This window comes from Enemella evansiae (genome assembly GCF_004362375.1).
Classification (GTDB): domain Bacteria; phylum Actinomycetota; class Actinomycetes; order Propionibacteriales; family Propionibacteriaceae; genus Enemella; species Enemella evansiae.
Window position 1 is genome coordinate 1 of sequence record NZ_SNXA01000001.1, and the last position, 56,554, is coordinate 56,554.

Below are 56,554 nucleotides of genomic sequence, written 5' to 3' on the forward strand. Positions count from 1 at the left end.
TTCGCCTTCACCACCACGGCCGTTGGCCAGGTCGCGGGAGTTCATGTGCAGGATCAGCTCGGCGCCGTGCCGGCAGCGCTCACTGGTGGGGGAGACGAGTTCCCCGTCACGGTTCACCACATCCCCTTGCGGGGTGACGATCGCACCGTCGAGCAACGACGGCTGGAGCAACTGTCGGGCCCGGTCGGGATGCGCGAGGTGGCCGAGGGCTTCGGCGCGGAGTTCGTCCCGTGACGCGGTGGAGCCACCGGCCTTCAACACGTCGGCGAGGCGATCGAGCGTCCCGTTCAACTGGGCGGCGTCACCGGCGTCGAGGTTCGCGTAGAGGTCGGTGATGCCAGCGATGGTCCTGTTCGGGGTGAACTCCACGCGGCGGTGCTTCTTGGCGGCCTGGCGTTCGGCTTCCTTGTCATCGTTGAGAATCAACGCGACCTGTGCCTCGGTCGTCGCGACCGCTCGCTTCGAGGTCAGGGGCACCAGACGCAACGCCCACAGGGAGTCGAACTCGCGGGCCTGGGTGAAGTTCAGCTGCAGGGCGGCGCGGGAGATGTCGCGGGCGACCCACACGGGAATGTCGCAGTCGAGGGTGGCCTGCCACAGGATCGGATGCCGGTGGCGGAGGTTGAGCACGTCGGCGGTCCAGACCTGCGCGGTCTCGGGCGAGCAGCCCAATGACATCGCCAACTCGAGGTGGAAGAACTCGGTGATGCCGGGCGTCCCGTCCGCGCCGGGGAAGACGAGCTGTTCACCGTGCAGAACTCTCGCGGTGAGTTCGTCGGTGTGGGTGTTGAGGCCGGAGTAGGTGTCGCAGGCGGCGGCGATCGCGACGAGCTGGCGGGCCGAAGCCTGGGCGATGGTGTCGCTTTCGGCGCGGATCGCGGCGAACACTTCGGCTCGTTCCTTGGTGGTCATTGGTGATCACCTCCTCTCGTCTGCTACGTCCAACATTAGCTACTGTGTTCGAATCATTCAAGAGGGTTTGGGGAATATTTCTGGGTTCATCTCGACACGGTCGCTGCGCGACCTACTCGATGAACGGGGCGTACGGGTTCATCTCGATTGTCGACTGCTCCGGCGCTCCGGTACACTCACTCCTCGGTCGGCACGCCGGCCGATGCCGCCTTAGCTCAGTAGGTAGAGCAACGCACTCGTAATGCGTAGGTCGGGGGTTCGACTCCCCCAGGCGGCTCTCAGGGAGGCATCGATGGCCAAGGACCGGCCGGCACGGGTCAAGGATGTGCACGACGCGGCGCGCGCGATGCCGCACGTGACCGTCGAGGTCGGCAACAGCGGCAACCACGTCTACCAGGTGGGCGGGAGATCTTTCGTCTTCTTCCGCAACCCGCGACCCGACGCCTTCGATCCCGAGACCGGTGAACGCTACGACGACGTGATCGTGATCTGGGTCGCCGACGAGGCCGACAAGCAGGCACTGATCCAGGACCAGAACTCCCCGTTCTTCACCACCCCGCACTTCGACGGGCACCCCTCGATCCTGGTTCGCGCCAGCCGGCTCGGTGAGACCGGCCGACAACTGATCACCGAACTGGTCCAGGAGGCCTGGCTGTCCCGCGCCTCCCGGCGCCGCGCCGATGCCTGGCTCGCGACCGCGGGTCGGTGAGACTCACACCTCGTTGGTACGCCGGGCCATCCGGTCGCCCAGCGTGGTCAGCCGGTCCACCAGGCCACCGCGCCGCAACCCGGTGCGGGCCTGCTCCCCATCCACGGTCTCGCTGTTCGTACCGTGCGGCAGCAGTCGACCCGCCAGCCCGAGCAGCGTCGCGGTGGTACCGGGCAGCAACCCCTGCACCGCGGCGGCCACCCGGGTGAGCGGCGAGATCGGCACCAGCGCCTTGCCGGCCAGGGTGCCGTCGACGATCCGACGCGCGGCGACCTCACCATCGACCGACACCAGCGGCAACGACGCCCCCGGTGCGAACCAGGCGTACTCCTTGGCCGCATCGCCGAAGAACTGCGCCCGCAGGTGCGAACCGGTACGCATCAGCCAGGGGGTGATCGTGGTGACCGTGACACCGGTGCCCGAGGTCGCCGCTCGCAGACCCTGACTGAATCCGTAGGCACCGAATTTCGCTGTGCTGTAAGGGAGAAGATGCGGAACGCTGATCATCCCGCCCACCGACGAGACGGTCCCGATGTGGCCACTGCGCCGCTCCCGCATCCCCGGCAGCACGGTCATCGCGACGTTGATCGGCCCCCACAGCATCACGTCGATCGCCTCGACGAAATGCTCGTGGGTGACCGCCTCCGGCGGGCCGACCTGGATGTTGCCGGCCACCTGGATCGAGGTCTCGATCGGACCCAACTCGGTCTCGATCTGTCGCACCATCGCCCGGACGGCTTCCACCTCCGAGACGTCGCAGGGGTACGCCGTCGCGTCGACCCCTTCCTCGGCCAGCGAACGCACCGCCTGCTGCAGGGCCTCGGCATTCCGGGCGCAGAGCGCCACGCGATACCCACGGCGACCCAGCTCGCGGGCCACCAGCAATCCCAGTCCCCGCGACGCGCCGGCCACCACCGCGATCGGCGCACCTGACTCAGTCATCCCCCCGCCTCCGTCCACCTCGACAAAGCGACATTCCGCCGCTGCAGCAACGATGTCACCACCCCGGACCCGTCACCACCCCGGGGCCACCCGGAACAGCTCACCCGGTCGAGGCGTCGATCAATCCCTGCAGGGAATCCCGCGTACTGGTCAGCTCCGCGATCCGCGCATCGTGCTCGCGCAGGTGCGCGACCAGCAGCGGCACCGCGCACGGCTCCAGCCACCCCGGTTCGTGGATGCAGTCGACCAGTTCCCGGATCACCCGGATCGGCAGCCCGGCATCGAGCAGTTCGCGGATGAAGCGCACCTGCTCGACCGCGTCCTGGTCGAACAGTCGCTGCCCCGCTGAGGATCGCGACGCCCGCAGGACCCCCTCGTTCTCATAGTGGCGCAGCATCCGCGGGCTGACTCGGGCACGGTCCGCCAGCTCACCGATCCGCAGCAACCGCTGCGGGCTTGCCTCTGACACTGGTGTCAACTCCTAGCTTGTCCCCATGCCGATCTCCGAAACCCAGTTCAACGGTAACCGGGCCAGCGCGGAAGACCTTGCTCCGCTGGCATTCGCCGGGTACGCCCACTTCACCGCCATGCAGGTGCGCGACCGCGCGGTCCGCGGGCTCGACCTGCATCTGGCCCGGTTGCGCGCGGCCAGCGAGCAGCTGTTCGGCCGAGCCGTCCCCGATGACCGGATCCGCGACCTGTTGTGCTCCGCGACCGCGGACGCACCGGCCGATCTGTCGCTGACCTGCCATGTGAGTGCCCGCCCGGGCGAGTTCAATCGCGCCAGCACCGACACCGAGCTCGACCTGCTGGTCCGGATCACCCCGGCACCCGACCCCGTCACCCTGGCCGCGCTGCCCCACCAACGGCATCTCCCCCAGCTCAAGCACGTCGGCGAGGTGGCCAAGACCGAGTTGCTGCGGCGGGCGAACGAGGCCGGCTTCGATGACGCGGTCTTCGTCGACCACTCCGGGCGGATCAGCGAGGCGACGATCTGGAACATCGCCTTCTGGGATGGGACATCGGTGATCTGGCCGCAGGCCGAGCTGCTCGACGGCATCACCCAGCAGATCCTGCGTCGCCGGCTGTCCGCGCAGGGAATCCCGCAGACCACTCGACCGGTCCGGGTGATGGACCTCGATGACCGGTTCGCCGCCGCGCTGATGAACTCCTGGAGCCCGGGCATCCCGGTGTCCCGGATCGCCGATCAGCCCCTCGGCGACCACACCGACCTCATCGGACTGCTGCACCGGGAGTACGCCACAGAGCCACCGGTCCCGCTGTGTGACCCCTCGAAGTCCCAATAGACAAAGAAAAACGGGGTGACGACCTGCCGGTCGCCACCCCGTCCCCGAAAGTTGTTGCGGGAGATCAGGCCTGCTTGATCGCCGAGATCTCGAGCTCGAGCTTGACCTTCTCCGAGACCAGCACGCCACCGGTCTCCAGGGCGGCGTTCCAGGTCAGGCCGAAGTCCTTGCGGTTGACGGTGATCTCACCCTCGAAGCCGGCGCGCTGGTTGCCGAAGGGGTCGGTCGCCGAACCGGTGTACTCGAAGGGAATGGTCACCGGCTGGGTGACACCCTTGATGGTCAGGTTGCCGGCCACGTCGAAGGTGTCGTCGCCGGTCACCTTCACACCGGTGGACTCGAAGTGCCAGCTCGGGTGCTGGGCGACGTCGAAGAAGTCGGGCGAAGCCAGGTGCGCATCGCGATCGGAGCTGCGGGTGTCGACCGAGGCGGGGTCGATGGTGACGCGCACCGAGGAGTTGTCGGGATTCTGGCCGTCCAGGTTGGCGGTGCCCTCGAACTTCTCGAAGGAACCTCGGACCTTGGCCACCATGGCGTGACGCGCGACGAAGCTCAACGAGCTGTGCGCGGCGTCGATGGCGTAGGTCCCGGTCAGTTCGCTCAGGTTGCTCACGTTTCTCCTTCAGAGTTGAATGTTCAATCAATCTACTGCCACTTTCAATCAAAGACAAGTTCACCGCAACTGCGGCATCAGGATGGTGAACGGGACGCAAATGCGTGTAGAACTGTCCCATGCGCAACTATCGGGTGAGCGAAGCCGCGGCACTCCTGGGTGTCAGCGACGACACGGTCCGTCGGTTGGTCGACTCCGGACAGGTGCCGGCCGAGACCGACTCGGCGGGCCGGCTGACCATTCCCGGACCGGACCTGGCGGCGTACGCCGAATCCCGCCCGCAGGCCGCCGAGGACCCCTTCGGCGGCGCACTGTCGGCCCGCAACCGGCTGACCGGCATCGTCACCGAGGTCCGCACCGATGGGGTGATGGGCCAGGTGCAGCTGCGTTGCGGCCCGCACCGGATCACCTCGTTGATCAGCGCCGACTCGGTCCGCGACCTCGGCCTGGAACCGGGTGCCCTGGCGGTCGCGGTGATCAAGGCGACCACGGTGATCATCGAGTCCGAGGGGGCGGCCGAGTGAGCGTCCGGAACGCAACCACCGCAGCGATCGCGGCCATCGGCGTACTCGCCCTCACCGCCTGTTCGCAGTCCCCCGCCGCCGGGGAACCGGCCGCTACCACGAAGCAGACGATCACCGTCTATGCCGCCGCTTCGCTGACCAAGGCCTTCACCCAGCTGGGCAAGGACTACCAGGAGCAGCACCCCGGCAGCACAGTCCGGCTCACCTTCGGCGGGTCGGCGGATCTGCTGACCCAGTTGCAGAACGGCGCCCCCGGCGATGTGCTCGCCACCGCCGACGAGGCGACCATGACCAAGGCGGTGAACGCGAAACTGAACGGCGGCGAACCGGAGATCTTCGCCACCAACCGGCTCACCATCGCCACCGCACCCGGCAATCCCAGGCAGATCGCCTCCCTCGCCGATCTGGACAAGGTCAGTCTGGTCACCTGTGCACCCCAGGTGCCCTGCGGCAATGCCACCGGGCAGGTCGCCCGCGCGGCCGGGGTGACGCTGAAGCCGGTCAGCGAGGAGAACAGCGTGACCGATGTGCTCGGCAAGGTGACCGGCGGCCAGGCCGACGCCGGGATCGTCTATCGGACCGACACCCGGGCGGCCGGTGACAAGGTCACCGCCGTCGACTTCCCGCAGGCCGATCAGGTGCTGAACCGCTACCCGATCGTGGTGCTGGCCTCCTCCACCGGGCCCGGCCCGGCCAAGAGCTTCACCGATTTCATCCGTGGCCCCCGCGGCCAGCAGGTGCTCGCCGACGCCGGCTTCGGCGCCGGCGACTGAGCGGTCTCAGGAGCAGGTGAGGTCGGTCGCCGGTACGCCGGTGGTGAAGGTCTGCACGACCGCATCGTCGACACACTTCGATTTGCCGCCATAGGCCGCGTGCCCCTCCCCCTGATAGGTCAGCAACCGGGCCGCGCCGAGTTCGCGAGCCATCCGGGGGGCGTATTCGTAGGGTGTGGCCGAGTCCCCGGTCGTGCCGATCACCAGGATCTGGGGCACCCCGGGGGCGGTGACCGGACCGGGCATCGGTTTCGGCGGCACCGGCCAGCTCGGGCAGACGTAGTCGGGTCCGAAGTAGCGCCCGAAGATCGGTGCCTGCCGGGTCTCCTGCTCGGCCTTCGCGTCGGCGGCGGCCAGGCCCTTGTCCGGGCGGTCCAGGCAGCGGATCGCGTCGAAGGCGTACGCCCGGTTCGCGTACCGGCCATCGGCGCTGCGGCCCTCGTAGCTGTCGGCCATCTCGAGCAGCGCCCTGCCGTCCCCGGCGCGTGCCTGCTCGATCGCCTCGAGCAGCTTCGGCCAGCCGGATTCGGTTCCGTACAAGGAAGAGATCACCCCGGTCACCGCCAGTGACTGGGTCAGCGGCCGGTTCCCGCCGGCCGGGATCGGGGCCCCGTCGGCACCGTCGAAGAGACCGGTGATCCGGGCGAGGACAGCCGCGCGATCGCTGCCCAGACTGCAGTTCCGGCCGGCGCACCAGTCCGCGAATTCGGTCAGCGCCCGGTCGAAGCCCATCGCCTGCACCACCGACTGGTCGTCGGGGATCACGTTCACCGCACTGTCCAGCACCATCGCCCCGACCCGGTCGGGATACATCTGGGCATAGCGGGAGCCGATCGCGGTGCCATAGGAGTAGCCGAGGAACTGCAGCTTCGGATCGCCGACGAGCCCGCGCAACAGATCCAGGTCGCGCACCGTGTCGACGGTCGAGATGTGCTCCAGCAGTTCGCCCGAGTTGGCCAGGCAGGCGCGGCCGAAATCGGCGTTCAGCTGCCGGTACGCCGCCCGCTCGGCCTCGTCGTCGGGTGAACTGTCCGCGGCCAGCAGGGTGTCGGTCTGGGCCGGGTCGGTGCAGCGCACCGGGGTGGAGGCACCGGTGCCACGCGGATCCCAGCCGACGATGTCGTACTGCTCCAGACCGGTACGCTGCAGACCGGCCGCCAACCAGCGACCACCCTCCCCCGGCCCACCGGGGTTGACGAACAGGGTGCCCAGCCGCGGCTGCCTGCTGGCCGGGACCTTGAGCAGCGCCAGGGTGACCGCACGCTCGTCGGGGCGCTCGGCATCCAGCGGGGCGAGGGCATTCGCGCACTCGTACGCCCGGTTGCCGATCGTGCAGCGGTTCCAGTCGAGGCGCTGCTGCTGATAACGGGTGGGACCTGCACCCGGGGGCGGGTCGACGAGCCCGGTCGGGGTGACCTCGGGGATCGGCAGCTGCGGCCGGTCCGGTGCGGTGGCCTCGCCGGCCGGACGGGTGGCGGCCGGCTGCGGCGTACCGAACAGGGCGGGGTCGGGCGCGGGGGCCGGTGCTGGTGCGGCGGCGCTGCACCCGGTGACGGTCATCGCGAGGGCGAGCAGCCAACCGATTCCCAGCCGCGCCCTCATGGGTGCAAATGTAGGCGGATCGGGGTAACCGCGATGGTCACCCCGATCCGCCGTGGGTCGAGCAGGGTCGGTATCAGGCCTTGGCGGCCGCGCGACGGCGCCGGAAGGCGGCGTCCACGCTGGCACCACCGGCGCCGACGCAGAGGAACAGCAGACCGACGGCACCGAGCAGCAGCTCCAGCTCACCGGACAGGGTGTTGCCGGTGAACGGGTTCTGCACCCACTTCACGAACACCAGCGCACCGATGCCGATGGCGGCCAGGCCGAGACCGGCGAGCCGGGTCAGCAGGCCGAGCACCAGGGCGAGCGCGATCGCGACCTCGCTGGCGGCGAGCACATAGCTCATGATCACCGGCTCGGGGATGATCGTGTTGTTCAGCATCTGCTGCACCGAGCCGATGTCCATCGCCTTGGCGTAACCGTGGATGCCGATGATGCCGGCGGCGACCAGGCGGAGCAGCAGCAGGCCGAGCGAACCGAGGAACTTGTCGGTGGTGCGCTTCGGCTTCGGGGCGACCGCGACCGGCTCGGGCTCGGTGTTCTTGCGGCGGGTGCCCAGGGCCTTCTCCCGCTCGCGGCGGCGACGCTCGCGCTCGGCGGCGTCGGCGGGCGGGGCGGGGACCGGCTGCACCTGGGTGCGCTCGTCACCGGTATCGAGACGCGCGGTCCGCTCATCCTGCGAATCGACGCCCTCGAGGTCGAGCGGCTGGGTCTCCTCGACTGCCGAGGAGCCGGAACGGGGAAGAGTCTCGCGTACGCTCATGTGGGAAGTCCTTCGACGGTGGGGAAGTCAAGAGGTCTGTCGGCTGACCGCTATCAGGCTAACTCCGCGGCCGGCGTACGCCCGGGAGCGACACGGGTCAGCGATCGGCTTCCACCAGTGAGATCAGCATCGATTCGACCGCGAGCAGCGGCGCCACATTGCCCTCCAGGGCGGTCCGGCAGGCGAGCAGGGCGTCGATCCGCCGCAGCGTCGCCTCCGGGGTGGTCCGCCGGGCCAGGACGCCGATCTGCTTGCCCAGTTCGGGATTGACCAGCTCGGCATCCGCCCCGGTCTGGGTGGCGAGGACATCGCGGTAGTAACCGGTCAGCTCGGTCAGTGCCCGATCCAGGGCGTCGCGCTGCAGCCGCTTGGCGCGGGCCTTCTGCTGCTCCTCGAGATCCTTCAGTGCGGCGGCGGCCTGCCGCGGCCGGGCGCCCTTGGTGCCGAAGCCGAGCGCCTCCTCCAGCTCCTTGCGCTCCCGGGCATCGAGCTCGGCGGTGGCCACCGAGGCCTCCTCGCTGGTCGCCGCGACCAGGTCGGCGGCCGCGTCCAGGCAGGGCCCCAGCCCGGTCAACCGGCCGGGAATGGCGAGCACCTCGCGGCGCCGGTTGCGGGCGCCCTCGTCGCGGGCCAGTGCCCGGGCGCGGCCGACGTGACCACTCGCGGCACGGGCCGCGTACGCCGCCATCGCCGGGTCGATGCCGTCGCGGCGGATCAGCAGCTCGGCGACCGCGGCCGGGTTCGGGGTGGTCAGGGTGAGCAGCCGGCACCGGGAGCGGATGGTGGCGACCACGTCATCGGGGGTGGGCGCGCAGAGGATCCAGACCGTCCGCTGGGCCGGCTCCTCGATCGCCTTGAGCAGCGCGTCGGCACCCCGCTCGGTGACCCGGTCGGCGTCCTCGACGACGAGCACCTGCTTGCGGCCGAGGGTCGGACTCATCGACGCCCGGCGGACCAGGTCGCGGACCTCCTCGACACCGATCGACAGCATCTCGGTGCGGACCAGGGTGACATCGGGATGGGCCCCGGACAGCGCGGTCCGGCAGGCGGTGCACTCACCGCAACCGCCGCGCTCGCACTGCAACGCCGCGGCGAACGCGCGCGCGGCGTTGGAGCGCCCCGACCCGGGCGGCCCGGTGATCAACCAGGCGTGGCTCATCGCATGCTGCTCGCCGCGGACCGCGCGGGACAGCACGTCGATCGCGGGCTGCTGGCCGACCAGGTCGGCCCACACCCCCGGTGCGGGCGCGGTCTGCGGGGAACTGGTCATGGCCCCAGTGTGCCGCGCGGCACCGACAACGACCCAGCCACCCGCTCGGCCACCGCGGCGGCGATCTCGTCGCGGCTGCGGCGGGCCGGCAGCACCAGATAGCGGTCCGGGTCGGCGGCGGCGAGTTCGAGGAACGCCGCTCGGACCCGGGCATGGAACTCCACCCCGAGCCCCTCCAGCCGGTCCTTGCTCTCCTTGCGGTGCACGGCCTCGTCGGGATCGACATCGAGCAACACGGTCAGGTCGGGTCGCAGCCCGTCGGTGGCCCAGTCGACCAGCCCGGCCACCTGGTCGGCACCCAGGCCCCGCCCCGCGCCCTGGTAGGCGATCATCGAGTCGATGTAGCGGTCGCAGACCACCACCGAGCCGTCGGCGAGCGCCGGGCGTACCACCTGCGCCAGATGCTGCGCCTTGTCCGCGGCGATCAGCAGCGCCTCGGCGCGCAGGTCGACCTCGCCGGTGCCCGGGTCCAGCACGATCCGGCGGATCTGCTGGCCCAGCTCGGTGTCACCCGGTTCGTGGGTGAGCAGCACCCGCTGCCCGCGGGCGGCCAGCCAGTCGGCGAGCCGGCGCACCTGGGTGGACTTGCCGGCGCCGTCACCACCCTCGAAGACGACGAACACCTCACAGCTCCTTCGCGGCGCGGCGCAGCCGACGCTCGATCCGGGGCCAGTCGTCGAGCAGGTCCGCGCGGGCGTCCTGTTCGGCCACCGCGACCCGCTCATAGGCCCGGCCGGCGGCGAACGCCTGCTCCGAGGTCAGATCGTCCAACCGCAGCTGCTGCCGCTCGTCGTGGGCTTCCAGACACTCATCCAGCGCGGCCACCAACCGGGTCGCCCGGCGGCGCAGGGCGCGGACCGGTTTCGTCTCCTCGGCCTGTACGCCGCAGCAGTCGCGTACCCCCTCCGCGGCCCGCAGCGCGGCCAACCAGTCGCCGTCGGCCCCCTCCTCGGCGGACAGCCCGGCCATCGCCCGGCGCAGGTCCCGGACCCGTTGCCGCAACAGCCCGCTCAGCGCGGTACCGGCCGGTTCCGCACCCGCGTCACCGAGCGCCGGGGCCCGGCTCGCCGACACCAACCGGTCCAGCAGCCGCAGATAGCGCTCCCCGGACAGCTCGGCCGGCACGGTGTCGGCGGTGGTGCCGCGGACCGCCTGCGCGGCCCAGTCGAGTTCGGCGGCGAGGTCACCGCTCCACTGCGGATCCAGCAGCGGGACCATCCCCTGCAGCTCGGTCCGCATCCGCAGCAGTTCACCGGCGAGCTCGCGGGCCCCGCGGCGATGGCCGCCGCGGACCGCGAGGTCGGCGCGGGTGATCCGCCGCAACCGGGCCGCGAGCAATCCGCCGACGAACCGCTCCAGGGTGTCCTCGGGATCGGGGTCGCGGCCCTCGGGCAGGTCGCTGAGACCGGTCGCGGGGGCACCGAGACGCTGCGCCAGCGGCGGGAACCCGGCGACCTGGGTGCCGCCGGCGGCGTTCAGCGATCCGGTGAGCCAGGCGGCCTGGCCGCTGGTCAGCCGATTGCCGACCCCGGTCAGGGTGAGCTGACGGTACCGGGCGGTGGTCACCCCGCCGGAGCGGACCTGGACGGCCTCGTTGCGGAGCACCGCGATCAGCTTCCGCTCGCCGTCGCGCAGCGCGTACTCCTCCCGCCGGCAGGTCAGCGCCGCGGTCGGCCCGAGCGCCGCGCCGCGGCGGAACGGGCGTACCAGGTCGGCCAGTTCGTCGGGCAGGTCGCCCTCCCCGAGCTGCTCGATCCGCTCGGCCGGCAGCCAGGGCGCCCAGCCGTCGCCGGCCAGGTACCACTCACCGCGGCCGTCCAGCACCCGGTGCGCGAGCCAGATCCCGGCGCGGACCAGGCGGTGGTCGGGGGCGTCCAGCACGGTGACGTCGATCGTGTACGGGGCGTGCTCACCGCCGCGCAGCGAGACGCTGGCCAGCCCGAGTTCGGGGTTGACCAGCCGCCCCACCCTGGCCTGCCAGGGCAGCTCGAAACGGCGTACCTCGACCCGACGACTCTTGCCCATCGGCGCGATCCTAGCCGTTCGGGCACCGGGCCGGTTCCGGGTTAGACTGGGGGCACTCTGTGGGTCTGGTGAGCACGCGGCGTGGTCGGGAGCGTGCTCGTGAGTCGTCCCCGGAGGATGCGTGATCGAGTTGTCCGACCAGACTTCCCATTCCCGGCCGGTACGCCCCCAGCAGCCCAGTCTGCTGCGTACCGGCGGGTTGCCTTTTCTGCTGACCGCGGCCTTCGGCCGGTTGCCGGCGGCGATGATCCAGCTCGGCGTGCTGCTCTACGTCACCCGCGCCGGCGGTGGCCTGGCGACCGCCGGGCTGACCGTCGCCGCGCTCGGCATCGGTACCGCGCTGGGCGCGCCCGTCGTCGGCCGGCTCGTCGATCGGTACGGGGCGCTGCCGGTGCTGCTCGGCGCCACCGCCGTGCAGCTCGGTTCGCTGTTCGGGCTGATGTGGGTCGGGGTGTCGGCGCTGCCGGCGCTGCTCGGCCTGGCGGCCCTGCTGGGCGCCGCCAATCCGCAGGTGGCCGCGATCGCCCGCAGTCGGTGGACCCGGCTGGCGCGCTATGCCGACGACCGCCCCGATCTGGCCGGCGGGGATCAGCTGGTCCGCCGCGCCCTGGGGTACGAGTCGGCGATCGACGAGGTCAGTTTCGTGCTCGGCCCGGCCCTCGGCGGGGTGCTGATCGGCGCCCTCGGCGCCCGCCCCGGGTTGCTGGTCATCGCCGCACTGACCCTGTTCGGTCAGGGCGCGTTCGCGCTGTTCCTGCTCCGCGAACCGACATCGGCCCTGGCCGGGCAGAGCGGCCGCGGGCCGATCCCGTGGCGGGTGATGCTGGCGCCGCTGCTCGCGGCGGGCGCCGTCGGCGTCGGTTTCGGCAGCCTGCAGACCGGTCTGGCCGCGCACTTCGAGGCCGTCGGGCAGGCGGGCCTGACCGGGCCGGTGTACGCCGTGGTCGGCGTCGGCAGCGGTGTCGCCTCGCTGCTCACCGGCCGACTGCCGGGGCCGGTCTGGCCGCGGCTGCCGATCGGCGGGGTGATGCTGGTCGCCGGTGCGCTGCTGATGGCCGGCACCCTGGATTCGTTGCCGCTGCTGGTGCTCGGCGCCCTGCTCGCCGGGCTCGGGATCGGCCCGATCCTGGTCAGCGCCTTCACCCTGGTCGAGCGGTTCGCCCCCCGCGCCTCGCTGACCACCGCGATGACGGCGATGGCCACCGCCACGGTGCTCGGGGTCTCCCTGGGTGCGGCGGTCGGCGGCCGGCTCGACCAGCCGCTGCTGATGGCCGTCGCTGCCGGCGTCCTGGCCGCCCTGTTGGGCGTACCGGCCCGGAAAGCCGACTGAGCGTACGTCGGTCAGCTCTTCTTGGCGGCCTTCTTCGCCGCGGTCTTCTTGGCCGGGGCCTTCTTGGCGGTCGACTTCTTCGCTGCGGTCTTCTTGGCGGGGGCCTTCTTGGTGGCCTTCTTCGCCGTCGCCTTCTTGCGGGTGGCCTTCTTGGCCGGGCCCTTGGCGCGCTTCTCGGCGAGCAACTCGGCACCGCGCTCGGCGGTGATCGCCTCCACCGAGTCGTCGCGGCGCAGGGTCGCGTTGGTCTCCCCATCGGTCACATAGGGACCGAACCGGCCGTCCTTGACCACCATCGGCTTGCCGGAGGCGGGATCGTCGCCGAGTTCCTTCAGCGGCGGCTTGGCGGCGGCCCGGCCGCGGCGCTTGGGCTGGGCATAGATCGCCTCGGCCTGCTCCAGGGTGATGCTGAAGATCTGGTCCTCGGACTCCAGCGAACGGGAGTCGGTGCCCTTCTTCAGATACGGCCCGTAACGACCGTTCTGCGCGGTGATCTCGACGCCCTCGGCGTCCTTGCCGACCACCCGCGGCAGGTTCATCAGTTCCAGGGCCTGCTCGAGGGTGACGGTGTCGATGTCCATGCTGCGGAAGAGCGACCCGGTCCGCGGCTTGGCCGACTTCGGCGCATCCTCACCGAGCACCTCGGTGACATAGGGCCCGAAGCGGCCGTTGCGGGCGACCACCGGGTTGCCGGTCTGCGGATCGGTGCCGAGCTCGCGCTCCTCACCCATCGGCTTGGCCAGCAGCTCCTTGGCGTACTCGACGGTGAGCTCATCGGGCGGCAGATCCTCGGGCACATTGGCCCGCTTCTCCTCCGGCCCCTCGACATAGGTGCCGTAGCGACCGACCCGGACCACGATCCCGGAGTCCAGGTCACCGAGCGGGAAGGTCGACAGCCGACGGGCGTCGATCTCGCCGAGCTCGTTGACCAGGGAGTGCAGCCCGGCCGCGTCCCCGGCGCCGAACCAGAAGTCCTTGAGCACCTCGAGCCGGGCCATGTCACCGCGGGCGACCTCATCGAGGTCGGCCTCCATGGTGGCGGTGAACTGGTAGTCGATCAGCTTCGGGAAATGTTCCTCCAGCAACCGGGTGACACCGAACGCGAGCCAGGTCGGTACCAGCGCGGAGCCCCGCTTGAAGACGTAGTCGCGACTGGTGATGGTGCGGATGATCGAGGCATAGGTCGAGGGCCGGCCGATCTCCAGCTCCTCCAGTTTCGCCACCAGCGAGGGCTCGGTGTAGCGGGCCGGCGGCTTGGTCTCGTGGCCGCTGGCGGTCACCTTCTCCGCGCTCAGCGACTGGCCCTGGACTAGCTGCGGCAGCCGGGACTGGGCGTCGTCGGACTGGCTGCCCTCGCGGGACTCGTCGACCGCCTCCACGTACGCCTTCAGGAAGCCGTGGAAGGTGATGGTCCGCCCCGAGGCGGTGAACGTGCAGACCTCGGGGGTCGCGCCACTGGCGGTGATCCTCACCGTGACGGTCTGGCCCTCGGCGTCCTTCATCTGGGAGGCGATGGTGCGCATCCAGATCAGCTCGTAGAGCCGGAAGTGGTCGCCCGACAGCCCGGTCTGGGCCGGGGTCTGGAAGGTCTCACCGGCGGGCCGGATCGCCTCGTGCGCCTCCTGGGCGTTCTTCACCTTGGAGGCGTACGCCCGGGGCTGGGCGGGCAGGTAGTTGCCGCCGAAGAGCTGCTGGACCTGGTTGCGGGCGGCGCTGATCGCCTGCGCCGACAGCGCCACCGAGTCGGTACGCATGTAGGTGATGTAGCCGCGCTCGTAGAGGTCCTGGGCCACCGACATCGCCCGCTGCGCGGAGAAGCCGAGCTTGCGGCCGGCCTCCTGCTGCATCGTGGTGGTCCGGAAGGGGGCGTACGGCTTGCGGGTGTAGGGCCGCGAATCGACGCTGGCCACCTGCCAGTCGGCCTGCGGCAGCGCGTCGGCGAGCGAGCGGGCGGCCTGCTCGTCGAGGTGCACCAGATTGCTGCCGGTGAGGTTGCCGCGGGAGTCGAAGTCGCGGCCCTGGGCGACCCGGCGCTCCCCCACCTGGGTGAGCCGGGAGGTGAAGGTGGGCGGCTCGGCCTCGCTGCCGGCGTTCAGCAGCGCGTCGAGATCCCAGTAGCTGGCGGAGCGGAACGCCATTCGCTCCCGTTCCCGGTCGACGACCAGCCGGGTCGCCACCGACTGCACCCGGCCCGCCGACAGCCGCGGCTTGACCTTGCGCCAGAGCACCGGGGAGACCTCGTAGCCGTAGAGCCGGTCCAGGATCCGGCGGGCCTCCTGCGCATCCACCAGATCGATGTCCAGTTCGCGCGGGTTGGCCACCGCTTCCTGGATCGCCTGCTCGGTGATCTCGTGGAAGACCATCCGCAGCGCCGGCACCTTTGGCTTGAGCTGCTGCATCAGGTGCCAGGCGATCGCCTCGCCCTCGCGGTCACCGTCGGTGGCGAGCAGCAGTTCGTCGGCGTCGGCGAGCGCCGCCTTCAGCTCGCGGACGGTGCCCTTCTTCTCGGCGGGCACCACGTAGAGCGGGTCGAAATCGTCGGGGATGTTCACCCCGAGCCGCGCCCACGGCTGGCCCTTGTACTTGGCGGGGATGTCGGCCGACCCCTGCGGCAGGTCGCAGATGTGGCCCCGGCTCGACTCCACGACATAGCCGTCGCCGAGGTAGCTCGCGATCTTGGACGCCTTGGTGGGCGACTCGACGATGACGAGGCGGCGCGGGACTGTCTGGGTCGTCACGTTTGCCTTTCTGCCGGAACGGGGTCGAACGGGGTCAGTACGGCGGAAGCGTACATGTTCCCCTCATCCCTACCAGCAGAATCGAAATCCCGGCGGGACGCCGACCTCAGAGCCAGGGCGGCAGCTCCGGTCCGCCGACCGGGTTTCCCCGGCCGCTGAGGTACGCCGTCAGCTCGGCCAGCGTGCCGGTGAGCCGCACCGGCTCCCCGGTACCGCTGATCTGCCAGCTCTCGCCGGTGTCGCTGCTGTGCAACTCGAGGGCCGGGCCGGTGTCGGCGCGCTTGGCGGCGATCTCGGTGACCAGCCGGGAGCAGAACTCCGCCGGTGCCTCGGCGAGGGTGTCGCCGAGGTCGAGATCGACCAGGTGCACCCACAGTTCCCGGTTCCGCATCCAGACGGTCTCACCGGCCGGGACGGTACGCCCCTGAGCGGTGCGTACCGCGTGTTGCCACTGGTCCTCGGTCAAGGTGGCCCAGTCGGCGTCCAACCGGGCGGCGGATTCGGTGAACCAGTCCCGCAGCTCGCTGCCGGGACGCTCGGCCCCGGCAGCGATGTCTGCATTGCGCTGGTCGGTGGAGGAGTACATCGGCGTCTCCACCCCGGTCCGCGCCCAGGCCACCAGATTGCACAGCGCGTCGGCGTTCGCCGCCAGGTGGGCGACCAGGTGTTTGCGGGTCCACTCGGGCAGACCCGAGGGCGCCTCGAAGTCCTGCTCCGACAGCGGCGCCAGGGCCCTGGTGACCGCCGCGGTACCGTCGCGGGTCCAATCGAGTCTCACGGGTGTTCCCTTTCTCAGAGCTATTCCTCGACGATCCGGTTGCGCTGCGCGCCGAGGCCCTCGACCTCGGTCTCCAGGATCGAGCCGGGGTGCAGGTAGACCGGCGGCTTGCGGGCGTGGCCGACCCCGCCCGGGGTGCCGGTGGCGATCACATCGCCGGGCTGCAGCCGGGTGAAGGTGGAGATGTACTCGACCAGGCGTACCGGGTCGAAGACCAGCTCGGCGGTGTTGTTGTCCTGCATGATCTCGCCGTCCACCTTGGTGGTGACCCGCAGCGCGGGGCGTACCCCGCCGACCTCGTCGGGGGTGACCAGGTAGGGGCCGAGCGGGGTCTGCTTCTCCCAGGCCTTGCCCTGGGTCCATTCCGGGCTGCGGTACTGCCAGTCGCGGACGGTGACGTCGTCGAGGGTGGCGAAGCCGGCGATCGCGGCCTCGGCGTCGGCGCCGGTGAGCCGGCGGCCGGAGGCGCCGACGATCACCGCGAGCTCCACCTCCCAGTCGAAGGCCTCGGTCTCCGGCGGCATCGGGATGTCGTCGAAGGCACCGGTGAGCGCATCGGGGTACTTGGAGAAGATCGTCGGGTACTCGGGCAGTTCGCGGCCCATCTCCTTGATGTGGTTGGCGTAGTTCAGCCCGACGCAGACGATCCGCTGCGGGTTGACCACCACCGGCGCGAAGTTGGCCTCGGCCACCGCGATCCGGGGGCCGTCCACCGCCGCGATGGCATCCGTGTCCGGATGCGCCAGCAGCGCCCGGACGTCCGGCGCCGGCAGGGCGACGAGCTCGTCGCCCTCGAGGCGGGCCGCCTGGGTGCCCTCGGCGGTGTGGATGGTGGCGAGTTTCATGCGTTCTCCTGTTCGCGGTAGAGATTCAGGGCTTCGAAGATGGGGGCGTCGGAGAAGGTGAACAGATCCAGCGCGCCGGAGTCGGAGTCCGAGCCGGTCGCGGTGGAGGTCACCGAGAACTCCACCCAGGACGGCACCACGAAGAGGTCGCCGCGGCTGACGCTCCAGCTCTGGTCACCGACGCGGACCCGCCCCGAGCCGTCGAAGACCTGATAGACGGTGCTGCCGACGCGGCGCAGCGGGGTGGTGTCGGTGCCGGCGACGATCCGGTGGATCTCGGTGCGGATCGTCGGCAGCACGTCGCGGGCGGTCTGCGGGTTGGTGTAGCGGACGGCGGCGTGCCCCGGTTCGGGCAGCACCTCGGGGCGGGTGCGAGCGACCTCGAGCTGGCCGGCGAGCGCCGCGTCGGTGGCCCTCCAGCGGTACGCCAGCAGCGGCGAGGATGCGCTGGTGCCGCCGGCCGCGGTGAGCGGGGTCAGGCCGCCGTGCCGCCAGAGCTTCTCCGAGTCGGACAGTTCCGGGGTACCGGTGTTGTCCAGTTCCTCGGGTCCGAACTCGAAGAAGGTGGTCTCTGCGGCGTACTGGAAGGGAATGTCGAGACCGTCGAGCCAGGCCATCGGATTCCCACTCGGGTTGTGGTGGGCGTGCCAGTTCCACGACCCCTGAGGCAGGAAATCACCCCGCTGCATGGCGACCGAGTCGCCGTTGACCAGGGTCCAGACACCCTCGCCCTCGACGACGAAGCGGAACGCGTTCTGGGTGTGCCGGTGGTAGGGCGCCGTCTCGCCCGGACCCAGATACTGGATCGCGCACCACAGGTTCGGTGCGATGTAGGGCCGCCCGCCGAGGCTGGGATTGGCCAGCGCCATCGCCCGTCGTTCCCCGCCCCGACCGACCGCGACGATCCGACCGGCCTGCTCGGCCAGCGGCAGCAGGTCCGCCCAGCGCCACAGGTGTGCGGCGGCCTTCGACTGCGGGTTGGCCGGCATCAGGTCGCCGATCTCGTACCACAGCGGGATCAGCAACTCCTGCTCGAAGGAGCGGTAGAGCTCGGTGAGCTCCGCCGTGACCGGCGGCTGCGTTGGTCCCTCGATCGGCGGCAACTTCACCGGGGAGGACTGTTGAGCATGGTCGATCGACAAGGCTGATCCCCTTTCAGGAGGAGGTTTCCGAGGTTACCGCTGCCGGTGCAGGAGCGGTCTGGCGGTGCTTGACGGTGACTGCGATGATCGCCAGCAGGATCGCCGAAATCCCTGCTGCGATGGCGAATGCGGCGAAGTTGCTGCCCACGTTGCCCTTCGGGGTGGCCGGCGAGGCCGTCCAGTCGAGCAACCAGCCGCCGACCTGCGGGGCGGCCACCGCACCGATCCGGCCGATGCCGAGCGCCACACCGAGGGCGGCGCCGCGGAGCCGCGCCGAGTAATGGGTGGTGATGCCGGCGATGATCAGGCACTGGGTGCCGTGGGTGCCGATGCCGGCGAAGATCAGCGCGGCATAGATCGGTGTCAGCGAGCTCGGGTAGCTGAGCAGGAACGCCAGCCCGATACCGGCGGCCAGGGCGGCCACCACGGCACTGCGGATCGGTCCGAACCGGACCCCTGCCCAGGCGGTGAGGGCGGAGCCGGCCACCGCGCCAAGATTCAATGCCAGCAGGAATCCCAGCGGATTGCCCATGTCGAAGCGCGGGTCGGAAGCCATCAGCTTCGGCAGCCAGGTGCCGAGCCCGTACCAGGCGAACAGCGTGGTCAGGGTGGCGGCGGAGAAGAGGATGGTGGGCAGCAGCCAGGGCTGGTGGAAGGGTCCGGACTGCTTGTTCGGCTCGGACTGTTCGGCGACCACACTGGCCTCGTCGGTGAAGGTGATCCCGTAGGCATTCTCGACCTTCTCGGCCTCGGCATCACGATCCTTGGATCGCAACCAAGACGGGGATTCCGGCAGTGCGAAGAGGCAGATGACGATCACCGCGATGGCGGCGAAACCGATCAGGTACATCTCGTGCCAGGTGCCGGGGGCCGGCTTCTTGGGCAGCAGGAAGATGCCGATCACGGCGGCCAGCGAACCGCCGATCGGCACACCGGACATCATGATGGTGGACACCGCGGAGCGGTAGCGGGGGCGTACGAACTCGGCGGTCAGCGCATTCGCCGACGGCACCAGGCCGCCGAGACCGATGCCGGCGATGAAGCGGAAGACACCGAACATGGTCTGGTCGGTGGCGAAGGCGCAGGCCGCGGTGAAGATCGAGAACAGCGCGGTCCAGGCGAGGATGGTGTTGCGCCGGCCGAGGTGATCGGCGAGGTAGCCGGCGACCAGCGCGCCGACCAGCATTCCGGCGAAAGCGAGGGAGCCGAGGAATCCGGCGGCACCGGCCGACATTCCCCATTCGACCTGGAGATGCGGCAGCGTGGTGCCGTAGACGATCAGGTCATAGCCGTCGAAGACGACGAGTACCCAGCAGAGGAGTACGACCAGCCAAGCCGGGCGACGATGGCCGGCGCTCGAATCAGTGAGAGGCATGCGGACCATGGTGATTCCATTCCACGGACAGGAACAGATAATTCTCTATAGCAGAATGGACCCATGACGGTACGCGCCACAACCCGTAAGGACCGCCCCTCCTATGCCCTGGCCTCGGTCGACAACGCCCTGCGGCTGGCGACGATGCTGCAGTTGGAGGGCGAGTTGAGCGTCGCCGAGATCGCGCAGCGGCTGGAGGTGGCACCCTCGACCGCGCACCGGTTGGCACGGATGCTGGTCTACCGAGACTTCGCGGTGCAGGGCGCGGACCGGCGGTACGGTCCGGGCCGGGTGCTGGCCGGCGGCGGCGACACCCCGTCGCTGACCGCGCGGTTGCGCGAGGCGGCGCTGCGGCCGCTGGCCCGGCTCACCGAGGTGGTCCAGGAGACCAGCCACCTGATGATCCTGGTCGGCGGGAACGTCCGTTTCCTGGCGAGTGCCGAGTCGCCGCACCAGCTGCATGTCGGGACCCGGGAGGGGATGCTGTTCACCGCGCACCGGACCGCCGGCGGGATGATGCTGCTGTCCGAGCTGTCCGACGACGAGGCGCTGGAGCGCTGCACCGAGACCGGCGATCCGGTGGATCCGCAGTGGTTACGGGCCGAGCTGGCGAAGGTACGCCGGGCCGGGATCGCGATGAACCGGGGCCGCTCCGAGCGCGGGGTGACCGCCTTCGGCCGGCTGGTGCGTACCGACGACGGACTCGGCGTCGCCGCCGTCACCGTCGCCCTCCCGACGACCCGCTACACCCCCGCCTGCGGCCGGCTGATCAAGGACGCCACCACCGAGGCCGTACGCCGCATCGAGGCCACCCTCCACGACGTCGGCTGAGTCACGCTCATCGAGTAGCCGGCATGCGCAGCGAAGCGGAGCGGCGCGACCAACACGCTCATCGAGTAGCCGGCATGCGCAGCGAAGCGGAGCAATGCCGGCGTGTCGAGATGAGCCCGTTCCCGACCACCCGGTCACCGAATCGCAAACTTGTCAGGAGTTATGGCCGGTGTTCGGCGCCCTGACCGGCCGATCTCACCCAAGAGATTCACACCGGCGTCAGCCGCCAACGACGACCCGGCCGTCCTGCAGCACGTGCCGCAGCCGGCTCTCGGCGAGTACCGAGATATCGGCCAGTGGATCGCTGTCGACGACGACCGCATCGGCGTACGCTCCCCGGGCCAGCGTGCCCAACTCGCCCTCGCGACGCAGCAGGCTCGCGGCAACCGAGGTGGCGCCCCGGATCACGTCCACGGCCGGGATGTGTTCGGCGCGGATCGCGAACTCCTTGGCCTGATGGCGGTGCATGCCACCGAGAAGATCGGTGCCGAACGCCGGGTTGACCCCACCGGCGTACGCCAGTTTCAACGCGTTGACGCCACCCTCGAGCACCGCCGCCACCTTCGCGAGTTGATCCTCCGGAAGCCCGAATCGTTGCCCTTCATCGGCCAGCGCCCAGTAGGTGACCAGATTCATGGTCACGAACGCGCCCTTCTCCTTCAGCATCGCGACCGTGTCCTCATCGATCAGGTTGGCGTGCTCGATGCTGCGGACCCCGGCCTCGAGTGCGCGCCGGATCGCCCGTGAGGTGTACGCATGGGCGGCTACGTAGCGATTGGCGGCCTCGGCCTCCTCGACCGCGGCACGCATCTCGGCGAGCGAGTACTGCACCGAGTCGATTCGATCGGTGGGTGAGGCGACGCCGCCGGAGGCCATGATCTTGAGATGGTCGGCGCCCTTTCGCAGTTCGTCGCGCGCGGCCCGCCGCACCTCATCGACGCCGTCGGCCACCCGTCCCAGGCCCGCACAGCACTGGCTCGGGTCATAACTGTTGCGACCGGCAGGGCGGACATCACCGTGTCCACCCGTCTGCGAGATGGCCTTGCCACCGAAGAGGACCCGCGGGCCGCGTACCAGCCCCTCCCGCTGCGCGCGCTGGTACCCGAAGTCGGCGCCACCCACATCGCGCACCGTTGTGAAGCCCCGATCCAGCATCCCGCCCATGATGTCCGCGGCGCCGAGCGCGATATAGCTCGGCGGGGTGTCCGGCAGCGATCCCAGATCGGCAGAACTGGCCATGATGTGCACGTGACAGTCAATCAGGCCTGGCAGGACGAACCGGTCGCTCACGTCCAACCGATTCTCCCCGGTCAGCGAGTCACCGACCTCGGCCACCCGTCCGTCCCGGATCAGGAGATCATGGGCATGCCAGTCACCGGTGTCGGGGTCGAACACCCGCCCGCCGCTCAGCACCAGCTCGCTCATCAAAGGCTCCTTCCAATCGCATCCACCGCGCGCTCGGCAATACGCTCGGCCACGTCCACCGAGCCGGCGCCATAGCGCCCCTCGGCGTCGAGAATGTTCAATGCCCCAACGGTTCTGCCGTCGGCGATGACCGGCACATTGATGATGCTGCCGCAGCCGAGCGAGGCGATCAGCGCGTGGTCGGCGAACACCTCGCGCACCTCATCGGGGGTCGCACCGAAGAAGCTGCGCTGCTCCACCAGGCACCGTTGCACCCAGTCGGCCGCGATCTCGGTGGCCACCTGCTTGCTGCCACCGACCGGATACTCCTCCCGGCGTGATGACCACACCCGGGTCAACGTCCGACCCTCATCGCCCAGCGCGATCACGGTGAACAACCGGAATCCCAGGCGCCGGCTTACCTCTTCCTGCACCGCCGCCAGATCCGGAAACTGTCCTGTCGCGCTCATCGCAGCTTCCCCGCCTCACCCTGCTCCACCTGGGCGGAGATTCCTTCCAGGGAACGGCCTTTGGTCGGTACGGCGAACAGCAGGGTGCACACGATCCCGACGGCGAGCACGGCGGTCGTCATCCCGAAGACGCCGGCGAATCCCCACTGGGTGGCGAACACCCCGATGATGAGCGGGGCCGTGATCGAACCGATCCGGCCGAAGGACGAGCTGAAGCCGACCCCGGTCGCGCGCAACCAGGTGGGGAAGACCTCCGGCGTGTACGCGTACACCCCCGCATAGGTTCCGTTGAGGAAGAACGACAGCGCGACGCCCGCGGCGGTGATCCACACCGGATCCGTCATCTGACTCAGCCAGTAGGCACTCACCGCGGACCCCGCCAAGTAGATCGCGATCGTGTACTTGCGATCCAGCCGCTCGTTCACCCAGGCCGCACTGAAGTATCCCGGAATCTGGGCCAGATAGATCAGCAGCGAGAAGTTGAATGATTTGGTGACCCCGATGCCCTTTTCCACCAGCAGGGTAGGGATCCAGGAGAAGAAGCCGTAGTAGGAGAACGTGATCACGAACCAGATCAGCCACGTCACGGCCGTCACGCGCCACAACTCCCGCCCCCACAGATGAGCCAACGCTGCGCGGAGGGTGAACTTGCGTGGTGCCGGCTCGTCGGCATGGTTCGGGTCGACCGGCGGCAACTCGCGACCGGTTGCTCGACGGACGTCGTCCTCCAGCTTGGCGACGACCACCTCTGCTTCCTCGGTACGCCCGTTGTTCAGCAGGTATCGGGGCGATTCGGGCAGGCTCCGGCGCCACCACAGCAACATCACGATCGGCAGGAAGGTGATGACCTGTGCCCATCGCCACCCGTGCGGAACGGTCGGTACCACGAAGCGCCCGATCAGTGCGGCCGCGACGAATCCGAAGGAGAAGAACCCGGACAGCGCGCCGACGAACCAGCCCCGGCGGGCCTTGGGTACGAACTCGGACAGGAACGGGGCGATGATCGCGCTCTCCGCTCCGGCGCCGGCACCGGCGATGACCCGCATGGTCAGGAAGATCGGGAAGTTCGGCGCCGCGGCCGCGACCAGCGAGGCGACCGCGTACACCACCAGGGAGTACATCATCACCTTCTTGCGACCGATCCGGTCACCGAGGTAACCGGCCAGGATGGCGCCGAAAAGGAACCCGAACGGTGCAGCCGAGGCGACCAGACCGAGCGTGGCATTGTCCAGCGCGAAGACCCGTTTCACGTCGGGGAGCAGGAATGCGACGACCGCGGCGTCCATCCCGTCGAAGGTGTAGCCGAAGCCGCCGATCAGCAGCAGCAGGTAGTGCGGCTTGCTCAGCGGCAGCCGGTCGAGTCGGGCGGACAGAGACATCGGCCACTCCGTTCATTCGGATTCCGACACCCTAAGGAAGCCGTTTTGCATGGTCAATAGCCAATGCAAGAATTCTTGCATCACAGTCATTAAACTGTCGCCATGACCAACGCCGGCGGTGACAGCATGCAGGACTGGCTCCGCTCGCGACTGCCGGCCGAGGGTCTCTCGGAACGCGCCGCGCGGGTCTTCCACCACCTCGCGCTGCGGCCTGGGGAGGCCGCCCATGTGCCGGCCAGCGAGGTCGCGACGGCCACCGGTACCAGCCTGTCCACGGTGACCCGATTGGCACAGCGGCTCGGATTCCGAGGCTGGCCGGAGCTGCAACGGGAGCTGCGTTCCCGGTATCTGGCCGGGCTTTCACTGGCCGAGGTCACGGCCAGTCATCGCAGCGACGAGGCCGAGCCGTGGAGTTCATTGCGGCACGACCTCACGCTGCTCGATGAAACCCTGCGCAGTTGGGATCCCGAGGCGGTGCAGCGGGCCGCCGGTCTGATCGACGAAGCGCGGCAGGTGCACGTCACCGCGCACGGCAGTTACGCCGCCGTGGGCCTCGCGCTGAAGCACAACCTCGGGCTGGCCGGCTTTCCGGTCGGTGAATTGCTCGGCGAGCCCTCCGCCGTGGCCAATGCCGTATCCCGGATGGGCCCGGGTGACCTGCTGGTGGTGTGCAGCTACTGGCGGCTCTACAACCATGCGGTGATCGCCGCCCAGCAGGCCCACCGGGCCGGTGCGCAGGTCGTGCTGATCGCCGACCACCTGGCCCCGGCACTGGCCGACACCGTCGATGAGGTGCTGCTGGTATCCAGCGAGAGCAGCTCGTTCTTCCCTTCGATGACGGGCGCGATCGCGGTCGCCCAGGCACTGGTGGCGACGGCCGCCGAGCTCGATCCGCAACGCACGATGACCGCCCTGGCTCGCGCGGAGCAGGGCTGGGAGACCTTCGGCCTGATGCACCACTCGGTCCCCAGGGACCAGGCTCGTCGCCAGCTGAGCTCAGCGCACCAGCATTCCGGTGATCAACAGTTCCCGGATCCGCGGTAACAGCTCGTCCCGCAGCGCCACGGCGTCGACCTGGAGCAGGCCGGCGACGGCGTCGATGATGACGCCCAGCGGCAGGTCGCCGTCGCAGGCGCCGAGTACGCCGCCGAGGGCGGTGTCCACCTCGACGGCCCGGCGCAGGCCGAGCGCGGAGCGGAGCACCACGTGCCGGGGATCGGTCGCGCCGGGCGTACCGATGGTCTCCTGGTCGATGCCGTCGGCCAAGCGCCAGTTCGTCGCCAGCACCTCGGCGTCGCTGCGCCGGGCGTACGCCGCCGCGTCCCGGAACTGCCCGAGCGCGGCGCCGACGGGTTGTTGGACCGCATGTGGCCAGGACTCGATCCGTACCTGCGGATCCGTCGTCTCGCTGCGGGTCACCTGCAGCCAGCCCATGCCGACCGCATCGATCCCCAGCTGGTCGAAGTAGTCCAGCCACTCCCGGTACCGCGGCAGGTACTCCGGTCGACCGAGCAACCCGGCATCGGCGAGCCAGAGTTCCACATATTCATAGGGATCCAGCCGTTCCCGCTCGATCACCAGCGCATCGCAGCCGGTGGGCACCCAGCCGGCGAGCCGGTCGGCCCAGCCGTCGGAATCGAGGATCGCCCAGTTTCCCAACACCTGCAGGGATCCGCCGGCTTCGAGCCGGTCGACCGAACCGCGCACGATCGCCTCGACGAGCGCGTCGGCGACCATCGACCCCTCGCGATAGACCAGCCGCTCACCCCCGGGCGGGCTCATCACGTACGGCGGATTGCTGACGATCAGATCGAACCGCTCCCCCGCCACCGGCTCCCACAGCGACCCGAGCCGCTGGTCCACCTCGATCCCGCTCAACGCGAACGTCCACGCCGCCAGCCGGTTCGCGCGCGGGTTCAGATCGGTGGCCACCACCCGCTCGGCGTGCCGCGCCAGATGCAGACTCTGTACGCCGCAGCCGGCACCCAGGTCGAGAGCCGAGCGCACCGGATCCCGCATCGTCAGCTGGGCCAGCGAGGTCGACGCCGAGGACACCCCGAGCACGTACTCCCCGGCCTGCGGCCCGGCGATCGAGTCGAGCCCGTTGACCAGATCCGAGACCACGTAGCCGGTGGCCCCGTCGTCGTCGCTGGCGTACGGTCGGATGTCCACCAGGGCCCGCACCCGGTCACCGCTCATCCCCAGGATCTCCTGCTCACACAGCGATTCCCAGCTCTGCGGCAGCGCTCGGCGGACCGCATCGGCAGCGACCGGTTGCTGCAGCAACCAGATCCTGATCAAGGTCGCCAGCTCGTCGTCCGCCCCGGCCAGGGCGCGGTCGGCCGCCACCGTGGAGTTCCGGCCCAGGTCGGCCTGCCCGGCTTTCCCGATCCGGGCCAGCACCTCATCCACCGTGTAACCCAGCTCGTCGAACCGGTCCCGCAGGCGTATCGCCGTCTCGTGCATCCCGGCACGATATCCCGACCAGTCCCGAGCACGGCGCCGGGTTTAGGCTCACCCCAGACACCAGGGAGGATGCCATGCTGCTCGATGACCTGCGCGCCCGATTCGGCGAGGACCAGCTCGTCACCGACCTCGACGTGATGGAAAGCTTCGCCCACGACGAGGCGGAGTGGGCGCCCTACGGCAAGCCGCTGGCCGTGGTCCGCGCGAGCACCCCCGAGGACGTGCAAGAGGTGGTGCGGCTCTGCATCGAAAACCGGACCCCGGTCATCGCCCGCGGCGCCGGGACCGGGTTGTCCGGTGCCGCGAACGCGGTCGACGGCTGTGTGATCGTTTCCCTGGAACGGATGAACAAGGTGCTGGAGGTCAACCCGCTGGAGCGGCTGGCCGTCGTCCAGCCCGGAGTGGTCAACGACGATCTGCGCGCCCACGTCGCCGAGCACGGGCTCTGGTATCCCCCGGATCCGGCGTCCTCCCCCTGGTCGACGATCGGCGGCAACGTGGCCACCAACGCCGGTGGCATGTGCTGCGTGAAGTACGGCGTCACCCGGGAGTACGTGCTCGGCATGCAACTGGTCACCGGCACCGGCGAGCTGGTCCGGATCGGCCGGCGGACCGCGAAGGGGGTCGCCGGTTACGACCTGACCGGTTTGATGGTCGGCTCGGAGGGCACCCTGGGGATCGCCACCGAGATCACCGTCCGGCTGCGGCCGCTGCGGGCCGAGGAGATCACCGTCGCCGGCTTCTTCGACTCCCTGGTCGCCGCCGGCCGCGCGGTGGAGGCGGTCGCCGCGGCCGGTCTCACGCCCTCGGCCCTGGAGCTGGTGGACCGCAACTGCCTGAAGGCGGTCGACGACTGGCGCAACATGGGCCTGTCGACCGATGCCGAGGTCGTGCTGCTGGGGCGTACCGACGTGCCCGGGGAGGCCGGACGCGCCGAGGCCGACCGGCTGGTGCAGTGCTTCACCGAGGCCGGTGCCGGTTTCGCGGTCCGCTCCGAGGACTCCGATGAGGGCGATGCCCTGTTCGCCGCACGCCGGCTCGCCTACCCGGCCCTGGAGCGGCTGGGCCCGCTGCTCACCGAGGACGTCTGCGTACCGAAGGCGCAGGTTCCCGAGATGCTCGGCCGGATCGAGGAGATCGGCCGCCGCAACGACGTGCTGATCGCCACCCTGGCGCATGCCGGGGACGGCAACCTGCATCCGATGATGCTCACCCCGCCCGGTGACGACGAGCAGAAGCGCCGATCGTTGGCCGCCTTCGACGAGATCATCGCCGCCGCCATCGAGCTGGGCGGCACGGTCACCGGGGAACACGGTGTCGGCGTACTGAAACTGGACGGGTTGGCCACCGAACAGGCACCGGAGGTGCTGGATCTCTACCGGGCCGTGAAACGGGCCCTCGACCCACACGGAATCCTCAACCCGGGCAAGGCGATCCCGAGCTGAACCAACCGCCACGCCCCGTTCCGTGCCGCCCAGCGGCACATTCACCCGGGTCCCGGAGGGGCCCTGGGTGGGACCTGGGCATTACCCCGGGTCGCTGATCCGAGTCCCTTGTCACCGTTGAGCGCAACGTGCCACGGCAGGCACCTCGACGACGAGGGACACCATGACCATCGACAACTCGGTTCAGCGCGGAGCCGGGGCGGCCGCGGGCCCCCGGAATCCGGGCACCTCCCCCTCGGGCCCCGCGCCCGGCACCGCCGCCTCCCGGACACCACGACAGCTGCGTGCGGTGTACGCGATCCTCGCGATCGCCTGCGGCGCCCTGATCTTCGACGGCTACGACATCGTCGTCTTCGGCACCATCGTCGCCGGCTGGCTGCGCGACCCGAGCCAGATCGGTGAGGCGTCCATCTCCGCGGCGCAGGCGGGTGCGGTCGGTTCGTACGCCCTGGTCGGCGTGATGATCGGTGCCCTGGCGGCCGGCGCGATCGGTGACCATCTCGGCCGGCGCCGGCTGGTGCTGGGCAGCATCGCCTGGTTCTCCATCGGCATGGCGATCACCGCGCTCAGCCCGAGCCTCGCGTTCTTCTCCGCCTTCCGGTTGATCACCGGGATCGGCCTCGGTTCGCTGCTCGCGGTGCTCGGCGCGTTGGTCGCCGAGTTCGCTCCCACCGATCGGAGGAACCGCTTCAACGCCATCGTCTATTCCGGCATCCCCGCCGGTGGTGTGCTCGCCTCCCTCATCGCACTGGCCCTGCTGGGGTCGATCGGTTGGCGCGGCCTGTTCTGGATCGGCGCGATCCCGCTGGTCACCCTGCTGCCGCTGGCCTTCTGGTTGATCCCGGAATCCCCGAAATGGTTGGAATCCCGCGGTCGGCAGGCCGAGGCGGAACTGGTCGCCGAACGCACCGGGGTGGTGCTCGAGGGCGCACCCGCTGCGGTGGTCGACGGTCGCCCGGCTGAGAAGGTCGGCTTCGCCGGGCTGTTCGGCAGCCGGTACGCCCTGCCGACGGTGCTGCTCGGCATGATGTCGTTCTCCGGGCTGCTGCTCACCTACGGCCTGAACACCTGGCTGCCGAAGATCATGCAGGGTTATGGCAAGGGAGCCCAGTATTCGTTGCTCTTCCTGCTGTTGCTGAACACCGGTGCGGTGGTCGGTGGGCTGATCGCCGCCTGGCTGGCGGATCGGTGGCTCGGGCCGCAGAAGACGATCGTGGCCACCTTCGTGCTGGCCGCGCTGACCCTGTTCGGGATGACCTTCCGCTTCCCCGATCCGGTGCTGTTCGCCTTCATCTTCATCGCCGGTACCGGGACGTTGGGCACCCAGGTGCTCATCTACGGCAAGGTGTCGAACTACTACGCCACCCATGTCCGCGCCGCCGGCGTGGCCTGGTGTGCCGGATTCGGCCGACTGGGTGGCATCTTCGGCCCGGTGATCGGTGGCGCGATCGTCGGCGCCTTCGCCTCGGCGACCAATCCGACCGAGGCCGGGCGGATCGCCTTCTGGGTGTTCGCCGCGGTCGCACTGTTCGGTGCGGTGATGTGCGCGGTGGTCCCGCGACGCGGGGAGAACTGATCGGAACAGCCGGCATCTGATCCTGTGGGTGGGCCGGATTCTCTTCTGCTGTGGAGAATCCGGCCTGCTCAGTCGGCCGGGCGGATCAGTATCGCCCGCAGATCCTCGACCACCTGCGGATCCTCGATGGTGGAGGGCACGGCACCCGGTTTGCCGTCGGCGATCTCGCGCATCGTCTTGCGCAGGATCTTGCCGGACCTGGTCTTCGGCAGCGCGGCGACCACGTCGATCCGGCGCAGCGAGGCCACCGCACCGATCTCGTCGCGGACCGCCTGCACCAGCTCGGCGATCACCTGGTCGGGATCGGTCTCGGCACCCTCCTTGAGCACCACCAGCCCGCGCGGCTGCTGGCCCTTGAGCTGGTCGGCGACCCCGATCACCGCGACCTCGGCGACCGCCGGATGGGCGGCGAGCACCGCCTCCATCGATCCGGTGGAGAGTCGGTGCCCGGCGACGTTGATGACGTCGTCGGTGCGGCCCATCACGAAGACGTAGCCGTCCTCGTCGAGATAGCCGCCGTCGCCGCTCAGATAGTTGCCCGGATAGGCGGACAGATAGGAGTTCACGAACCGCTGCTCATCACCCCACACACCGGTGAGGGTGCCGGGTGGCAGCGGCAGTCCGATCACGATGGCCCCCTCGGTCCCGGCCGGCAGCTGCCGGCCCTCGCCGTCGAGGATCCGCACGTCGTATCCCGGCACCGGAACGGTCGGCGATCCGGGCTTCACCGGCATCGGCTCCATGCCGCGCAGGTTCGCCGCGATCGGCCACCCGGTCTCGGTCTGCCACCAGTTGTCGATGACGGGGACGACGAGTTTCTCACTGGCCCAGGCATAGGTCTCCGGATCCAATCGCTCACCGGCGAGGAAGAGCGTCTGCAGCCCGGTGGTGTCGGCCTCGGACAGGAACTCACCGTCCGGGTCGACCTTGCGGATCGCCCGCATCGCCGTGGGGGCGGTGAACATGGCCTTCACCCGGTGTTCGGCGACGACCCGCCAGAAGGCGCCCGCATCGGGCGTACCGACCGGCTTTCCCTCGAACAGCACCGAGGTGGCCCCGGCGAGCAGCGGGCCGTAGACGATGAACGAGTGCCCGACCACCCAGCCGACATCGGAGGCGGTGAACATCACCTCACCCGGGCCGACGTCGAAGATCTCCTGCATGGCGAAGCAGAGCGCGACGGCGTGACCGCCGTTGTCGCGGACGATGCCCTTCGGTTTTCCTGTGGTGCCTGAGGTGTAGAGGATGTAGAGCGGGTCGGTGGCGGCGACCTCGACCGCCATCGCCGGTTCGAAGGAACCGGGTTTCATCACCGAGGCGAAGTCGACGTCGCGGCCGGGTGTCAGCTCGGCGGTCAGCTGCTCGCGCTGCACGATGATGCAGGAGTCCGGTTTGTGCGCCGAGCTCTCGATCGCCTTGTCCAGCAGGGGTTTGTACGCGAGCACCCGCGACCCCTCCAGACCGCAGGAGGCGGAGATCACCACCTTGGGCCGGGCGTCGTCGATGCGGGCGGCCAGTTCCGCCGCGGCGAAACCACCGAAGACCACCGAGTGCACCGCACCGATCCGGGCACAGGCCAGCATCGCCATCGCGGCCTCGGCGATCATCGGCATGTAGATGACGACCCGATCGCCGGGCTCGACACCCATGCCCTGCAGGGCACCACCGAGCCGGGCCACCCGATCGAGCAGCTCGGCGTAGCTGTAGCTGCGCCGATCCCCGGTGATCGCGGAATGGAAGATCAGCGCCGGCTCGTCGGCCCGACCGGCGATCACGTGCCGGTCAAGGGCGTTGAAGCAGGTGTTCAAGGTGGCATCGGGATACCAGCGCGGGATCGGGGTCGCGTCGCGGTCGAGCACCTCGCGCGGCGGGCGGATCCAATCGACCCGCCTCGCCTGCTCACCCCAGTAGCCGGCCGGGTCGGTCATCGACCGTCGGTACTGATCTGCGTAGTTGCCCATCGTTGCGCTCCTGCCCGCTGATTAGCTGTCGAATCAGCCTAACCAGCGGGCCGGTTGGCGCACGGGCGGGTCAGGCCATCGGGGCACTCACGTACCACTTGCCGTCGATCTTCTGCGCGGTCTGGTAGACGTTCAGGACACCTTGTGCCTCGGGTGGCGTGATGGTGGCGGTGGACAGGTCAGCGGTATCACCGTTCACCTGCACATTGCTGACCTTGGCGTTCTTCAGATTGTTCAGCATGCCACCGGGCATCGCACGTGTGGTGTTCTCCATCGACCTGGTGCACATGTCCCCGGCACCGATCGAGTTCATCGGCTTTCCCTGGACCGCGAGCGCATCACACACACCCTGGGCGTCCTTGTTGCCGAGGGCCTTCAGGAACGCCTCGGCAGCGGCCTCCGGAGTTCCTTGGCCTCCGGCCCCGCTGCTCTCCCCGCTGGAGGCTGCCGATGAGGGGGCGCCGGATGAAGGCGCGGAGGAGGCGGGGGCCGAGGAGGCCGGGGCCTGCGAGGCCGGTGCCTGGCTCGCGGGAGCGGGTGCCGGAGCCGGGGACGACGTGTCACCCGAGCCACCACAGGCGCTCAGGCCGATGGTCAGCAGGGCGGCGACGGAGAGGCAGAGGGAAGTACGCACGAGAACTCCTGGTCGAATTGGTCGGGTCGGTCGTTCGATGGGGTCAGCCGAAGGAGAGGTACCACTTGCCGTCGATCTTCTTGGCTGTCTTGTAGACGCTCAGCGCCCCCTTGGCCTGGGCCGGGGAGACGGTGGCGGTGCTGAGATCGGCGGTGTCACCATTCACGGTCGCCCCGCTCACCTTGGCATTCTTCAGGCTGTCGAGCTGGCTGCCCATCGAGTCGATGCTGCCCTTCATCTGGGTGGCACAGGTGTCTCCGGCACCCATCGCGCTGACCGGTTTGCCGGAGATGGCCATCACATCACAGATGGCCTTGGCGTCCTTGTTGCCCATGCCCTGCAGGAACATCTGGGCGGCACCCTCGGGGGTGGTCTGGTCGGTCACGGTCGACGAGGCGGCACCTCCGCCTCCGCCTGCACCGCAGGCGGTCAGACCGATGGTGAACAGGGTTGCGGCTGACAGAGCGATAGCGGTACGCACAGGGAACTCCTGGTGGTTCGGACCGGGGCCTGAAGCGCCCCGGTGTCCTTCCACGGTAGGGGTTCCGGGGGCTAGTTCAGCCGATCCGGCTCCACTCGGACGATCACCTCACCCGATCGCGGGACCCCGCGGGACAGCGACTCCTGGACCCGGGCACGCAACCGGTCCGCCTCGGTCAGCCGGAGCCCCGGGTCCGCTCGGATCAGCAACTCGGCGTACAACTGGTGCCCCAGCCAACGCGCCCGGACCTCCTCGACCGTGCGTACGCCGGGAACGGCACCGGCCATCGAGGCGAGCCGATCGATCAGGGCCGGGTCGACGGCATCGAGCAGTCGCCCGCCGACCTGCCGCACCGCACCGCGGAGCACCCCGACGATGGCCACGGTGATCAGCAGCCCCACCACCGGATCCGCCCAGTCCCAACCGAGCGCGACCCCGCCGGCGCCGAACAGCACCGCGAGGCTGGTGAACCCGTCGGTCCGGGCATGCAGACCATCGGCGACCAGCGCGGCGGATCCGATCCGGCGACCGACCCCGATCCGGTAGCGCGCCACCACCTCGTTGCCGATGAAGCCGATCAGCCCGGCGATCGCCACCGCGGCGAGATGGGTCACCGGCTGGGGCTGCAGCAGCCGGCGTACCGCCTCCCAGCCGGCCAGCACGGCCGAGAGCGCGATCATCGCCACCACGAACAATCCCGCCAGATCCTCCGCCCGACCGAACCCGTAGGTGAACCGGCTGGTCGCGGCCCGCCGGCCCAGCGCGAACGCGGCCAGCAGCGGGATCGCGGTGAGGGCGTCGGTGAGGTTGTGCAGGGTGTCGCCGAGCAGGGCCACCGAGCCCGAGTACCAGAAGACCACCGCCTGCAGAGCGGCCGTCACACCCAGCCCGGCCAGGCTGATCCAGAGCGCCCGGCGCCCGGCGGCCGAGGCCTGGAGTTCGTCATCGATCTGGTCGGCGACGTCATGGGAGTGCATGCCGAAGAGCTCACTGAGCAGGTGCCGGAACCGGCCGAACCCGGTCTGCGGGTGGTCGTGGGGGTGCGCATGGTCGTGCCCATGTGCCCGGTCGGCGGGCGTGGCGGGACCATGGCTGTGGGCGCGGTCGGACATGATCCCACGCTAGCTGCATTCCTATGCAGGTATCTAGTCAGTAAGGTGAGGCGCGTGCACGATTCGCTGCCCGACCTGACGATGCCCGACGACGATCAGGCCGCCCTGGCGGCCGAGACCTTCAGGCTGCTGGCCGATCCGACCCGGATCAAACTCGTCTGGGCGCTGCTCCAGGGAGAATCCTCGGTGTCCTGCCTGGCCGAACTCGCCGGCGTGAGCCCGACCTCGGTCAGCCAGCACCTGGCGAAGCTCCGGCTCGCCGGGGTGGTACGCGGCCGCCGCGAGGGCACCTACATCTACTACCGGGCGGCCGACCCGCACGTGCGTGCGGTGCTGGCCGAGGCCCTCTCCCACGTCGAACACACCGAGGGCGACCTCGGCCCGGAGACCCAGCACCGGCACCGCTTCGCCGAGCCGGACTGACCCCCGGGGTCAGTCCTTCGCACGTCGCCTGTCAGGAATCGGTGTCCCGCCGCGACTGCGGACCGCGCGGCTCGTACTCCTCCTCGACGACGACCTCTTCGACGGTCACGGTCTCCTCGCCGCCATGGTCGCCGGCAAGCTCCGCGGTGCCGGCATCGTCGTCCTCGCTGATGCCGACCTGGCGGCGGGAGGAGATCACCACGGCGACCGCGACGACGGCCAGCGCGACCAGCGCGATCACGTAGCGGATCGGGGAGTTGGAGTTGTTCAGCGAGCTCATCCCGACCGCGGCCGGGGCGATCAGCAGCGCGACCAGGTTCATCACCTTGATCAGCGGGTTGATGGCCGGGCCGGCGGTGTCCTTGAACGGGTCGCCGACGGTGTCACCGATCACGGTGGCCTCGTGCGCCGGCGAACCCTTGCCACCGTGGTGGCCGTCCTCGACGAGCTTCTTGGCGTTGTCCCAGGCCCCACCGGCATTCGCCAGGAAGACCGCCATCAGGGTGCCGCAGGCGATCGCGCCGGCCAGGTACCCGGCCAGCGCCGGCGCCCCCAGTCCGAAACCCACCGCGATCGGGGCGAAGATCGCCAGGATGCCGGGGGTGGCGAGCTCGCGCAGCGAGTCGCGGGTGCAGATGTCGACCACCCGGCCGTACTCCGGCCGACCGGTGCCCTCCATGATCCCGGGGATCTCCCGGAACTGGCGGCGTACCTCATAGACCACCGCACCGGCGGCCCGGCCGACCGCCGAGATCGCCAGCCCCGAGAACAGGAAGACCACCGAGGCGCCGATGATGAGCCCGACCAGCACACCCGGGTCGAAGACCACGGCCTGCTCGACGAAGCGCTGGTAGTTCTGCTGCAGCACCGCCGCGATCGAGTCGGTGTAGGAGCCGAACAGCGCGGTCGCGGCGAGCACCGCGGTGGCGATCGCGATGCCCTTGGTGATCGCCTTGGTGGTGTTGCCGACCGCATCCAGCTCGGTCAGGATCTGGGCGCCCTCACCGTCCACGTCACCGGACATCTCGGCGATGCCCTGCGCGTTGTCCGAGACCGGGCCGAAGGTGTCCATCGCGACGATCACACCGACGGTGGTCAGCAGACCGCAGCCGGCGAGCGCGATCGCGAACAGCCCGACCACCCCGACGCCGCCGAGCAGGAAGGCACCGAACACCGCGGCCGCGATCACCAACGCGGTCCAGACCGCCGACGAGAGGCCGAGGGAGATGCCGGAGAGCACGACGGTCGCGGCCCCGGTCAGCGAGGTCCGGCCGACGTCCTGGACCGGCCGGTCCTCGGTGCCGGTGTAGTGGCCGGTCAGCGACAGGATGATCGCGGCCAGCACGATGCCGATCAGCACCGAGCCGAGGGCCACGATCCGCGGGTTGTCGATCGGGCCGTTGAAGGCGGTCCCGGTGCCGAGCTCGGCGAAGCTGCCGGGCAGGAAGACGAAGGCGGCGATGCTGCAGAGCACCGCGGAGATGATCGCCGAGGAATAGAACGAGCGGTTGATGGTACGCAGCCCGTTCTCCCCGGCGCGGGGCCGGGTGATGTAGACCCCGATCAGCGCGGTGATCACACCGATCGCGGGCACCAGCAGCGGGAAGGTCAGCCCGGCGCTGCCGAAGGCGGCCTTGCCGAGGATCAGCGAGGCGACCAGGGTCACCGCATAGGACTCGAACAGGTCGGCGGCCATGCCGGCGCAGTCGCCCACGTTGTCACCGACGTTGTCGGCGATGGTGGCGGCGTTGCGCGGGTCGTCCTCGGGGATGTTCTGCTCCACCTTGCCGACCAGGTCGGCACCGACATCGGCGGCCTTGGTGAAGATGCCGCCGCCGACCCGCATGAACATCGCCAGCATCGCCGCGCCGAAGCCGAAGCCCTCGAGCACCGTCGGGGCGTCGCTGCGGAAGATCAGCACGACGATCGCGGCACCGAACAGGCCCAGCCCGATGGTCGCCATGCCGACCGAGGCGCCCGTCCGGAAGGCGATCTTCATCGCCGGGTCGCGGCCCTGGTCGCGGGCGGCGGAGGCGACCCGCACGTTCGCGCGGACCGCCAGCCACATGCCCAGATAGCCGATCAGCCCGGAGAACCCGGCGCCGACGATGAACGCCACCGAGCGGGCGCCCTTGAGCAGCCATTCGTTCGCACCGGTGTCGGAGTGTGCCGGCAGCAGGAAGAGCAGGATGAAGGCGACCACCGCGAAGACGCCGAGGGTGCGGAACTGCCGGCCCAGATAGGCCGCCGCGCCCTCCTGCACCGCGACCCCGATCCGGCGCATGTTCTCGGTGCCGTCGTTCGCTTTGAGCACCTCGGAGCGGAACACGATGGACATCGCCACCGCTATCGCGGCGATCGCGGCGATGACGACGACGATGGTCAGGCTTCCGCCGGAAAGGTCAACCTGCAGGGGCTTCATCGATCCTCCAGTGTGTGACGTGGTTCACGGGTCACGTCAGGTAGCCCGGAGTATGCCATGCGACCTCGGCGGCACGACCGACGGGCCGCGGCGGGTCTGCCGCGATGTCGGCACCGGAGCCTAGATTGGTGGGGTGATCCCCGACTGGCTGAGCGAGCATCCCGATCTGCGGGCCAGCCTGTCGCGCCCGGGAGCGGTCGGGATCACGGCGGACTGGCCCGGTTGGCTGCCGGCCGGGGTGGTCGAGTCGCTCGGCGCGCGCGGCATCGAGCGACCCTGGACGCACCAGCGGGAGGCCGCCGAGTCGGCCCATGACGGGCGGGCGACGATGCTGGCCACCCCGACCGCCTCGGGCAAGTCGCTGGCCTATCTGATGCCGGTGCTGGCGGCGACCTGGGGAGGTTCGCCGACCTCGGCCCCCCCACCGCCCGAGTCGGCGGGTCGGCGTACGCCCCGGACGCTGCTGCGCCGCCCGCACACCGCCCTCTATCTGGCCCCCACCAAGGCGCTCGCCCACGACCAGGGCCGGGCCTGCGGTGCGCTCGGGATCGGCAGCTGGCGGTTCGCGGTGCTGGACGGTGACTCCGGGCCCGAGGAGCGCACCTGGGCCCGCGACCACGCGACCTTCCTGCTCACCAACCCCGATCTGCTGCACCGCTCGATCCTGCCCGGGCACCAACGCTGGCAGGGATTCCTGAAGTCGCTGCGCTACCTGGTGGTCGATGAGGCGCACCACTACCAGGGTGCGTTCGGGATGCAGGTCGGCCTGGTGCTGCGGCGGTTGCTGCGACTCTGCCGGGAGCTGGGTGCCGAACCGGTGGTGATCGGGGCGTCGGCGACCGTCGCCGACCCGGCGGCCACCCTGGCGGCACTGACCGGAACCCCGGCCGACCGGGTCACCGCGGTGACGGCATCGACCGCGCCCCGGCCGGAGACGACCCTGCTGGTCTGCCAACCGGCCGACCCGGAGCTGGCGGTCACCGAGGTGGTCACCCGACTGCTGGCCGAGGGCCGGCAGACCTGCGCGTTCGTCGACACCCGGGCGCGGGCCGAGCAGCTGGCCGCCGATGTGCGGCGCACCGGGGCGGAGTTCCGGGCCTATCGCGCCGGACTGCTGCCGCACGAGCGCCGCGAGCTCGAGGCCGCGCTGGCGAGCCGGCAGCTGCTCGGGGTGGCGAGCACCAGCGCGCTGGAGCTGGGGGTGGACATCGGTGGGTTGGATGCGGTCGTGCTGGCCGGCCATCCGGGCAGTCAGGCGGCGCTCTGGCAGCGGATCGGCCGCGCCGGTCGCCGGGATCGGCCGGCGCTGGCGGTGCTGGTGGCCCGCGACGACCCGGCGGATGCCTGGTGGTGCGACCACCCCGACGCACTGCTGGGCGGGGACGCCGACACCCCACCGCCGGGGGCACCGACCGACCGGGTGCTGGCCCCGCAGCTGGCGGCGGCGGCCCAGGAGCGTCCACTGACCGCCGAGGATGAGCACTGGTTCGGCCCGCGGACCGCGGAGCTGGCCGACGCTCTCGCCGGTGGTGGTGTGCTGCGTCGACGACCGACCGGTTGGTTCTGGACCCGCGCCGACCGCGCCGTGGACGCGATCGACCTGCGTGGCTGCGGCGCACGGGTGGAGGTGTGCGAACCCGACACCGGGCGGGTGATCGGCAGCCTGGACGCACACCGGGCCGACCGGGAACTGCACCCGGGCGCGGTCTATCGCCATCAGGGTGAGACCTGGCTGGTGGGTGATGAGGAGAGTCCGTCCGCCGGCCTGGTGTACGCCCGGCCGCGGCGCACGGGTTATCTGACCGTGGCCCGCAGCACCAGCCGGGTCGAGCAGCTCACCGGCGAACCCCGCGACCGGGGCGGCGGCCTGCTGGCGCACGGTTCGGCGCGGGTGGTCAGCCAGGTGACGGGGTTCCTGCGGCTCGATGAGGTCACCGGGGACATCTGGGACGAGACCGCCCTGGATCTGCCCGAACGCACCCTGGACACCCAGGCGCTCTGGTTCGAGCTGCCCGGCCGGGTGCTGCCGGTCTGGTCACCGGCCCGGGCGCGGGCGGCCTGCCACGGTCTGGAGCACGCCCTGCGCGCGATGGTGCAGGCGGTGCTGCCGCTCGATCCGCGCACCTTCGTCGGGTGGAGCGAACCGATTCCCGACGGTGGCTGGCGGGTCGGACTGCACGAACTGGTGCCGGGCGGTGCCGGCTTCGCCGCGGCCGTCGCCGAGCGTGCCGATGCCTGGCTGGCGGCGGTGGCCGACCGGCTGACCCGCTGCGACTGCCTGGTCGGTTGCCCGCGGTGCGTGTTCACCCCCGGCTGCCCCGACGCCAACCGGGATCTCGATCGGGCCGGTGCCCTCCAGCTGGTGCGCCTGCTCGACCCGGCCCAGGAGCAGCCGGGCGCCATCGCCTCGTGACCGCCGGCTAACCGAGGCGCCCCGCATGGGCGCGGCCGGTGGCCCGGGTCGGCAGGCCCGGCACCGGGGCGTCCACCGGGATCGCGACCTCCACGCTGACCACGAAATCGATGGTGTCACCGGTCTCGGTGCAGCGCAGCACACTGGCCCCCTGCGCCGCCGCCAGCCGCTGGGCGGTGGGACACCCCGGCGCCCCCGCGGCATGCCGAGCGGCGGCACTGACGGCGGCCAGGTCGGCCGCGCCCCGGGCGCGCTGCGCCGCCACCAGATAACCGGCGATCACCGAACCGGCACCGGTGAGCACCAGCAACAGCAACAGCGCACCGGCCACCGCCAGGGTGGCCGCGCCCCGTTCCCGGTTCATCGCTCCCCCGGTTCCAGCAGCACCCGGGCTCGGGCCTGCAGCGGCACGGCCGGCCCCGCGCCGAGGGGGCGGGCGTCCAGCCGCACCGTCACCACGGCCAGGCCGCGGTCCCGGCTCCGCTCGACCGTCGCTCCCGCGGGCGCCTCGGCCTCGGCGCGGGCGACCGCCACCCGGTCACCGCGCGCCTCCTGCCGGGCGATCTCGCTGGCGGTGTCGACGATGCGGGCCTGCAGCACCACGACCAGCACCAGCCACACCCCGGCGACGGTGGCCAGCAGTAGTGACACCAGTCCCAGCGCCACCTCGACGGTGGTGCTGCCCCGTTCATCGGGTCGGTGGCTCAGCACGGCTCAGGCCCCCCGGAACAGGCTGGTGATCCATTCGATCAGCTGCAGCATCCACTTCAGGAACCATTCCGGCGGCACGATCGGGTGGGCCTGCGGGTAACCGCCGCCGAACATGGCCAGCAGCGCCCCACCGAGGGATGCCGCGGCCACCGTGACAACCGCATGTTCCACCGCGACCGCGCCTCGCTCGTCCTGCTGGCCGCCCACGCTCGTAGACATCATTCGCCCTTCCTGTTGGGAGGTGCGATGGGCCCGGGGGTGCACGGGGTTCACCCGCCGCACACCCCCGGTCGCACACATCGGCTCAGCCGCCGACCTTCATGAACGCGTCGATCAGCGCGAGGATCAACTGCAGCAACTTCTGCTGGACCTGCGGATCGGTGAGGATCTTGATCAGCACGCCGCCCAGGCTGGCGGCGGCCACGGTGACGACCGCGTACTCGACGGCGGCCGCGCCGCGCTCATCGCGCCGGCGCCGACGACCGGCCGCCGGCAGCTGCCGCGAGGCCCGCTCGACGACCGCGAGCTCGTTGGTGCAAGTGGTCTGGGACATGATTTTTCCTTCGCTCGTTGGGATTTCCCGGCGGCCTTCCCGATCTCCGGGTGGCCGATGCCCCGTATCGGTGGGACATCGGCACCATGGCCACCGACCGCCGAATCGGTCGCGCCGAGGTGGCCGCCTGTGGACAGTGCTCGGGGTCGTTGCCGGTTGTGGACAACTCGGCTCAGGGCCCGAGCACCCGGGCCACGATCGAGCCGACGATCGGCACCATGCCGATCAGCACGAAGGCCGGCAGGAAGCAGACCGCCATCGGGAAGGCCCCGCGGACACCGAGGGTCCGGGCGCGTTGCTGGGCCTGGGCGGCACGCTCCTGCCTGGCCCGTTCGCTGTGCCGCGCGAGCAGCGCACCCAGCTCACTGCCGGACTCGGCCGCCCGGCCGACATCGCGGGCCACCGACCGCCAGCACGGATCCTCGGCGAGCAGCGCCCAGGCCTCCCGCTCGGAACCGCCCACATCGAGGCAGGCCAGCACCCGGTGCAGGTCCGCACCCAGCGGGCCGGGTTGCTCCTGCGCGACGATCCGGGTCGCCGCCCGCAGGGGCAACCCGGCGGCGAGGCAGCCGGCGAGCAGTTCGAGCAGTTGCGGCAGTTCCCGGACCCGCTGCTGCCGGGCCCGGACCACCGCGGGTGATTCGAACCGGCCCAGCCCGACGGCCACCATCGCGGCCACCAGGGGCAGCACCAGCACCGGCCACAGTCCGGGGAGGAATCCGGTGACCGCGATCCCGGCGGCGGCCCCGAGCAGCCACCTGGTCCGGGCCGGCAGGGCGCCGGGCCGGGGTGAGAGCCAGCGCGGTCCGCGCGGCCCGGCCCGGCTCGGCAGCAACCGGCGGGGCGCCGGTGCATCGACGAACAGCGCCGCGGCCAGCGCGGCGAGCAGCAGGGCAACCGTGACCATGACCGGTCCCACTCCTTCGAACTCAGCCGGCGCCGAGGGCACCCAGGCGCTCGGTCCACAACAGTCCGGCCGCGGCCAGCAGCGTGCCACCCAACAGGCACACCTGCCCCCACGGCGTACCGGTCAGGAAGGACAGCGGATCCCCGCCGATCAGATAACCGAGCGCCACCCCCGCGACCGGCAGCAGCGCCAGCACCACCCCGGTCATCCGCGGCGCGGCCAGCTCCCCGGCGACGGTCCGGCGCAGCTCCTCCTCCACCCGCAACCCGTCGGCGACCCGCAGCAGGCTCGGGCCGAGCGGGGCGCCCGTCCGGCCGGCGACCTGCCAGGCACGGGCCAGCGCGGCCAGGTCGGCATATCCCGGCTCGGCCGCCTGCCGCTGCCAGACCTGCGGCACCTCGGCACCGATCCGGGCCGCGGCGGCGGCCGGGGCCAGCACCGCGACATCCTCGGCCGCGACCCCGAGCGCCGCCGACGGCACCTTGCCCAGGGACAGCTCGGCCGCCAGCAGGTCCGCGGCCCGCGCCACCTCGGCACGCCGGCGGAGCAGTGCGCGCTCCCGACGCCGGCCGCGCAGCACCAGCAGCACCGCGCCACCGGCCAGCACCGCGACCCCGGTCAGCACCCCGGCACGCCCGCCGGCGAGCCACCAGACGAGCGGCACCACCAGCACCACCCCCACCCAACCGGTACGCCCCAGCGGGCGCCGCCGGCTGTGGGTCACCCCGCCCGCCGGCGCGGCCGCCACCGGGGGCAGCCGCCGCGGCGCGGGCACGGCCAGGGCGGCCCCGAGGGCGGTGAACAGCACCGCGAGACCGATCATCGGGCCAACAACTGTGTCAGGGCAGGAAATCCGGCCAGCTCCCGCAGCCGGCCCTGCGCGGTGAACTCGACCGCCGGCACCATCCGCAACCCGTCCCGGTCACGGTCCAGCAACTGGATCGTCGCGACCCGGCGGCGGCCGGCCACGCCGCTGCCACCCCGGTCACGGACCACATGCACCACCAGATCCAGGGCCGCGGCCGCCTGTGCCTGCAGCGCCGGCAGGCTCATCCCGCCGAGCGCCCCGAGCGCGGCCAACCGGGCCGGCACATCGGCCGCGGAGTTGGCGTGCACGGTGCCGCAACCGCCCTCGTGCCCGGTGTTCAATGCGGTCAGCAGGTCGCACAGCTCCGCACCCCGCACCTCACCCAGCACGATCCGATCCGGCCGCATCCGCAGGGCCTGGCGGACCAGATCGGTGAGCGCGATCGCACCGGCCCCCTCGGCGTTGGCGGCCCGGGCCTCCAGCCGCACGCAGTGCGGATGGTCCGGGTGCAGTTCGCGCGAATCCTCGACCACCACCAACCGCTCGCTGGCACCGGCCTCGGCGAGCATCGAGGCGAGCAGGGTGGTCTTGCCGCTGCCGGTGCCCCCGGAGATCAGGAAGGCCGCCCGGGCCCGGACCAGCGCGGTGAGCAGCTCGGCCCCGGCCGGCGGCAGCGATCCCGCGGCCACCCAGTCGGCGAGCCGGAACCGGCGATCCGCGGGCACCCGCAGCGAGATGCAGGTGCCCGGATGCGCCAACGGCGAGAGCACCGCATGCATCCGCGTGCCGTCGGCGAGCCGGGCGTCGACGAACGGGGAACCGTCATCGAGCCGTCGGCCGGCACCGGCGGCCATCCGACTGGCGAGCCGGCGGACCGCCTCCTCACCCTCGAACCGCACCTCGGTCAACTCCAGTCCCCGGCCGCGGTCGATGAACACCTGACCGGCACCGTTGACCAGCACGTCGGTGACCCCGGCGAGCCGCAGCAACGGTTCCAGGGCGCCCGCACCGACCGCGTCCCGGCGCAACGCCTCCACCGTCGCCATCAACGCCTGGTCGCTGACCGGCAGCCCGAGCCGGCGCATCGCGGTCGCCACATCAGCCGGTTGGGCCGGCCGGCCCAGGCGCACCAGCTCCTCGCGCAGCTGATCCAGCTCGCGGCCACTCATCGGGACCCACCAACCAGCTCGGTCAGCAGCCGCCGGGTGCCGCGACGCCACCCTCGGCCGGCGACCCGACCGGGCAGCTCGCCGCGATCGGCCGCGGCCGCCACCCGGCGATCGTCCGCGATCTCTGCCACCACGGGGATTCCGAGCAGCTCGCCGACCACGGACCGGTCGGCCGGGGCACCGCGCAGCAGTGCCGCCATCGGCACCGAGGTCGGCAACCTGTCCAGCAGCGCAACCGCCGCGGCGACCCCGGTCACCCCGGAGCGGCAGACCAGCAGCGCGGTATCGCATTCGTCGAGCACCGCCAGCATCTCGGGCTCCGCGCGCCGCCCGACATCGATCAGGACCAGGTCGTGCTCGCGGCGCAGCGAACGCAGCACCGCGCGCACGGCGGGCACCGGCGGCGGGGTGCGTTCGCCGCGCGACTGGGCCAGCACCGCCAGCCCGTCCCGCGCCGGGAGCTGGTCGCGCAGCTCACCGAGATATCCCTCGGCGGCCCGCAGCGCGGGCCAGCGCCAGCCGGGTTCGGATTCCACCCCGAGCAGCAGATCCAGACCCGGTCCGGCCGGGTCCAGCTCGACCACCGCCGTCGGCGTACCCCGCTGGGCGGCCTGCCAGGCGAGATCGACCGCCAGGGTCGAGGCGCCCACGCCCCCGCTGCCGCCGAGCACCGCCACCAGCCGGCCGCCACCGTCGGGTGGCGTGCCGGCCAGCGTCGAGGTCAGCCACCGCATGCCCTCGGGCAGGGTGGTCACCGAGGCCCCGAGCGCCGCCGACCAGGCACAGAGCCGGTCGCTGTCGGCGCGTTCGCCGACCAGCTGCACCCGGACGCGCCGGTTCAGCTCCTGCCGGGCCAGCGCCGGTGCCAGATCGACCCCGACCACCAGCACCGACGGGGTCCGCCGCAGGGCCGCGAGACCGGCCGCGTCCTCGACCAGTTCGGCCTCCAGGCCGGCCGCCGCGACGGCGGCGAGCACCGGGTCGCGCAACCGCGGATCGGCGGTCGCGACGAGCGGGCGGGTGTCGCTGGTCTCCATGCCCCACCATGGGTGTGCCGGCTCCGGATCGTGCACCCGCATCCGGCCGCCTGTGGACAACTCGGTGTCCCGCTTCGCCTGTGGACAAAGCAGAAAAATCGGATCGAACGTCTTCCCTTTTACCGGCCGGGAGCGTACAAATGGGGGCAAGGATTCCTTGCACGACAGTCAGGTACCCACGCGTCGACCAAACCATCTCGTGGGTTGTTGCGACCTTGGGCTTGCCCGGGCCAACACGCAGATTGCACGCTTGGTCGCCTGGTCTGGAGTGGGTTTGTGGCACCCGGCCCTTTTTGGCGGGTGCCACATCCATGTCCAGGGTCAGACACGGTCGTCGCGGAAGCGGCGAGCCGCCCCCAGCGGCGATTCCTCGGCTCCCCTGGTCAGCGCACTGGCGCAGTGCAGGATCCACCCGCGTACCCCGTCCGCGCCGCCGCTGGCGTACCCCCGCAGGGCCTGCTGATAGCCGGCCCCGGCGGCCAGATGGCCGACCTCGGGCACCAGCGCCGCCCGCGGGTCGATCCCGGCGTCGATCAGCACCATGTGCTCCACGGCCCGCGCGATCACCCCGTCCCCACCGCCGAAGGGCGCCAGCCGCGCGATCTCGGCGTGGGCGATGGCGGCCTGCACCAGCGCCGGTGCCCGGGTGGTGCCGGTGAGCAGCCCGAGCAGCCCGTCCATGGGTTCGGTGGCGACGACCCGGCCCAGCCGGTCGTCGGGGACCATCCCCTTGGCCAGCAGGGCGTGGGCCCGGGCCAGCACCTGACCGGGTGAGCGGCGTACCGCAGCGGCCAGCTCGATCAGTTCGGTGGACAGCCGGACCGCGCCCGGCTCCCACTGCTCCCCCTCGATGGCGGCGCTCGCGCGGGCTCCGGTGAGCAGTGCCCGGGCCGTGTCCTCGGCCGGTACGCTGCGGCGACCACGGTCGCGGAGCACCGCATCGGTCGCGTCCCGGGCCGCCGTCACCGCGGACGGCACGCCCTCGAGTCGGCCAAGATCTGCCAGCGGGTCATTCACCTCATAGAGTGTGCCGCATGCAGCCGCGTCGACGTTCCAGCTATCCGGAGCCGGCCATCGACTGGATGGTTCCCGCTCCGGGCAGTCGGGTGCTCGATGTCGGCTCCGGGAACGGTGCGTTCGCGGCGATGATCGACCGGGCCGGTCACCGGGTCTGCTGTGTGGACAGCAATCCCGACCGGGTACGCCGGATCGCGGCACGGTTGCCGACCGGGTTGCACACGGTGGCCCAGGCCGAATCCCTGCCCTTCGCCTCGGAGAGTTTCGACGTGGTCACCGTCGGCGAGTCGGTGACCCGGTTCGCACCCGGACTGGCGCTCGCCGAGTTCGCCCGGGTGCTGCGCCCCGGTGGGCATCTGGCGGTGGTCTTCAACACCCGCGATGACACCGTGCCCTGGGTGAAACGACTGGCCCGGTTGCTGCAGAGCGAGGACCCCACCGCGATGCGCGGCGACTACGGCACCGAGACCGTTGCCGCACTGGACGAGTCCCCCTACTTCCCCGAGGTGGAGGAGAAGTCCTTCCGCAACTGGATGCCGATCGATCGCGACGGGTTGTTGCAGATGGTCCGCTCCCGGCCTGCCCTGGCGGGGCTCCAGACCGAGCGCCTGGCGGAGTTGCTGGACCAGGTCGGCGCCCTCTACGACGCCTCCGCGCGGCCACCCGAACCGCTGCTGCTGCCCTTCCAGGCGACCTGCCGGCGGGCGCTGGTGGATCACACCGAGTTGACGATGCCGGTGAGCGAGGACGGTCTGCGGATCTCGATGCGCTTCTGATCGGTGCCGCTGCGAGCCTGTACCGATCGCGTCCGCTGTGGTCGAATGAACCCACCCCCGGAAGTGAGGGCCACGCAACACGCAAGGAGTTCGCATGAGCACCACGGCCGATCCGACCACCCCGAAAGCCGATTCCGACAATCCCGAACTGAAGCGGGTGCTGGGCCCGGGCCTGTTGCTGCTGTTCGTCGTCGGCGACATCCTCGGTACCGGTATCTATGCCTTGACCGGCAAGGTCGCCAGCGAGGTCGGCGGGGCGGTCTGGTTGCCGTTCCTGTGCGCCTTCCTGGTGGCGCTGCTGACCGCGTTCGGTTATCTGGAGCTGGTCACCAAGTATCCGCAGGCCGGCGGCGCAGCGGTCTACACGCACAAGGCGTTCCGGATCCAGTTCATCACCTTCCTGGTCACCTTCGCGGTGATGGCCTCCGGTCTCACCTCGGCCTCCAGTGCCGCGAAAGCCTTTGCCGGCAACCTGTTCGCGGCCCTCGGGGTGCCGAACTCGACCGGTTGGACGGTGTTGCTGGTCGCCCTGGGCTTCATGACCGCGATCGCCCTGGTCAACCTGCGCGGCGTCGGCGAATCGGTGAAGCTGAATGTGGTGCTCACCGTGATCGAGCTGACCGGTCTGCTGATCGTGATCGGGGTCGGGGTGCTGGCGCTGTCCCGGGGACTCGGTGATCCGTCGCGGCTGACCCAGTTCACCGTGCCCGAGGGTGAGTCACCCTTCGGTGCGGTGACGGCGGCCACCGCGCTGGCATTCTTCGCCATGGTTGGTTTCGAGGACTCGGTGAACATGGCCGAGGAGACCAAGGATCCGGTCCGGGTGTTCCCGCGGACCATGCTGATCGGGCTCTGCATCACCGGTGTGATCTATGTGCTGGTGTCGATCTCGGCGATCACCCTGGTCTCGGCGGAGGAGCTCGGGCAGGGGTCCACCCCGCTGCTCAAGGTCGTGCAGGCCGGTGCGCCGGGCTTCCCGATCTGGATCTTCGCCTGGATCACCATGTTCGCGGTCGCCAACTCGGCGCTGATCAACATGATGATGGCCTCCCGGTTGCTCTACGGCATGTCGCGGGAGAAGGTGTTGCCCGGGCCGCTCGGCCGGGTGCTGAAGCGGCGCCGCACCCCGCACGTGGCGATCATTTTCACCACTCTGCTGGCGTTTGCGCTGATCGCCTTCGCCGATCTGACCGCCCTCGGTGGCACCACCTCGTTGCTGCTGCTCTGCGTGTTCACCCTGGTCAACGTGGCGGTGATCATCCTGCGGTTCAAGGAGCCCACCAAGCGGGACCACTTCAAGACCCCGCTGATCCTGCCGGCGCTCGGCGCGATCCTGTGCGCTTATCTGGCCAGCCCGCTGTCGGGGCGCAGCACCGACGACTACCAGGTGGCCGGGATCCTGATGGCGGTCGGGGTCGGGTTGAGCATCCTCACCCTGTTGCTGAACCGCTTCTATTTCCACCGTACGCACGAGATCGGCTCGTCGAAGACCGATCCGCGGCAGCCGTATCTCTGATCCCTACCGCTGGGCCGGGCCCTGGGCCCGGCGGGCCTGGTAGCCGCTCACCCAGCTGCTCAGGTCGTCACCGGCGATGGCGTGCTGCATCAGCTCGGGGAATGCATCCGGGGTGCAGGCGAACGCCGGGATGTCCAGTTGGGCGAGGATTCCGGCGAGTTCCCGGTCGTAGGCGGGGGCGCCGGAGTCGTCCAGTGCGAGCAGGCAGACCACCGTCACCCCCGACTCCCGCAGGGCCCGCAACCGGCGTACCAGGTCGGTCTCGTCGCCGCCCTCGAAGAGGTCCGAGATCAGCACCAGCACGGTGTCGGCGGGCCGGTCGATCAGCTCGGCGCAGTAGGCGATGGCCTGGTTGATGTCGGTGCCGCCGCCGAGCTGGGCGCCGAAGATCACCTCGACCGGGTCGGCCAGCCGGTCGGTCAGGTCGGCGACCGAGGTGTCGAAGGCGACCAGCGAGGTGTGCACGGTGTTCAGTCCGGCGAGCACGGCGGCGAACACCGAGGCATAGATGACCGATTCGGCCATCGACCCGGACTGGTCCAGCGCGATCACCACCTCCCGCTGGATGCCGACGCTGCGCCGACCGTGGCCGATCAGGCGGTGCGGCACGACGGTGCGGTGTTCGGGCAGGTAGTGCTTCAGATTCGCTGCGATGGTGCGGTTCCAGTCGATGTCACCGGGTCGTGGCCGGTGGGTGCGGCTGGCCCGGTTCAGCGCGCCGAGGGTGGCCGCCCGGGTGGGTTCGGCGAGCCGCCGCTGCAGGTCGTCGACGACCCGCTGCACCACCCGGCGGGCGGCGGCGCGCGCCTGTTCGGGGAGGACCGAACCGAGTTGGGCGAGGGTGCTCGCCAGGTGGATGTCCGGTTCGATCGACTCGATCAGTTCGGGATCGCGGAGCAGTGTCGCCAGGTCGAGGCGTTCCATCGCATCGCGCTGCAGCACCTGCACGACCGTGTTCGGGAACAGGTCGCGGATCTCACCCAGCCACTTGCTGATCCGCGGTGCCGAGGAACCCAGGCCGCCACTGCGTTTCGTGGCGCCGTCACCCGCCTCGGTGCGGTCGTAGAGGGCGCCCAGGGCTCGGTCCAGGGCACGGTCGGCACCGCTGAGCCCGGTGCCCTGCTCGTCGTCCCCGTCGGCACCGAGCAGCAGTCGCCAGCGCCGGGAGCGTTCACCGGTCTGTGGTTCAGCCACCGTGCACCCCGGTGAGTCGATCGAGTCGGGCCAGCGCCGGCAGCGCCAGGGTGAGTTCTGCGGTGTCCGGTCCGCCGGGGTCGGTCATCGCATCGTCGCGTTCCAGTTCCGCGGCCCGGTTGGCGATGTTGCGTCGTTCCGCCGGGGCGAAGTCGCCGAAGGTACGCCGCAGCAGCGGCAGCACGTCGGTGAACTCGTCCTCGGTCAGGTCGGCGACCCAGCGGTCCAGCAGCTGCAGCAGCCACCGGTCATGGATCAGCAGCACCGCACCGCCGGCCAGGAATCCCTCCACCCACAGGGCCTTCTCGGCCGGTGGGACGGCCCGGGAGAGCGCGCGGGAGAGGGCCCCGGCGGACTCCTCGGCGTCCAGTTCGCCGGCGTCGGTGAGCAGGCGGACCAGTCGGCCGGCCAGCAGCCCGTGCACGTCGCCGCGGTGCACCAGCGTGTGCAGGGTCTCGGTCCACACCTGGTGGCCGGGGCCGTCGGGCAGCAGGGTGAGCACCTGGTGCACGGCCTCGATGCGCTGGCTGAGTTCGCGGGCCGCCTCCTCGCCGAGGCCGCCGGCGACCGGTCCGAGACCGGCACAGACGCGCAGCAGCAGCGCTTCGGCGACCGCGGTCAGTGCCCCGGTGTCGGTGCCGCGGACATCGCCGTAGCGCTGCGCGCGGGCCAGGGCGGGCAGGGCCTCCAGCAGATGGTCCACATCGGTGTCCGCGGCGGCGCGCTCGTCGAGGATCCGCACCAGCGGGGTGAGCGCGTCGGTGAGGTCGGCCTGCAGAGCGAGTTCCAGGCTCTGGGTGACCTGGGCCAGGGTGTCGGTCTTCGACAGCAGTTCGGCGGTTGCGGCGGTCTCGACGGTGGTGCCCCACACCGAGGCCTCGACGATGCGAACCGACAGCTCGGGCCGCCAGCAGATCAGCCAGCCCTCCTTGAAGGTTCCGGTGCTGCCCACCTCGATCCGCTCACCCCAGTCGATGCCGAGGATCAGCAACCGGTGCAGCAGCTGCGAGCGGGCGCGGTCGTTGTCCTTGCGCAGGTCGAGGGTCAGTTCGCGTTCCTCGGCGGCGAGTTTGAGCCGCAGGGAGCGGGCGGTACGGCGCAGGTCGGCATCGAGCGGTACGCCGGGTGCGGACTCCGGCACCGTACCGAGCCGCTCACCGATCACCGCGCGCCGGGTGACCAGGTCCTGGGCCAGTCGGTTGCCGTCGCAGAGCACCGACAAGGTGGCATCCTGCACCTCGGCCAGTCCGGCCAGCGGCCGATTCCTCAGCACCGCAAGGGTTTCCGCCAGGCGTACCGCCTCGATGACGTGCGCCGAGGAGACGGGCAGGTCGTGCGCGCGGAGCACCTGGGCGACCTGGGTCAGCCAGCGAGTGACCACATCGTTCTCGGCGGTGAACAGGTGCTGGTACCAGCCGGGTGACTCGACGCCGGCACCGTAACCGGACGCGAAGCCCAGGCGGGAATGGGTCCACGGCACCCAGGTGAGGGTGACCCTGCGTTTCGGCAGGCCGCGGAGCACCTTGTTGTCGGCGGCGGCCGGGGGCAGCTTCCCGGTCAGTGCGGGCGCGTGCCAGGCACCGCAGACCACCGCGATCCGCTCCCGCCCGGCCTTGAGTTCGGCGCGGAGCACCTTGCGCATGTAGGCCTCCCGGCGCTGTTCCTCGCGCTCGTCGGCGGCACTGCGGCGGCGGGAGTCGTCGGTGCGCAGCTCGGCCATCGCCTCGGTGATCGCCTCGAACGGGTCGCCGCCGGAGCGCAGCTCCATCACGTCGTCCCACCAACGCTCCGGGTCGTCGTAGCCGGCGGTCCGGGCGAGCACCGCGATCGGGTCGTCACGGACCCACTGCTGGGGCCCGGATTCCTCGTCGGTCAAGGGATTCTGGTCGTCGGCCGGTTCGGGGTCGGGCTCGTCCCGCAGCGCGAGCACGGTCGCGGCGGGCAGGTCGGCGAAGCGCACCGGCACGCCGTGCTCCACCGCCCAGCGCATCGCCTGCCATTCGGGGGAGAAGACCGCCAGCGGCCAGAACGCGGAGCGGCCGGGATCGTCGGTGGCGTAGGCCATCAGTGCCACCGGGGGCTGCAGCTCCGGGTCGGCGGCCAGTTCGACGAGCGCGTCGGCCTCGGGCGGGCCCTCGATCAGCACCACCTCGGGCCGGAGTTCGTCAAGGGCCCGGACCACCGCGCGCGCCGAGCCGGGGCCGTGGTGCCGGATGCCGAGCACGCGGACCCGGGGGTCGCTGGTCTCGGCCGTCATGAGCCCATCGTAGGTGGCGGCGGTCAGCCGAGCTCGAGGGTGGCGCGGAGCCGTCCGGTCTCGGCTTCGGTGGCCCTCAGCAGGGCGGCGTAGGCCTCCTCGGCCCGGGCATCCGCGGGCGCCGCGGTGAGGGCCGCCTGCGCGTCGGCGGCGGCCCGGCGGTAGGCGAGTTCGTATCCTGTGCCCCAGGTGTCGGCCGGGGCGAGCAGGGTGGCCCGGTCCACCGGTGCGGGGTCAACCGTCCCCGCCAGGGACGCAGTGACGTGGAGGTTTCGTTCGATGATGCGCACGAGCAGGTCGGCGATCGATCCACCGTCCCGGCCGACCGCGGTGCCGAGGTCTCCGTGGGTGACCTCGGAGAGGTACGCGGCCAGCTCGGCGCTGGCCGATTCGAGGGGCGACAGGTCCATGGGTTCGTCCTTCCCGGATCGCAGATCATCTACCGCAGTAGATGAGTCATCTACCACGGTAGAGCAATTGGAGGGTGCTGTCGATGCCTGACGATCCCGATCTCGGCGCCCTGCTGGCCGCGCTCTTCCCCCGGCTGATCGCGATGGAGGAACCGATCCTGGCCGCGGCCGGGTTGTCCATGTGGGAGTACACGATCGCGACCGAGCTGGCCGCCACGGAGGCGCTCTCCCAGGTGGAGCTGTCCCGGCGGACCCGGCGCGACCCCACCCGGCTGGGCAAGCATCTCGACGAGCTGGAGTCCCGTGGGCTGGTGAGCCGGGAGCGGTCCGCCGATCAGCGGCAGCGCACGGTCCGGCTCACCGGGGCCGGCGAGCAGGCGTACGCCACCGCGAAGCGCCGCATCCGCGCCGCCGAGGACGAGCTGCTCGCCGCCGAACTCTCGGCCGCTGACGCCCGGCGGCTGCGCCAGCTCCTTACCCGCCTCACGCGATCCATCGAATCCTGAGTGCATATCCCTTGCCCTCCAGGGCTCGCGGGATGCACCCAGGATTCGATGGATCGCGGAAACTGGGTGGCAGCCGACCCACCGCAGCGAGCCGCAAGCACGTCTCGGTGTACCGGAAGGGGTGAAGCGGTTCATATCGACACGTCGGCCATTGCTCCGCTTCGCTGCGCATGGCCGACTACTCGATGAACGGAGTCAGCCCTCGCGGCAGGCGCGGTAGAAGTCCTTCCAGCCCTCGCGGCGGCGTACCACGGTTTCCAGGTATTCCTGCCAGGCAACGGAATCCGCGACCGGGTCCTTGACGACCGAGCCGACGATGCCGGAGGCGACGTCGCCGGCGCGCAGCACCCCGTCGCCGAAGTGCGCGGCCAGCGCGAGCCCGTTGGTGACCACCGAGATGGCCTCGGCGGTGGAGAGCGTGCCGGTGGGCACCTTGAGCGAGGTCTTGCCGTCATCGGTGAGACCGCCGCGCAGCTCGCGGAAGATCGTCACCACCCGGCGGATCTCGGTGGCGGCGTCGTCGATGGGCGGCAGCTCCAGCGAACGGCCCAGTTCGGCGACCCGGCGGGTGACGATCGAGACCTCCTCCTCCGCCGAGGCCGGCAGCGGCAGCACGACGGTGTTGAACCGCCGGCGCAGCGCCGAGGACAGATCGTTCACCCCGCGGTCCCGGTCGTTGGCGGTGGCGATCACGTTGAACCCGTGCACCGCCTGCACCTGATCGCCGAGCTCGGGCACCGGCAGCGTCTTCTCCGACAGGATCGTGATCAGCCCGTCCTGCACATCGGAGGGGATCCGGGTCAGCTCCTCGATCCGCGCGATCGCCCCGGTGCGCATCGCATTCATCACCGGGGAGGGCACCATCGCGGCCCGGCTCGGGCCCTCGGCCAGCAGCCGGGCATAGTTCCAGCCGTAGCGGACCGCTTCCTCCGCGGTACCGGCGGTGCCCTGCACCAGCAGCGTCGAATCCCCCGAGATCGCGGCGGCCAGGTGCTCCGAGACCCAGGACTTCGCGGTGCCGGGTACGCCGAGCAGCAGCAGCGCCCGGTCGGTGGCGAGGGTGGCGACGGCGATCTCCATCAACCGGCGACTGCCCACATATTTCGGGGTGAGTACGCTCCCGCCGGCCAGTTCACCACCCATCAGATAGGTCACCACCGCCCACGGCGAGAGCTTCCAGCTGGCCGGGCGGGGCCGGTCGTCGAGCTCGGCCAACCGGGCCAGCTCCTCGGCGTACTGCTGTTCGGCGTGCGGGCGCAGCAGCTCGCCCACGCCCTCGAACTGCACCTGGTCAACGGTTTCGCTCATCGTGTCTCCATCATGTCAGTGCCTCGGCGAGCCCCCGGCGGAGCTCCAGGTTCATCGCCGCGTTGAACGCCTGATTCTGTTGTGGGCCGGGAAATCCGCGCGCCATCCGCCGCAATCGACCGGCCGCGTCCACGCGGTGCTGCAGGCTGCCATGCGAACCGCACAGCGCGAGCACCCCGGGCCGCCCGCCACCGGCCTGCGGTGACTCCAGCCAGCGGAGCACCAGATCGGTGAGCCGTGGCGACCAGTGCCGTACCCCGAGCGCGGCCAGCCACTGCTTCGGCTCGTCCCGGCCGATCCGGCGATCCAACAACCGGTCACCGGCCTCGACCTCGGTGAGCTCGAACAGGTCCTCGTCCAGCATGTCCTGCTCACCGAGCAGTTCCAGCGCCAGCTCCGGATCTCGTTCCCGCAGCGCCGCGATCGCCAGCCCGGAATCGAATCCGGGGCCGCCGGTGACCTCGGCGCCGACCAGCTCGATCGCCGACCGGCCGACCAGCTCGGGCCAGTCGGCAATCGGGATCGCACCGACCAAGGTGGCCATCGCCCGCTCCCCCGGCGGCCGTTCCCCCTTCACCGCGATCAGCCCATCGCGTTCGTCGGCGGCGGTCAGCTCGGCCAGGTCGATCCGCCAGCCGCCGGGCCGGCCGCGGCGGACCCGGTGCCGGACCCGCTCCCGCATCCGGGCCAGGTACGCCGAGCCGGACAGCCGGGGCAGCAACCGTTGAGCGAGTTCGCGGACCGACCGGCCGCGGTCGTCCAATGCCTGCTCCAGCAGGGGTTCGTCGGCGGGGCCCAGCCCCTCGCCGAGGGTCTCGAGCAGCCGCAACCGGACCTCGGCCGGTTCGTGCGGCAGCGCGGCGGCGAGCAGTTCCCGGGACCGATCCGGGTCGGCGGCCCGTACGGCGGCGAGCCAGGCGACCCGCTCGGCCGTGCCGCCCTCGGTCCACGGCCGGTCGTCGTCGACCGCGGGCAGGAGCAGTTCGTCGAAGCGCCAGGCGGGGTTCTGCCGCGCCAGCCAGGCACCGCGCTCGCCGAGCACCGGTACCACCAGCGGCCGCAGCTCCCGCCGCCCGGTGGCCAGCTCCAGCACCGGCACCACCGAACCGATCGGCAGCCGGCGGCCATTGTCGGCGAGCATCCGCAGCCCGTCGGTGACCAGCTCGAGGCGCCGCGATCCGACCGCCTCGGCGAACAGCCGCAGGAACTGTCCGCCGGGTGCGGAACGGGTCTCCGGCGCCGCCCCCGGCGGCAACTCCGCGGCGCCGACCAGTCCACCGGTGGCGCGCCCGGCGACCGCCACCCGGCCGGCGGTCGCCAGCACCGCGGCCTCCTCGGCACCGACCGCATCCTCCGCCGCGGCCGGCGTACCCCGCAACGCCGCCGGCACCCGACTCCAGTCGACCGTGCGCCGGCCGGTCCCGACGACCGCGGCCGCAACCAGTCCGCTGAGCTCGTTCACAGCACCACCACCGTCCCACCGGTGACCCGCTCGTCCAGCACCGACAGCGGATTGAACCCCGCACCGTCCCATTCCCCCAGCCAGTCGGCCGGCTGCCCGGCGGTCACCAGCAATGCCTTCCACAGCAGCGATTCCGGGCCGGTGACCCGGATCGCTGCGCCGTCCTCGTCGACCAGCACGAAGTCCTCACCGGTACGCCCCAGCCGGCCCCGGACGGCGGTCGGCCAGAGTCGCAACCAGGGGTCGATGGCGAGCGCTGCGGCGTACCCCTCGCGCAGGCCGGCGATCCCGGGCGCGTGCAGCGGCCAGCCGGCCACCCTCGGTTCGGGGTTGCCGTGGCGTTGCCCGATCTGGGCCCGCAGCGGCAGCGCGGTGTCGTGGAAGTGCAGGTCGGCCTCCAGCAGCATCCCGGGAGCGATCGACATCTCATAGGGCGCACCGTTGACCGAGAAGAACAGCACCAGCGCGAATCGGCCGGTGCGCTGCCCGACCAGCCAGACCCGGCGGGTCTGCACCCGTTCGTCGTCATCGGTGTCGTGCAGCCCGAAGACCACCCAGGCATCGCGCACCGGGGTCCCCGCCAGCACCTCCGCCGAGGCCACCGGATAGCCGAGATGACCACGCAGCATCGTCAACTCGGCCGGGTCCAGGCGTTCCCGGTTCCGCATCGCCTCGGCGAGCAACCAGAGCAGCCCGAACTCCCGCAGCAACCGCTCCGGCCAGTCACCCCCGCTGGCCGGAATGTACGCCAGGGAACGGATCCAGCGCGCCACCCCGGGCGCCTGGGCATCGACCATCCGGGCGGCCAGCAGCTCGAACTCCTGCGGTCGACCGACCAGCCGGGCCAGTCCGCCCCGCACCTGATCGGCCAGCCACTGCTGCAGCTCCAGCAGGCCGGCGGCCACCCGATCGTCGCGGGCGGCGGCCCGCTCGGCCGCGGCCCGGCGTACCTCCTGCGGATCCTTCTCGACCGGCTCGGCCGCTGCCCGGCCGCCGGCCATGAAGTCGGCGGCGTACGCCTGCGGGGCGCCCTCGTCGTCGTCGGGCAACCGCTCCTCCGCCCACAGGAACAGCAACCCCAACGCGTGCTTGCAGGGGAACTTGCGCGACGGGCAACTGCAGCGATACCGGGGCCCCTCGGTGTCCACCACGACCCGGTACGGCGTCCGCGCCGACCCGCGGCACTCACCCCACAGCACCGCGCCCTGACTGCCGACGTGCTGCCACGGACCGGGGTTCGCGAGCTTGCGACCGGCGACCTCGGCGGCCGAATCGGGGGCCGCAGCGACCACCCGATCGACCGTCCAGCGCTGCGCCATATGGCCAAGAGTAGGCTTCGGCGGAGAACAGTGTGATCCCGGCTACTAGGAGTTCAGGTGAGCAACGACGCGCCCGAGACCGAGCACCACGACCGCAGCTATCCGCCGCCGGCCGAGCTGGCCGCGAACGCGAACATCACCCAGGAGACGCTGGAGAAGTCCTGGGCGGATCCGGACGCGTTCTGGGCCGAGCAGGCCAAACGACTCGACTGGGGCACCGAGCCCACCGAGACCCTCGACTGGTCCAACCCGCCGTTCGCCAAGTGGTACGCCGACGGCACCCTGAATGCCGCGGTGAACTGCGTGGACCGGCACGTGGATGCCGGCAACGGTGACCGGGTCGCCTTCTACTGGGAGGGTGAACCCGAGGGACACGAGCGGACCATCACCTATGCCGAGCTGAAGGACGAGGTGAGCCGGGCCGCGAACGCCCTCACCGAACTCGGCGTCAAGGCCGGGGACCGGGTGGCCATCTACATGCCGATGATCCCCGAGGCGATCGTCGCGATGCTGGCCTGCGCCCGACTGGGCGCTCCGCACACGGTGGTCTTCGGCGGTTTCTCCGCCGATGCGCTGTCCACCCGGATCCTGGACTGTGGCGTCGAGGTGGTGATCACCGCCGACGGTGGTTACCGCCGCGGTGCCCCGTCGGCGCTCAAGCCGGCGGTCGACAAGGCGCTGGAGAAGACCCCCGACGTGCGCAGCGTCGTCGTGGTCCGGCGTACCGGTCAGGACACCGAGATGACCGAGGGCCGGGACGTCTGGTGGCACGACGTGGTCGGCAACGCCTCCCCCGAGCACGAGGCCGAGCAGTTCCCGGCCGAGCACCCGCTCTACATCATGTACACCTCCGGTTCGACCGGGAAGCCGAAGGGCATCCTGCACACCACCGGCGGTTACCTGGTCGGCACCTCCTACACCCACTGGGGCACCTTCGAC

At 70.8% G+C, this 56,554-nt stretch carries 53 protein-coding genes and 1 tRNA gene (1 of these 54 cut by a window edge); 16 read left to right on the forward strand and 38 right to left on the reverse strand.

The genetic code is table 11. The features are described from left to right. A partial coding sequence (locus C8D81_RS00005) for a DUF222 domain-containing protein (protein WP_133625313.1) occupies positions 1-912 on the reverse strand: 912 nt, incomplete at its 3' end. Between the two features lie 204 nt (positions 913-1,116). On the opposite strand from C8D81_RS00005, the gene C8D81_RS00010 reads away from it, so the two are divergent. Both C8D81_RS00010 and C8D81_RS00015 read left to right on the forward strand, forming a co-directional pair. Further along, a tRNA-Thr gene (locus tag C8D81_RS00010) sits at positions 1,117-1,189 on the forward strand. Between the two features lie 15 nt (positions 1,190-1,204). Next, the gene (locus C8D81_RS00015; protein ID WP_094430085.1) at positions 1,205-1,621 is read left to right on the forward strand and encodes an MmcQ/YjbR family DNA-binding protein; all 417 of its coding nucleotides are present in this window, start codon (positions 1,205-1,207) and stop codon (positions 1,619-1,621) included. Positions 1,622-1,624: 3 nt separating this feature from the next. Here the strand turns inward: C8D81_RS00015 and C8D81_RS00020 are convergent, their stop codons facing one another. Together C8D81_RS00020 and C8D81_RS00025 are read right to left on the reverse strand one after the other, a co-directional pair. Beyond that, positions 1,625-2,563: an SDR family NAD(P)-dependent oxidoreductase gene (locus C8D81_RS00020; protein ID WP_094430084.1), complete on the reverse strand. Its 939-nt coding sequence runs from the start codon at positions 2,561-2,563 to the stop codon at positions 1,625-1,627. Positions 2,564-2,663: 100 nt separating this feature from the next. Further along, on the reverse strand, positions 2,664-3,032 hold the full coding sequence (locus C8D81_RS00025; RefSeq protein WP_208109040.1) for a MerR family transcriptional regulator: 369 nt from the start codon (positions 3,030-3,032) through the stop codon (positions 2,664-2,666). 25 nt (positions 3,033-3,057) lie between these two features. On the opposite strand from C8D81_RS00025, the gene C8D81_RS00030 reads away from it, so the two are divergent. Continuing rightward, positions 3,058-3,870, forward strand: a complete 813-nt coding sequence (locus tag C8D81_RS00030; protein ID WP_133625314.1) for an aminotransferase class IV family protein — start codon at positions 3,058-3,060, stop codon at positions 3,868-3,870. A gap of 64 nt (positions 3,871-3,934) precedes the next feature. Here C8D81_RS00030 and C8D81_RS00035 read toward each other — a convergent pair whose 3' ends face one another. Beyond that, positions 3,935-4,483 (reverse strand): YceI family protein, encoded by a 549-nt coding sequence (locus C8D81_RS00035; RefSeq protein ID WP_094357860.1) that lies wholly within the window; start codon positions 4,481-4,483, stop codon positions 3,935-3,937. 119 nt (positions 4,484-4,602) lie between these two features. Between C8D81_RS00035 and C8D81_RS21110 the strand changes: the two genes are divergently transcribed. Both C8D81_RS21110 and modA read left to right on the forward strand, forming a co-directional pair. After that, positions 4,603-5,007 carry a TOBE domain-containing protein gene (locus C8D81_RS21110; protein ID WP_208109041.1) on the forward strand — a complete coding sequence of 135 codons (405 nt, stop codon included), beginning with the start codon at positions 4,603-4,605 and terminating at the stop codon, positions 5,005-5,007. Beyond that, positions 5,004-5,780 (forward strand): molybdate ABC transporter substrate-binding protein, encoded by a 777-nt coding sequence (modA, locus tag C8D81_RS21115; protein ID WP_094430080.1) that lies wholly within the window; start codon positions 5,004-5,006, stop codon positions 5,778-5,780. The genes C8D81_RS21110 and modA overlap by 4 nt, the downstream gene beginning before the upstream one ends. 6 nt (positions 5,781-5,786) lie before the next feature. On the opposite strand, the gene C8D81_RS00045 is transcribed toward modA, so the two are convergent. The 5 genes from C8D81_RS00045 to C8D81_RS00065 form a co-directional block, all read right to left on the reverse strand. Beyond that, positions 5,787-7,382, reverse strand: coding sequence for an alpha/beta hydrolase (locus C8D81_RS00045; RefSeq protein WP_094430079.1), 1,596 nt, complete (start codon positions 7,380-7,382; stop codon positions 5,787-5,789). Positions 7,383-7,455: 73 nt separating this feature from the next. Further along, complete coding sequence (locus tag C8D81_RS00050) at positions 7,456-8,145, reverse strand: DoxX family protein (RefSeq protein WP_094357868.1); 690 nt, start codon at positions 8,143-8,145, stop codon at positions 7,456-7,458. Positions 8,146-8,242: 97 nt separating this feature from the next. After that, positions 8,243-9,415, reverse strand: coding sequence for a DNA polymerase III subunit delta' (locus tag C8D81_RS00055; RefSeq protein ID WP_094357869.1), 1,173 nt, complete (start codon positions 9,413-9,415; stop codon positions 8,243-8,245). Next, positions 9,412-10,038, reverse strand: coding sequence for a dTMP kinase (gene tmk, locus C8D81_RS00060; protein ID WP_098476963.1), 627 nt, complete (start codon positions 10,036-10,038; stop codon positions 9,412-9,414). The genes C8D81_RS00055 and tmk overlap by 4 nt, the downstream gene beginning before the upstream one ends. A gap of 1 nt (position 10,039) precedes the next feature. Next, on the reverse strand, positions 10,040-11,440 hold the full coding sequence (locus tag C8D81_RS00065) for a hypothetical protein (RefSeq protein WP_133625316.1): 1,401 nt from the start codon (positions 11,438-11,440) through the stop codon (positions 10,040-10,042). Positions 11,441-11,561: 121 nt separating this feature from the next. Here C8D81_RS00065 and C8D81_RS00070 point away from each other — a divergent pair, with 121 nt between their 5' ends. Continuing rightward, positions 11,562-12,770, forward strand: a complete 1,209-nt coding sequence (locus C8D81_RS00070) for an MFS transporter (RefSeq protein ID WP_133625317.1) — start codon at positions 11,562-11,564, stop codon at positions 12,768-12,770. An 11-nt stretch (positions 12,771-12,781) separates the two neighbouring features. Here C8D81_RS00070 and topA read toward each other — a convergent pair whose 3' ends face one another. The 5 genes from topA to C8D81_RS00095 form a co-directional block, all read right to left on the reverse strand. After that, entirely contained in the window at positions 12,782-15,508 is a 2,727-nt protein-coding gene (gene topA / locus C8D81_RS00075) for a type I DNA topoisomerase (protein ID WP_133625318.1), read from the reverse strand. A gap of 106 nt (positions 15,509-15,614) precedes the next feature. Next, positions 15,615-16,286: a maleylpyruvate isomerase family mycothiol-dependent enzyme gene (locus tag C8D81_RS00080; RefSeq protein ID WP_166646614.1), complete on the reverse strand. Its 672-nt coding sequence runs from the start codon at positions 16,284-16,286 to the stop codon at positions 15,615-15,617. 20 nt (positions 16,287-16,306) lie between these two features. Beyond that, positions 16,307-17,131, reverse strand: a complete 825-nt coding sequence (locus C8D81_RS00085; protein WP_133625319.1) for a fumarylacetoacetate hydrolase family protein — start codon at positions 17,129-17,131, stop codon at positions 16,307-16,309. Further along, positions 17,128-18,240 carry a cupin domain-containing protein gene (locus tag C8D81_RS00090; protein WP_229237889.1) on the reverse strand — a complete coding sequence of 371 codons (1,113 nt, stop codon included), beginning with the start codon at positions 18,238-18,240 and terminating at the stop codon, positions 17,128-17,130. The genes C8D81_RS00085 and C8D81_RS00090 overlap by 4 nt, the downstream gene beginning before the upstream one ends. A gap of 46 nt (positions 18,241-18,286) precedes the next feature. Beyond that, entirely contained in the window at positions 18,287-19,648 is a 1,362-nt protein-coding gene (locus tag C8D81_RS00095; protein WP_133625321.1) for an MFS transporter, read from the reverse strand. A 63-nt stretch (positions 19,649-19,711) separates the two neighbouring features. Here C8D81_RS00095 and C8D81_RS00100 point away from each other — a divergent pair, with 63 nt between their 5' ends. Continuing rightward, positions 19,712-20,479 (forward strand): IclR family transcriptional regulator, encoded by a 768-nt coding sequence (locus C8D81_RS00100; RefSeq protein ID WP_133625322.1) that lies wholly within the window; start codon positions 19,712-19,714, stop codon positions 20,477-20,479. Positions 20,480-20,698: 219 nt separating this feature from the next. Here the strand turns inward: C8D81_RS00100 and C8D81_RS00105 are convergent, their stop codons facing one another. The 3 genes from C8D81_RS00105 to C8D81_RS00115 are packed head-to-tail and all read right to left on the reverse strand — an operon-like array spanning position 20,699 to position 23,732. Beyond that, complete coding sequence (locus C8D81_RS00105) at positions 20,699-21,904, reverse strand: metal-dependent hydrolase family protein (protein WP_208109042.1); 1,206 nt, start codon at positions 21,902-21,904, stop codon at positions 20,699-20,701. Further along, complete coding sequence (locus C8D81_RS00110) at positions 21,904-22,353, reverse strand: GAF domain-containing protein (protein WP_133625324.1); 450 nt, start codon at positions 22,351-22,353, stop codon at positions 21,904-21,906. The genes C8D81_RS00105 and C8D81_RS00110 overlap by 1 nt, the downstream gene beginning before the upstream one ends. Next, positions 22,350-23,732, reverse strand: a complete 1,383-nt coding sequence (locus C8D81_RS00115; protein WP_133625325.1) for an MFS transporter — start codon at positions 23,730-23,732, stop codon at positions 22,350-22,352. Before C8D81_RS00115 ends, C8D81_RS00110 begins: the two co-directional genes overlap by 4 nt. A 102-nt stretch (positions 23,733-23,834) precedes the next feature. Here C8D81_RS00115 and C8D81_RS00120 point away from each other — a divergent pair, with 102 nt between their 5' ends. Next, positions 23,835-24,776, forward strand: a complete 942-nt coding sequence (locus tag C8D81_RS00120) for a MurR/RpiR family transcriptional regulator (protein ID WP_133625326.1) — start codon at positions 23,835-23,837, stop codon at positions 24,774-24,776. On the opposite strand, the gene C8D81_RS00125 is transcribed toward C8D81_RS00120, so the two are convergent. Further along, on the reverse strand, positions 24,729-26,198 hold the full coding sequence (locus tag C8D81_RS00125; RefSeq protein WP_133625327.1) for a DUF7059 domain-containing protein: 1,470 nt from the start codon (positions 26,196-26,198) through the stop codon (positions 24,729-24,731). The two genes, C8D81_RS00120 and C8D81_RS00125, sit on opposite strands and share 48 nt — an antisense overlap. 74 nt (positions 26,199-26,272) lie before the next feature. Between C8D81_RS00125 and C8D81_RS00130 the strand changes: the two genes are divergently transcribed. Both C8D81_RS00130 and C8D81_RS00135 read left to right on the forward strand, forming a co-directional pair. Further along, positions 26,273-27,643: an FAD-binding oxidoreductase gene (locus C8D81_RS00130; protein WP_133625328.1), complete on the forward strand. Its 1,371-nt coding sequence runs from the start codon at positions 26,273-26,275 to the stop codon at positions 27,641-27,643. A gap of 163 nt (positions 27,644-27,806) precedes the next feature. Beyond that, a complete protein-coding gene (locus C8D81_RS00135) occupies positions 27,807-29,219 on the forward strand; it encodes an MFS transporter (RefSeq protein ID WP_094430070.1) in 1,413 nt (470 codons plus the stop codon). A 68-nt stretch (positions 29,220-29,287) separates the two neighbouring features. On the opposite strand, the gene C8D81_RS00140 is transcribed toward C8D81_RS00135, so the two are convergent. The 4 genes from C8D81_RS00140 to C8D81_RS00155 form a co-directional block, all read right to left on the reverse strand. Then, positions 29,288-31,180, reverse strand: coding sequence for an AMP-binding protein (locus C8D81_RS00140; RefSeq protein ID WP_094430069.1), 1,893 nt, complete (start codon positions 31,178-31,180; stop codon positions 29,288-29,290). A 70-nt stretch (positions 31,181-31,250) separates the two neighbouring features. Continuing rightward, positions 31,251-31,814 (reverse strand): hypothetical protein, encoded by a 564-nt coding sequence (locus C8D81_RS00145; RefSeq protein WP_133625329.1) that lies wholly within the window; start codon positions 31,812-31,814, stop codon positions 31,251-31,253. A 43-nt stretch (positions 31,815-31,857) separates the two neighbouring features. Next, complete coding sequence (locus C8D81_RS00150; RefSeq protein ID WP_133625330.1) at positions 31,858-32,199, reverse strand: hypothetical protein; 342 nt, start codon at positions 32,197-32,199, stop codon at positions 31,858-31,860. 167 nt (positions 32,200-32,366) lie between these two features. Next, positions 32,367-33,407, reverse strand: coding sequence for a cation diffusion facilitator family transporter (locus tag C8D81_RS00155; protein ID WP_094399465.1), 1,041 nt, complete (start codon positions 33,405-33,407; stop codon positions 32,367-32,369). A gap of 54 nt (positions 33,408-33,461) precedes the next feature. Between C8D81_RS00155 and C8D81_RS00160 the strand changes: the two genes are divergently transcribed. Continuing rightward, positions 33,462-33,830 (forward strand): ArsR/SmtB family transcription factor, encoded by a 369-nt coding sequence (locus C8D81_RS00160; protein WP_094357910.1) that lies wholly within the window; start codon positions 33,462-33,464, stop codon positions 33,828-33,830. 31 nt (positions 33,831-33,861) lie between these two features. Here C8D81_RS00160 and C8D81_RS00165 read toward each other — a convergent pair whose 3' ends face one another. Beyond that, positions 33,862-36,252 (reverse strand): sodium-translocating pyrophosphatase, encoded by a 2,391-nt coding sequence (locus C8D81_RS00165; RefSeq protein WP_094399468.1) that lies wholly within the window; start codon positions 36,250-36,252, stop codon positions 33,862-33,864. Positions 36,253-36,385: 133 nt separating this feature from the next. On the opposite strand from C8D81_RS00165, the gene C8D81_RS00170 reads away from it, so the two are divergent. Beyond that, positions 36,386-38,665 (forward strand): DEAD/DEAH box helicase, encoded by a 2,280-nt coding sequence (locus C8D81_RS00170; protein WP_133625331.1) that lies wholly within the window; start codon positions 36,386-36,388, stop codon positions 38,663-38,665. Between the two features lie 7 nt (positions 38,666-38,672). Here the strand turns inward: C8D81_RS00170 and C8D81_RS00175 are convergent, their stop codons facing one another. The 9 genes from C8D81_RS00175 to C8D81_RS00215 form a co-directional block, all read right to left on the reverse strand. Then, positions 38,673-39,029 (reverse strand): Rv3654c family TadE-like protein, encoded by a 357-nt coding sequence (locus C8D81_RS00175; protein WP_094357916.1) that lies wholly within the window; start codon positions 39,027-39,029, stop codon positions 38,673-38,675. Beyond that, positions 39,026-39,376: a TadE family type IV pilus minor pilin gene (locus C8D81_RS00180; protein WP_133625332.1), complete on the reverse strand. Its 351-nt coding sequence runs from the start codon at positions 39,374-39,376 to the stop codon at positions 39,026-39,028. Before C8D81_RS00180 ends, C8D81_RS00175 begins: the two co-directional genes overlap by 4 nt. 3 nt (positions 39,377-39,379) lie before the next feature. Continuing rightward, a complete protein-coding gene (locus tag C8D81_RS00185) occupies positions 39,380-39,598 on the reverse strand; it encodes a DUF4244 domain-containing protein (RefSeq protein WP_133625333.1) in 219 nt (72 codons plus the stop codon). An 82-nt stretch (positions 39,599-39,680) separates the two neighbouring features. Continuing rightward, positions 39,681-39,929 carry a DUF4244 domain-containing protein gene (locus C8D81_RS00190; RefSeq protein ID WP_094357922.1) on the reverse strand — a complete coding sequence of 83 codons (249 nt, stop codon included), beginning with the start codon at positions 39,927-39,929 and terminating at the stop codon, positions 39,681-39,683. A 172-nt stretch (positions 39,930-40,101) separates the two neighbouring features. Further along, positions 40,102-40,836, reverse strand: a complete 735-nt coding sequence (locus C8D81_RS00195; RefSeq protein ID WP_094357924.1) for a type II secretion system F family protein — start codon at positions 40,834-40,836, stop codon at positions 40,102-40,104. Positions 40,837-40,858: 22 nt separating this feature from the next. Beyond that, positions 40,859-41,659 carry a type II secretion system F family protein gene (locus C8D81_RS00200; protein ID WP_133625334.1) on the reverse strand — a complete coding sequence of 267 codons (801 nt, stop codon included), beginning with the start codon at positions 41,657-41,659 and terminating at the stop codon, positions 40,859-40,861. Next, positions 41,656-42,813, reverse strand: a complete 1,158-nt coding sequence (locus tag C8D81_RS00205) for a TadA family conjugal transfer-associated ATPase (RefSeq protein WP_094426079.1) — start codon at positions 42,811-42,813, stop codon at positions 41,656-41,658. Before C8D81_RS00205 ends, C8D81_RS00200 begins: the two co-directional genes overlap by 4 nt. Then, positions 42,810-43,850, reverse strand: coding sequence for a septum site-determining protein Ssd (ssd, locus tag C8D81_RS00210; RefSeq protein ID WP_166646615.1), 1,041 nt, complete (start codon positions 43,848-43,850; stop codon positions 42,810-42,812). The genes C8D81_RS00205 and ssd overlap by 4 nt, the downstream gene beginning before the upstream one ends. A 321-nt stretch (positions 43,851-44,171) precedes the next feature. Beyond that, the gene (locus tag C8D81_RS00215; RefSeq protein ID WP_094426083.1) at positions 44,172-44,867 is read right to left on the reverse strand and encodes a Fic family protein; all 696 of its coding nucleotides are present in this window, start codon (positions 44,865-44,867) and stop codon (positions 44,172-44,174) included. Positions 44,868-44,884: 17 nt separating this feature from the next. Between C8D81_RS00215 and C8D81_RS00220 the strand changes: the two genes are divergently transcribed. Beyond that, the gene (locus C8D81_RS00220; protein WP_133625336.1) at positions 44,885-45,643 is read left to right on the forward strand and encodes a class I SAM-dependent methyltransferase; all 759 of its coding nucleotides are present in this window, start codon (positions 44,885-44,887) and stop codon (positions 45,641-45,643) included. 94 nt (positions 45,644-45,737) lie between these two features. After that, positions 45,738-47,159 (forward strand): APC family permease, encoded by a 1,422-nt coding sequence (locus C8D81_RS00225; RefSeq protein ID WP_133625337.1) that lies wholly within the window; start codon positions 45,738-45,740, stop codon positions 47,157-47,159. A gap of 3 nt (positions 47,160-47,162) precedes the next feature. Here the strand turns inward: C8D81_RS00225 and C8D81_RS00230 are convergent, their stop codons facing one another. The 3 genes from C8D81_RS00230 to C8D81_RS00240 are packed head-to-tail and all read right to left on the reverse strand — an operon-like array spanning position 47,163 to position 51,020. Further along, a complete protein-coding gene (locus tag C8D81_RS00230; RefSeq protein ID WP_094404822.1) occupies positions 47,163-48,353 on the reverse strand; it encodes a VWA domain-containing protein in 1,191 nt (396 codons plus the stop codon). Further along, on the reverse strand, positions 48,346-50,610 hold the full coding sequence (locus tag C8D81_RS00235; protein WP_094426089.1) for a DUF5682 family protein: 2,265 nt from the start codon (positions 50,608-50,610) through the stop codon (positions 48,346-48,348). The genes C8D81_RS00230 and C8D81_RS00235 overlap by 8 nt, the downstream gene beginning before the upstream one ends. Positions 50,611-50,633: 23 nt before the next feature. Next, positions 50,634-51,020, reverse strand: coding sequence for a hypothetical protein (locus C8D81_RS00240; protein WP_094404820.1), 387 nt, complete (start codon positions 51,018-51,020; stop codon positions 50,634-50,636). 83 nt (positions 51,021-51,103) lie between these two features. Between C8D81_RS00240 and C8D81_RS00245 the strand changes: the two genes are divergently transcribed. Beyond that, the gene (locus C8D81_RS00245) at positions 51,104-51,526 is read left to right on the forward strand and encodes a MarR family winged helix-turn-helix transcriptional regulator (RefSeq protein ID WP_133625338.1); all 423 of its coding nucleotides are present in this window, start codon (positions 51,104-51,106) and stop codon (positions 51,524-51,526) included. 195 nt (positions 51,527-51,721) lie between these two features. On the opposite strand, the gene C8D81_RS00250 is transcribed toward C8D81_RS00245, so the two are convergent. From C8D81_RS00250 to C8D81_RS00260, 3 genes are read right to left on the reverse strand one after another with little or no spacing between them, the layout of a single operon-like run. Continuing rightward, on the reverse strand, positions 51,722-52,834 hold the full coding sequence (locus C8D81_RS00250) for an ATP-binding protein (protein ID WP_094431178.1): 1,113 nt from the start codon (positions 52,832-52,834) through the stop codon (positions 51,722-51,724). Between the two features lie 10 nt (positions 52,835-52,844). After that, positions 52,845-54,296 carry a DUF5691 domain-containing protein gene (locus tag C8D81_RS20780; RefSeq protein ID WP_094431176.1) on the reverse strand — a complete coding sequence of 484 codons (1,452 nt, stop codon included), beginning with the start codon at positions 54,294-54,296 and terminating at the stop codon, positions 52,845-52,847. Beyond that, positions 54,293-55,615: an SWIM zinc finger family protein gene (locus C8D81_RS00260; RefSeq protein WP_094431174.1), complete on the reverse strand. Its 1,323-nt coding sequence runs from the start codon at positions 55,613-55,615 to the stop codon at positions 54,293-54,295. The genes C8D81_RS20780 and C8D81_RS00260 overlap by 4 nt, the downstream gene beginning before the upstream one ends. 57 nt (positions 55,616-55,672) lie before the next feature. Between C8D81_RS00260 and acs the strand changes: the two genes are divergently transcribed. Then, positions 55,673-56,554: the 5' portion of an acetate--CoA ligase gene (acs, locus tag C8D81_RS00265; RefSeq protein ID WP_094356282.1), read on the forward strand. It continues 1,077 nt past the right edge of the window; the window shows 882 of its 1,959 coding nt (coding positions 1-882); the start codon lies at positions 55,673-55,675; its stop codon lies beyond the right edge, outside the window.

Bases quoted from the DNA above. Each gene is read 5' to 3' on its own strand.
- C8D81_RS00015 (WP_094430085.1), top strand. From the start codon at position 1,205: ATGGCCAAGGACCGGCCGGCACGGGTCAAGGATGTGCACGACGCGGCG.
- C8D81_RS00020 (WP_094430084.1), bottom strand. From the start codon at position 2,563: ATGACTGAGTCAGGTGCGCCGATCGCGGTGGTGGCCGGCGCGTCGCGG.
- C8D81_RS00030 (WP_133625314.1), top strand. From the start codon at position 3,058: ATGCCGATCTCCGAAACCCAGTTCAACGGTAACCGGGCCAGCGCGGAA.
- C8D81_RS21110 (WP_208109041.1), top strand. From the start codon at position 4,603: ATGCGCAACTATCGGGTGAGCGAAGCCGCGGCACTCCTGGGTGTCAGC.
- C8D81_RS00045 (WP_094430079.1), bottom strand. From the start codon at position 7,382: ATGAGGGCGCGGCTGGGAATCGGTTGGCTGCTCGCCCTCGCGATGACC.
- C8D81_RS00050 (WP_094357868.1), bottom strand. From the start codon at position 8,145: ATGAGCGTACGCGAGACTCTTCCCCGTTCCGGCTCCTCGGCAGTCGAG.
- C8D81_RS00055 (WP_094357869.1), bottom strand. From the start codon at position 9,415: ATGACCAGTTCCCCGCAGACCGCGCCCGCACCGGGGGTGTGGGCCGAC.
- C8D81_RS00065 (WP_133625316.1), bottom strand. From the start codon at position 11,440: ATGGGCAAGAGTCGTCGGGTCGAGGTACGCCGTTTCGAGCTGCCCTGG.
- C8D81_RS00085 (WP_133625319.1), bottom strand. From the start codon at position 17,131: ATGAAACTCGCCACCATCCACACCGCCGAGGGCACCCAGGCGGCCCGC.
- C8D81_RS00095 (WP_133625321.1), bottom strand. From the start codon at position 19,648: ATGCCTCTCACTGATTCGAGCGCCGGCCATCGTCGCCCGGCTTGGCTG.
- C8D81_RS00100 (WP_133625322.1), top strand. From the start codon at position 19,712: ATGACGGTACGCGCCACAACCCGTAAGGACCGCCCCTCCTATGCCCTG.
- C8D81_RS00105 (WP_208109042.1), bottom strand. From the start codon at position 21,904: ATGAGCGAGCTGGTGCTGAGCGGCGGGCGGGTGTTCGACCCCGACACC.
- C8D81_RS00110 (WP_133625324.1), bottom strand. From the start codon at position 22,353: ATGAGCGCGACAGGACAGTTTCCGGATCTGGCGGCGGTGCAGGAAGAG.
- C8D81_RS00115 (WP_133625325.1), bottom strand. From the start codon at position 23,732: ATGTCTCTGTCCGCCCGACTCGACCGGCTGCCGCTGAGCAAGCCGCAC.
- C8D81_RS00120 (WP_133625326.1), top strand. From the start codon at position 23,835: ATGACCAACGCCGGCGGTGACAGCATGCAGGACTGGCTCCGCTCGCGA.
- C8D81_RS00125 (WP_133625327.1), bottom strand. From the start codon at position 26,198: ATGCACGAGACGGCGATACGCCTGCGGGACCGGTTCGACGAGCTGGGT.
- C8D81_RS00130 (WP_133625328.1), top strand. From the start codon at position 26,273: ATGCTGCTCGATGACCTGCGCGCCCGATTCGGCGAGGACCAGCTCGTC.
- C8D81_RS00135 (WP_094430070.1), top strand. From the start codon at position 27,807: ATGACCATCGACAACTCGGTTCAGCGCGGAGCCGGGGCGGCCGCGGGC.
- C8D81_RS00140 (WP_094430069.1), bottom strand. From the start codon at position 31,180: ATGGGCAACTACGCAGATCAGTACCGACGGTCGATGACCGACCCGGCC.
- C8D81_RS00155 (WP_094399465.1), bottom strand. From the start codon at position 33,407: ATGTCCGACCGCGCCCACAGCCATGGTCCCGCCACGCCCGCCGACCGG.
- C8D81_RS00165 (WP_094399468.1), bottom strand. From the start codon at position 36,252: ATGAAGCCCCTGCAGGTTGACCTTTCCGGCGGAAGCCTGACCATCGTC.
- C8D81_RS00175 (WP_094357916.1), bottom strand. From the start codon at position 39,029: ATGAACCGGGAACGGGGCGCGGCCACCCTGGCGGTGGCCGGTGCGCTG.
- C8D81_RS00185 (WP_133625333.1), bottom strand. From the start codon at position 39,598: ATGATGTCTACGAGCGTGGGCGGCCAGCAGGACGAGCGAGGCGCGGTC.
- C8D81_RS00190 (WP_094357922.1), bottom strand. From the start codon at position 39,929: ATGTCCCAGACCACTTGCACCAACGAGCTCGCGGTCGTCGAGCGGGCC.
- C8D81_RS00195 (WP_094357924.1), bottom strand. From the start codon at position 40,836: ATGGTCACGGTTGCCCTGCTGCTCGCCGCGCTGGCCGCGGCGCTGTTC.
- C8D81_RS00200 (WP_133625334.1), bottom strand. From the start codon at position 41,659: ATGATCGGTCTCGCGGTGCTGTTCACCGCCCTCGGGGCCGCCCTGGCC.
- C8D81_RS00205 (WP_094426079.1), bottom strand. From the start codon at position 42,813: ATGAGTGGCCGCGAGCTGGATCAGCTGCGCGAGGAGCTGGTGCGCCTG.
- ssd (WP_166646615.1), bottom strand. From the start codon at position 43,850: ATGGAGACCAGCGACACCCGCCCGCTCGTCGCGACCGCCGATCCGCGG.
- C8D81_RS00220 (WP_133625336.1), top strand. From the start codon at position 44,885: ATGCAGCCGCGTCGACGTTCCAGCTATCCGGAGCCGGCCATCGACTGG.
- C8D81_RS00225 (WP_133625337.1), top strand. From the start codon at position 45,738: ATGAGCACCACGGCCGATCCGACCACCCCGAAAGCCGATTCCGACAAT.
- C8D81_RS00235 (WP_094426089.1), bottom strand. From the start codon at position 50,610: ATGACGGCCGAGACCAGCGACCCCCGGGTCCGCGTGCTCGGCATCCGG.
- C8D81_RS00240 (WP_094404820.1), bottom strand. From the start codon at position 51,020: ATGGACCTGTCGCCCCTCGAATCGGCCAGCGCCGAGCTGGCCGCGTAC.
- C8D81_RS00245 (WP_133625338.1), top strand. From the start codon at position 51,104: ATGCCTGACGATCCCGATCTCGGCGCCCTGCTGGCCGCGCTCTTCCCC.
- C8D81_RS00250 (WP_094431178.1), bottom strand. From the start codon at position 52,834: ATGAGCGAAACCGTTGACCAGGTGCAGTTCGAGGGCGTGGGCGAGCTG.
- C8D81_RS00260 (WP_094431174.1), bottom strand. From the start codon at position 55,615: ATGGCGCAGCGCTGGACGGTCGATCGGGTGGTCGCTGCGGCCCCCGAT.